57 protein-coding genes and 2 pseudogenes (1 of these 59 running past the window's edge) are annotated in these 54416 nt (G+C 66.7%); 26 read left to right on the top strand and 33 right to left on the bottom strand.

Going from position 1 to position 54416, the window contains the following annotated elements:
* Window positions 1-415: the beginning of a Bug family tripartite tricarboxylate transporter substrate binding protein gene (locus VRZ77_RS01520; RefSeq protein WP_414590950.1), read on the bottom strand. 608 nt of this gene lie to the left of the window's left edge; the window shows 415 of its 1023 coding nt (coding positions 1-415); its start codon is at window positions 413-415; its stop codon lies off the left edge, out of view.
* Between the two features lie 748 nt (window positions 416-1163).
* Entirely contained in the window at window positions 1164-2171 is a 1008-nt protein-coding gene (locus VRZ77_RS01515) for a cupin domain-containing protein (RefSeq protein ID WP_414590949.1), read from the bottom strand.
* A 72-nt stretch (window positions 2172-2243) separates the two neighbouring features.
* Here VRZ77_RS01515 and VRZ77_RS01510 point away from each other — a divergent pair, with 72 nt between their 5' ends.
* Complete coding sequence (locus VRZ77_RS01510) at window positions 2244-3458, top strand: MFS transporter (protein ID WP_414590948.1); 1215 nt, start codon at window positions 2244-2246, stop codon at window positions 3456-3458.
* A 144-nt stretch (window positions 3459-3602) separates the two neighbouring features.
* Entirely contained in the window at window positions 3603-4853 is a 1251-nt protein-coding gene (locus VRZ77_RS01505; protein ID WP_414590947.1) for a glycosyltransferase, read from the top strand.
* Here the strand turns inward: VRZ77_RS01505 and VRZ77_RS01500 are convergent.
* The 4 genes from VRZ77_RS01500 to VRZ77_RS01485 are packed head-to-tail and all read right to left on the bottom strand — an operon-like array spanning window position 4743 to window position 8273.
* The gene (locus tag VRZ77_RS01500; RefSeq protein ID WP_414590946.1) at window positions 4743-5318 is read right to left on the bottom strand and encodes a class I SAM-dependent DNA methyltransferase; all 576 of its coding nucleotides are present in this window, start codon (window positions 5316-5318) and stop codon (window positions 4743-4745) included. The genes VRZ77_RS01505 and VRZ77_RS01500 overlap by 111 nt on opposite strands.
* Window positions 5315-6052, bottom strand: a complete 738-nt coding sequence (locus VRZ77_RS01495; RefSeq protein ID WP_414590945.1) for a PIG-L deacetylase family protein — start codon at window positions 6050-6052, stop codon at window positions 5315-5317. The genes VRZ77_RS01500 and VRZ77_RS01495 overlap by 4 nt, the downstream gene beginning before the upstream one ends.
* Complete coding sequence (locus tag VRZ77_RS01490; protein WP_414590944.1) at window positions 6049-7176, bottom strand: acyl-CoA dehydrogenase family protein; 1128 nt, start codon at window positions 7174-7176, stop codon at window positions 6049-6051. The genes VRZ77_RS01495 and VRZ77_RS01490 overlap by 4 nt, the downstream gene beginning before the upstream one ends.
* Window positions 7176-8273: a DNA topoisomerase IB gene (locus tag VRZ77_RS01485; protein WP_414590943.1), complete on the bottom strand. Its 1098-nt coding sequence runs from the start codon at window positions 8271-8273 to the stop codon at window positions 7176-7178. The genes VRZ77_RS01490 and VRZ77_RS01485 overlap by 1 nt, the downstream gene beginning before the upstream one ends.
* Before the next feature lie 120 nt (window positions 8274-8393).
* Between VRZ77_RS01485 and VRZ77_RS01480 the strand changes: the two genes are divergently transcribed.
* On the top strand, window positions 8394-8768 hold the full coding sequence (locus VRZ77_RS01480) for a DUF2934 domain-containing protein (protein ID WP_414590942.1): 375 nt from the start codon (window positions 8394-8396) through the stop codon (window positions 8766-8768).
* A gap of 42 nt (window positions 8769-8810) precedes the next feature.
* Here the strand turns inward: VRZ77_RS01480 and VRZ77_RS01475 are convergent, their stop codons facing one another.
* Genes VRZ77_RS01475 through VRZ77_RS01445 form a run of 7 tightly spaced genes read right to left on the bottom strand, consistent with a single transcriptional unit; the run spans window position 8811 to window position 15577 of the window.
* Complete coding sequence (locus VRZ77_RS01475) at window positions 8811-9890, bottom strand: c-type cytochrome (protein WP_414590941.1); 1080 nt, start codon at window positions 9888-9890, stop codon at window positions 8811-8813.
* Window positions 9887-10525 (bottom strand): cytochrome c oxidase assembly protein, encoded by a 639-nt coding sequence (locus VRZ77_RS01470; RefSeq protein WP_414590940.1) that lies wholly within the window; start codon window positions 10523-10525, stop codon window positions 9887-9889. Before VRZ77_RS01470 ends, VRZ77_RS01475 begins: the two co-directional genes overlap by 4 nt.
* Complete coding sequence (locus tag VRZ77_RS01465) at window positions 10522-10890, bottom strand: hypothetical protein (protein ID WP_414590939.1); 369 nt, start codon at window positions 10888-10890, stop codon at window positions 10522-10524. The genes VRZ77_RS01470 and VRZ77_RS01465 overlap by 4 nt, the downstream gene beginning before the upstream one ends.
* A 7-nt stretch (window positions 10891-10897) precedes the next feature.
* On the bottom strand, window positions 10898-13408 hold the full coding sequence (ctaD, locus tag VRZ77_RS01460; protein ID WP_414590938.1) for a cytochrome c oxidase subunit I: 2511 nt from the start codon (window positions 13406-13408) through the stop codon (window positions 10898-10900).
* A complete protein-coding gene (gene coxB / locus VRZ77_RS01455) occupies window positions 13405-14343 on the bottom strand; it encodes a cytochrome c oxidase subunit II (RefSeq protein WP_414590937.1) in 939 nt (312 codons plus the stop codon). The genes ctaD and coxB overlap by 4 nt, the downstream gene beginning before the upstream one ends.
* Window positions 14344-14399: 56 nt before the next feature.
* On the bottom strand, window positions 14400-14672 hold the full coding sequence (locus tag VRZ77_RS01450; protein ID WP_414590936.1) for a hypothetical protein: 273 nt from the start codon (window positions 14670-14672) through the stop codon (window positions 14400-14402).
* Window positions 14673-14719: 47 nt separating this feature from the next.
* Window positions 14720-15577, bottom strand: coding sequence for an SDR family oxidoreductase (locus VRZ77_RS01445; protein WP_414590935.1), 858 nt, complete (start codon window positions 15575-15577; stop codon window positions 14720-14722).
* Window positions 15578-15704: 127 nt separating this feature from the next.
* Here VRZ77_RS01445 and VRZ77_RS01440 point away from each other — a divergent pair, with 127 nt between their 5' ends.
* Window positions 15705-16613, top strand: a complete 909-nt coding sequence (locus VRZ77_RS01440) for a DUF72 domain-containing protein (protein ID WP_414590934.1) — start codon at window positions 15705-15707, stop codon at window positions 16611-16613.
* Window positions 16614-16715: 102 nt separating this feature from the next.
* Here the strand turns inward: VRZ77_RS01440 and VRZ77_RS01435 are convergent, their stop codons facing one another.
* Together VRZ77_RS01435 and VRZ77_RS01430 are read right to left on the bottom strand one after the other, a co-directional pair.
* Window positions 16716-17444 carry an alpha/beta hydrolase family protein gene (locus VRZ77_RS01435; RefSeq protein WP_414590933.1) on the bottom strand — a complete coding sequence of 243 codons (729 nt, stop codon included), beginning with the start codon at window positions 17442-17444 and terminating at the stop codon, window positions 16716-16718.
* Entirely contained in the window at window positions 17434-18597 is a 1164-nt protein-coding gene (locus tag VRZ77_RS01430) for a DUF3182 family protein (protein ID WP_414590932.1), read from the bottom strand. The genes VRZ77_RS01435 and VRZ77_RS01430 overlap by 11 nt, the downstream gene beginning before the upstream one ends.
* Window positions 18598-18769: 172 nt before the next feature.
* On the opposite strand from VRZ77_RS01430, the gene VRZ77_RS01425 reads away from it, so the two are divergent.
* The 3 genes from VRZ77_RS01425 to VRZ77_RS01415 are packed head-to-tail and all read left to right on the top strand — an operon-like array spanning window position 18770 to window position 22762.
* The gene (locus tag VRZ77_RS01425) at window positions 18770-19651 is read left to right on the top strand and encodes a Ku protein (RefSeq protein WP_414590931.1); all 882 of its coding nucleotides are present in this window, start codon (window positions 18770-18772) and stop codon (window positions 19649-19651) included.
* Between the two features lie 6 nt (window positions 19652-19657).
* Window positions 19658-22177: a DNA ligase D gene (ligD, locus tag VRZ77_RS01420; RefSeq protein ID WP_414590930.1), complete on the top strand. Its 2520-nt coding sequence runs from the start codon at window positions 19658-19660 to the stop codon at window positions 22175-22177.
* Between the two features lie 15 nt (window positions 22178-22192).
* Window positions 22193-22762, top strand: coding sequence for an MgtC/SapB family protein (locus VRZ77_RS01415; RefSeq protein WP_414590929.1), 570 nt, complete (start codon window positions 22193-22195; stop codon window positions 22760-22762).
* 40 nt (window positions 22763-22802) lie between these two features.
* Here the strand turns inward: VRZ77_RS01415 and VRZ77_RS01410 are convergent, their stop codons facing one another.
* A complete protein-coding gene (locus tag VRZ77_RS01410; protein ID WP_414590928.1) occupies window positions 22803-23612 on the bottom strand; it encodes a Ku protein in 810 nt (269 codons plus the stop codon).
* Window positions 23613-23841: 229 nt separating this feature from the next.
* Here VRZ77_RS01410 and VRZ77_RS01405 point away from each other — a divergent pair, with 229 nt between their 5' ends.
* The gene (locus VRZ77_RS01405; protein WP_414590927.1) at window positions 23842-25176 is read left to right on the top strand and encodes a PQQ-dependent sugar dehydrogenase; all 1335 of its coding nucleotides are present in this window, start codon (window positions 23842-23844) and stop codon (window positions 25174-25176) included.
* Window positions 25177-25244: 68 nt separating this feature from the next.
* Here VRZ77_RS01405 and VRZ77_RS01400 read toward each other — a convergent pair whose 3' ends face one another.
* The 4 genes from VRZ77_RS01400 to VRZ77_RS01385 form a co-directional block, all read right to left on the bottom strand.
* Window positions 25245-25472: a DUF1127 domain-containing protein gene (locus VRZ77_RS01400; RefSeq protein WP_414590926.1), complete on the bottom strand. Its 228-nt coding sequence runs from the start codon at window positions 25470-25472 to the stop codon at window positions 25245-25247.
* Between the two features lie 252 nt (window positions 25473-25724).
* Entirely contained in the window at window positions 25725-26540 is an 816-nt protein-coding gene (locus tag VRZ77_RS01395) for an ATP-binding cassette domain-containing protein (RefSeq protein WP_414590925.1), read from the bottom strand.
* Window positions 26537-27637 carry an ABC transporter permease gene (locus tag VRZ77_RS01390; RefSeq protein WP_414590924.1) on the bottom strand — a complete coding sequence of 367 codons (1101 nt, stop codon included), beginning with the start codon at window positions 27635-27637 and terminating at the stop codon, window positions 26537-26539. Before VRZ77_RS01390 ends, VRZ77_RS01395 begins: the two co-directional genes overlap by 4 nt.
* A 122-nt stretch (window positions 27638-27759) precedes the next feature.
* Window positions 27760-28800: a sugar ABC transporter substrate-binding protein gene (locus tag VRZ77_RS01385; protein ID WP_414590923.1), complete on the bottom strand. Its 1041-nt coding sequence runs from the start codon at window positions 28798-28800 to the stop codon at window positions 27760-27762.
* Window positions 28801-29017: 217 nt separating this feature from the next.
* Between VRZ77_RS01385 and VRZ77_RS01380 the strand changes: the two genes are divergently transcribed.
* The 3 genes from VRZ77_RS01380 to VRZ77_RS01370 are packed head-to-tail and all read left to right on the top strand — an operon-like array spanning window position 29018 to window position 31686.
* Window positions 29018-30262 carry an ROK family transcriptional regulator gene (locus tag VRZ77_RS01380; RefSeq protein ID WP_414590922.1) on the top strand — a complete coding sequence of 415 codons (1245 nt, stop codon included), beginning with the start codon at window positions 29018-29020 and terminating at the stop codon, window positions 30260-30262.
* A 3-nt stretch (window positions 30263-30265) separates the two neighbouring features.
* Window positions 30266-30709 (top strand): RbsD/FucU family protein, encoded by a 444-nt coding sequence (locus VRZ77_RS01375; RefSeq protein ID WP_414590921.1) that lies wholly within the window; start codon window positions 30266-30268, stop codon window positions 30707-30709.
* Entirely contained in the window at window positions 30706-31686 is a 981-nt protein-coding gene (locus VRZ77_RS01370) for a carbohydrate kinase family protein (RefSeq protein ID WP_414590920.1), read from the top strand. Before VRZ77_RS01375 ends, VRZ77_RS01370 begins: the two co-directional genes overlap by 4 nt.
* Before the next feature lie 155 nt (window positions 31687-31841).
* Here the strand turns inward: VRZ77_RS01370 and VRZ77_RS01365 are convergent, their stop codons facing one another.
* From VRZ77_RS01365 to VRZ77_RS01355, 3 genes are all read right to left on the bottom strand, one after another.
* On the bottom strand, window positions 31842-33350 hold the full coding sequence (locus VRZ77_RS01365) for a tripartite tricarboxylate transporter permease (protein WP_414590919.1): 1509 nt from the start codon (window positions 33348-33350) through the stop codon (window positions 31842-31844).
* Between the two features lie 6 nt (window positions 33351-33356).
* Complete coding sequence (locus VRZ77_RS01360) at window positions 33357-33836, bottom strand: tripartite tricarboxylate transporter TctB family protein (protein WP_414590918.1); 480 nt, start codon at window positions 33834-33836, stop codon at window positions 33357-33359.
* 70 nt (window positions 33837-33906) lie between these two features.
* Complete coding sequence (locus tag VRZ77_RS01355; protein ID WP_414590917.1) at window positions 33907-34878, bottom strand: Bug family tripartite tricarboxylate transporter substrate binding protein; 972 nt, start codon at window positions 34876-34878, stop codon at window positions 33907-33909.
* A 227-nt stretch (window positions 34879-35105) separates the two neighbouring features.
* Between VRZ77_RS01355 and VRZ77_RS01350 the strand changes: the two genes are divergently transcribed.
* Genes VRZ77_RS01350 through VRZ77_RS01340 form a run of 3 tightly spaced genes read left to right on the top strand, consistent with a single transcriptional unit; the run spans window position 35106 to window position 38231 of the window.
* Window positions 35106-35780: a response regulator transcription factor gene (locus VRZ77_RS01350; RefSeq protein ID WP_414591098.1), complete on the top strand. Its 675-nt coding sequence runs from the start codon at window positions 35106-35108 to the stop codon at window positions 35778-35780.
* A complete protein-coding gene (locus tag VRZ77_RS01345) occupies window positions 35767-37155 on the top strand; it encodes a sensor histidine kinase (protein ID WP_414590916.1) in 1389 nt (462 codons plus the stop codon). Before VRZ77_RS01350 ends, VRZ77_RS01345 begins: the two co-directional genes overlap by 14 nt.
* Complete coding sequence (locus tag VRZ77_RS01340) at window positions 37152-38231, top strand: ABC transporter substrate-binding protein (protein WP_414590915.1); 1080 nt, start codon at window positions 37152-37154, stop codon at window positions 38229-38231. The genes VRZ77_RS01345 and VRZ77_RS01340 overlap by 4 nt, the downstream gene beginning before the upstream one ends.
* A 36-nt stretch (window positions 38232-38267) precedes the next feature.
* Here VRZ77_RS01340 and VRZ77_RS01335 read toward each other — a convergent pair whose 3' ends face one another.
* Together VRZ77_RS01335 and VRZ77_RS01330 are read right to left on the bottom strand one after the other, a co-directional pair.
* Entirely contained in the window at window positions 38268-38693 is a 426-nt protein-coding gene (locus VRZ77_RS01335; RefSeq protein ID WP_414590914.1) for a GFA family protein, read from the bottom strand.
* Between the two features lie 46 nt (window positions 38694-38739).
* The gene (locus VRZ77_RS01330) at window positions 38740-39945 is read right to left on the bottom strand and encodes an MFS transporter (RefSeq protein ID WP_414590913.1); all 1206 of its coding nucleotides are present in this window, start codon (window positions 39943-39945) and stop codon (window positions 38740-38742) included.
* A gap of 73 nt (window positions 39946-40018) precedes the next feature.
* Between VRZ77_RS01330 and VRZ77_RS01325 the strand changes: the two genes are divergently transcribed.
* A complete protein-coding gene (locus tag VRZ77_RS01325; protein ID WP_414590912.1) occupies window positions 40019-40939 on the top strand; it encodes a LysR substrate-binding domain-containing protein in 921 nt (306 codons plus the stop codon).
* 22 nt (window positions 40940-40961) lie between these two features.
* Here the strand turns inward: VRZ77_RS01325 and VRZ77_RS01320 are convergent, their stop codons facing one another.
* The 3 genes from VRZ77_RS01320 to VRZ77_RS01310 form a co-directional block, all read right to left on the bottom strand.
* Window positions 40962-41312, bottom strand: coding sequence for an ethanolamine utilization protein (locus VRZ77_RS01320; protein WP_414590911.1), 351 nt, complete (start codon window positions 41310-41312; stop codon window positions 40962-40964).
* A 128-nt stretch (window positions 41313-41440) separates the two neighbouring features.
* On the bottom strand, window positions 41441-41842 hold the full coding sequence (locus VRZ77_RS01315) for a RidA family protein (protein WP_414590910.1): 402 nt from the start codon (window positions 41840-41842) through the stop codon (window positions 41441-41443).
* Window positions 41843-41970: 128 nt separating this feature from the next.
* Window positions 41971-42621: a hydrolase gene (locus VRZ77_RS01310; RefSeq protein ID WP_414590909.1), complete on the bottom strand. Its 651-nt coding sequence runs from the start codon at window positions 42619-42621 to the stop codon at window positions 41971-41973.
* Between the two features lie 153 nt (window positions 42622-42774).
* Here VRZ77_RS01310 and VRZ77_RS01305 point away from each other — a divergent pair, with 153 nt between their 5' ends.
* Entirely contained in the window at window positions 42775-43668 is an 894-nt protein-coding gene (locus VRZ77_RS01305) for a LysR family transcriptional regulator (protein ID WP_414590908.1), read from the top strand.
* A gap of 68 nt (window positions 43669-43736) precedes the next feature.
* Here VRZ77_RS01305 and VRZ77_RS01300 read toward each other — a convergent pair whose 3' ends face one another.
* Entirely contained in the window at window positions 43737-44627 is an 891-nt protein-coding gene (locus VRZ77_RS01300) for a LysR family transcriptional regulator (protein ID WP_414590907.1), read from the bottom strand.
* 98 nt (window positions 44628-44725) lie between these two features.
* Between VRZ77_RS01300 and VRZ77_RS01295 the strand changes: the two genes are divergently transcribed.
* From VRZ77_RS01295 to VRZ77_RS01285, 3 genes are all read left to right on the top strand, one after another.
* Entirely contained in the window at window positions 44726-45784 is a 1059-nt protein-coding gene (locus VRZ77_RS01295) for an aldo/keto reductase (protein WP_414590906.1), read from the top strand.
* A 96-nt stretch (window positions 45785-45880) separates the two neighbouring features.
* Window positions 45881-46432: a nuclear transport factor 2 family protein gene (locus VRZ77_RS01290; protein ID WP_414590905.1), complete on the top strand. Its 552-nt coding sequence runs from the start codon at window positions 45881-45883 to the stop codon at window positions 46430-46432.
* 129 nt (window positions 46433-46561) lie between these two features.
* Window positions 46562-46897 carry an Atu4866 domain-containing protein gene (locus VRZ77_RS01285; protein ID WP_414590904.1) on the top strand — a complete coding sequence of 112 codons (336 nt, stop codon included), beginning with the start codon at window positions 46562-46564 and terminating at the stop codon, window positions 46895-46897.
* A 229-nt stretch (window positions 46898-47126) separates the two neighbouring features.
* Here the strand turns inward: VRZ77_RS01285 and VRZ77_RS01280 are convergent.
* Together VRZ77_RS01280 and VRZ77_RS01275 are read right to left on the bottom strand one after the other, a co-directional pair.
* Window positions 47127-47632, bottom strand: a pseudogene (locus tag VRZ77_RS01280) (DDE-type integrase/transposase/recombinase); the annotation flags it as partial.
* Between the two features lie 104 nt (window positions 47633-47736).
* A complete protein-coding gene (locus VRZ77_RS01275; RefSeq protein WP_414590903.1) occupies window positions 47737-48660 on the bottom strand; it encodes an AraC family transcriptional regulator N-terminal domain-containing protein in 924 nt (307 codons plus the stop codon).
* Between the two features lie 132 nt (window positions 48661-48792).
* Between VRZ77_RS01275 and VRZ77_RS01270 the strand changes: the two genes are divergently transcribed.
* The 4 genes from VRZ77_RS01270 to VRZ77_RS01255 all read left to right on the top strand — a co-directional run bounded on the left by VRZ77_RS01270 (window position 48793) and on the right by VRZ77_RS01255 (window position 50690).
* Complete coding sequence (locus VRZ77_RS01270) at window positions 48793-49536, top strand: SDR family NAD(P)-dependent oxidoreductase (RefSeq protein ID WP_414590902.1); 744 nt, start codon at window positions 48793-48795, stop codon at window positions 49534-49536.
* Window positions 49537-49549: 13 nt separating this feature from the next.
* Window positions 49550-49951, top strand: a complete 402-nt coding sequence (locus tag VRZ77_RS01265) for a VOC family protein (RefSeq protein WP_414590901.1) — start codon at window positions 49550-49552, stop codon at window positions 49949-49951.
* Window positions 49952-49970: 19 nt separating this feature from the next.
* Entirely contained in the window at window positions 49971-50297 is a 327-nt protein-coding gene (locus tag VRZ77_RS01260) for a nuclear transport factor 2 family protein (protein WP_414590900.1), read from the top strand.
* A gap of 123 nt (window positions 50298-50420) precedes the next feature.
* The gene (locus VRZ77_RS01255; protein ID WP_414590899.1) at window positions 50421-50690 is read left to right on the top strand and encodes a helix-turn-helix transcriptional regulator; all 270 of its coding nucleotides are present in this window, start codon (window positions 50421-50423) and stop codon (window positions 50688-50690) included.
* On the opposite strand, the pseudogene VRZ77_RS01250 reads toward VRZ77_RS01255, so the two are convergent.
* Window positions 50680-51935, bottom strand: a pseudogene (locus VRZ77_RS01250) (tyrosine-type recombinase/integrase). The gene VRZ77_RS01255 and the pseudogene VRZ77_RS01250 overlap by 11 nt on opposite strands.
* 661 nt (window positions 51936-52596) lie before the next feature.
* Between VRZ77_RS01250 and VRZ77_RS01245 the strand changes: the two are divergent.
* Together VRZ77_RS01245 and VRZ77_RS01240 are read left to right on the top strand one after the other, a co-directional pair.
* Complete coding sequence (locus tag VRZ77_RS01245) at window positions 52597-52851, top strand: type II toxin-antitoxin system RelE family toxin (RefSeq protein ID WP_414590898.1); 255 nt, start codon at window positions 52597-52599, stop codon at window positions 52849-52851.
* A 17-nt stretch (window positions 52852-52868) separates the two neighbouring features.
* Entirely contained in the window at window positions 52869-53240 is a 372-nt protein-coding gene (locus VRZ77_RS01240) for a helix-turn-helix domain-containing protein (RefSeq protein WP_414590897.1), read from the top strand.
* A 114-nt stretch (window positions 53241-53354) separates the two neighbouring features.
* On the opposite strand, the gene VRZ77_RS01235 is transcribed toward VRZ77_RS01240, so the two are convergent.
* A complete protein-coding gene (locus VRZ77_RS01235; RefSeq protein WP_414590896.1) occupies window positions 53355-53591 on the bottom strand; it encodes a helix-turn-helix domain-containing protein in 237 nt (78 codons plus the stop codon).
* Window positions 53592-53738: 147 nt separating this feature from the next.
* Between VRZ77_RS01235 and VRZ77_RS01230 the strand changes: the two genes are divergently transcribed.
* Entirely contained in the window at window positions 53739-54305 is a 567-nt protein-coding gene (locus VRZ77_RS01230; protein ID WP_414590895.1) for a hypothetical protein, read from the top strand.
* Window positions 54306-54416: the final 111 nt, after the last annotated feature.

Genomic DNA, 54416 nt, shown 5'->3' with positions numbered 1-54416 from the left:
ACGCCTTCGGGTTGGTCCACAGGATGAACACGTCGGAGGCCATGGTCATGACCGGCTTCAGGTCCTTCATGCTGTAGTTCACCTTGGTGGTGAGCGGCAGCACATAGGCGTCCTGGGTGCCGAAATAGAGCTTGTACGGGCTGTCGGGATTGTCCTCGGCATAGGCGAATGCCTCGGAGCCGGAGCCGCCCGGCTTGTTCACGACGAGCAGCGGCGTCGAGACCAGCGAATTCTTGGTCAGCGCGGCCTGCACGACACGCGTGAAGATGTCCGAACCGCCACCGGGACCGGCCGACACGACCAGCTCGACCGGACGGTTGGGCTTCCATTCCGCAAGGGCGGCGCCCGAAGCGGTGAGGCCGAGCGCGAGCGCGGACGCCGTGAGCAGGCCGGCACGGATAGCTTGATTTTTCACGTCATTTTCCTCCCTGTGTCGCTGCTCGCGCAACGGCCTCTCGCCGCCCGCGATGTTCAGCACACAATTGCGATCTAGCGGCTTGCGCCTTGGACGGCGCACTTATTGTTCTCGTTGCCCCCTTCGCCGGCACGGCATGCGGCGGAGAGAGAGGAAATGAACCCCGCGGCGTGTCGCGGGCCCGACCGCAAGTGCGACAGGTCCGGCGGCAATCCGAGGGTGATCCACACCGGCGCCGGAACGACGCCTTAAGTGACAAATCCTATATCATCTATGATCATGTACACTCAAAGATCAAGCGCTTTTGTTCCGCCCGGCAGCGAAACGTACATGCCGCCCCGCGCCCGCCGCGCTCGCGGGGCGCATGAGTCATGCGCCCTTTTGCCCCGAAACAGCGAGAGCGGTCGCAGAGATTCCTGGAGCTAAATATTTGAACGTGAACGATTAATCTCGCAGTGCCGGATCGAGGCGGGGTGGCGAGCGGCGACGCTACCGGAGGCATCGGTCGCGATGAGCGTCCCCTATCCAGGCGTCGCCGCCCGCAGCCAGCTGTGAATGATCTGCGATGACTGCCGAACACCGGCGGGAAACGGCTCCAGCCAGCCGGGCGAGTCGGGCGCGTTGCGTGTGCCCCGCTCCCTCAGCTAGCGCTGGCCCCCTTCTGCGTCGTGCTGGCCCAGCCCACCTTCCTGCCGGGCCACCCCGCGCCGCGCCGGTCCTTGACGCCGGCTCCGTGTTACGCCGGGCGCTATTCTGCCGCGCGCGGGGCGAGCTGCGCCGCGCGCATCGCCCCCGGCGCATAGCCCATCGTCCGCTTGAAGGCGCGGCTGAAGGCGGCCTGCGAGCCGTAGCCGAGCCGGCTGGCGGCGGCGTCGATCGACAGCTTCTCCCGCGTGATCCACTGCGCCGCCAGACGCATGCGCAGCTCGGTGAGATAGCGCAGCGGCGTCATGCCGGTCACCGCCAGAAAACGCGCGGCGAAGACCGAGCGGGAGCTGCCCATCACCGAGGCCAGCTCGGCCACCGTCCATTCCCGGCCCGGATGACGGTGCAGCGCGGCCATGACGCGTGCGAGCCGGGGGTCGCGCAGCCCCGCCACCCAGCCCGACGCCGTGCCGCAGCCGCATTCGACCCATGCCCGGACGATGAAGACCGACACCACCTCGGCGAGGCGCGCCAGTATGCCGGCGAACCCGGCGCGATCGCCCCGGGTTTCCCGCTCCATCGCTTCCAGCATCGGCAGCAGTTCGGGATAGCGGTCCAGCAGCGTGCCGACCGACATCACCGAGGGCATCAGCGCCACCAGCGGGGTCATGCCGCCGAGCTCGAACTCCATGCAGCCGCTGAAGATCACCACGTCGGTGCTGCGGCAGGCGTCGATGTCGCAGGCGTTGATCGCAGCCACCGTGCCGCAGAGCGGCGCTTCCTCGAACGCCAAGACGGTCTTGCACGGCAGGTCCGGCGCCGAGACGAGATCATGCGCGCCGCCATGCGGCAGCAGCACCGCCGATCCTGCCTCCAGCTTTTCCACCTCGCCAGCCCGGCGCAGATAGACCGTGCCGCGCGAGATGAAATGGAACTGGGCGCGTCCCGCCTCGCTGCCGAAATGCACGCCGAACGGCGGGGATATCTGGATGCGGCGATATTTCAGGCCCACGAACCTCATCCCGCCGAGCAGTTCGCTCACGACGTCGGGATAGGCCTGCGGCGGGATGGCGCCGGATTCTTCGGACGAATGATCAAACATGCCGGACATGCTGGCATAGTTCGTCCTGAGAAACCAGCATAGCGTGTTGCAATGCACCATCCCTTCCTGAAAGGCCAATGAATGAGTGACACGCTTGCGCTCGACGCCGCTCCGGCGGCACCCATCTCGCCCGCCTGGGCTGCCGTCGGCTCGATGACTTTGGGAGTTTTCGGTCTGGTGACGGCGGAATTCCTGCCCGCCAGCCTGCTGACCCCGATGGCCGCCGACCTCGGCATCACCGAGGGCGCCGCCGGCCAGGCGGTGACGGCGACCGCCCTGGTCGCGCTCGTCGCCAGCCTGCTGGTCTCGGCGGCCACGCAGCGCATTGATCGGCGCAGCCTTCTGATCGCCTTCTCGATCCTGTTGGTGATCTCGAACCTCGCGGTCGCCTTCGCGCCCAATCTCCCGCTGCTGATCGCCGGGCGCGTGCTGCTCGGCGTCGCGCTTGGCGGCTTCTGGGCGATGTCGGCGGCGCTCACCATGCGGCTGGTTCCCGAAGAAATGGTGCCGCGCGCGCTCTCCATCCTGTTCAGCGGCGTCTCGGCCGCCACCATCTTCGCGGCTCCGGTCGGCAGCTATCTCGGCCATCTGGCGGGCTGGCGCGCGGTGTTCCTCATGGCTGCGGCCATGGGCGTCGTGACCATCGTCGCGCAGGTTCTCACTCTGCCGCGCATGGCGCCGACCGGCACGGCGCGGCTGCGTACTCTCGTCGATGTGCTGCGCCGGCCGCAGGTCGCGCTCGGAATCGTCGCGGCGATGCTGGCCTTCGCCGGCCATTTCGCGGTGTTCACCTATATCCGGCCCTTCCTTGAAACCGTGACCGGCGTCGGCATCAACGCGGTGTCGGCGATCCTGCTCGGCTTCGGCCTCGCGAACTTCGTGGGCACGCTGGTGGCCGGCCCCCTGATCGAGCGCAGCCTGAAGGCCGCCCTGCTCGGCATGCCGCTGCTGATGGCCGGGCTGGGCATCGCCCTCGTCACCGTGCCGGCGGATACCATGGGCCACACCATCCTGTTCGCCCTGTGGGGCTTCGCCTTCGGCGGCGTTCCGGTGGCGTGGTCGACCTGGCTGACCCGCGCCGTGCCCGACCAGACCGAAACCGCCGGCGGCCTGCTCGTCGCCTCGGTCCAGCTCGCGATCTCGGTCGGCGCCGCCGGCGGCGGGGCCATTCTGGCAGTGGACGGCGTGACCGGCACCGTCGCCGCGGCCAGCCTGCTGCTGCTGATGGCGGTGCTCATCGTCCTCGTCGGCGTGCGCACTCTGCCGGCTGGCGAGCGCGCGATCGCCATGCATTGAGCCGCGTCTCCGCCGTTGGCCGCGCAGGCGACGACCGGCGGAGCGCGTCTTGTACAGGAGCTGCGGCAGCAGGCCGATTGACACCGCCCGCACGCGGAACCGTGAGCGGAATCGAACGTTTGCGCACTGCCGCAGAGGTTCGAGATGTCCCACCCCGCCTTTTCACGATCCGATCTTGCCCGCGCTCTCTATGACCGCGGCAGCCCGCCAGGCCGTGCGCCCCGCGTGGTGGTCGCCCTGCCCGCGCGCGACGAGGCGGAACGGATCGAACCGTGCCTCGCCGCACTGCTTCACCAGCGCGGACCATCGATCGGGGCCGACGGCGCGGGGTTCGGCATCGTGCTCCTCGCCAATAATTGCCGCGACGCCACCGTCCCGCGCGCGCGCGACATGCTCGGTGCTGCCGGCATTCCTCATCTGGTTGTCCCGATCGACCTGCCGCCGCGCCTCGCCAATGCCGGCGTGGCGCGCGGACTTGCCCTCGACATTGCGAGCCTTTGGGCGGCGCGCGCCGAAGGGCCGGGCATGCTGCTCACCACCGATGCCGATAGCCGCGTGAGCCCGCATTGGGTGGAGGGCAACCTCTCGGGCCTTTCCGGCGCCTGCGGAGCGGTGGCGGGACGCTTCGCCTTCGACAGCGCCGAGGAAAGCGATTGGCCGCCACACCTGCTGCGGCGCCGACGGATCGAGAGCGCCTATGAGGAGACCCTGGCGGCGCTCTCCGCGCAGCTCGACCCGCTGCCGCACGACCCCTGGCCCAATCACTGGACCGAGTCGGGAGCGAGTTTCGCGCTGACGCTCGACGCCTATCGCCGCATCGGCGGCCTTCCTGCGGTGGAGGCGGGAGAGGACCGGGCGCTGGCAGGCGCCCTCGTCCGGCATGACATCGCGATACGTCACGATCCGGCCATCGTCGTCACCACCTCGGCCCGCTTCGACGGCCGGGCACCGGGCGGCTGCGCCAGCGCCCTGCTCCAGCGCGCCGCCGAGCACGATGCGCCCGGTGATGAGCGGCTGGAAGCGCTGCCAGCCGCGCTGCGGCGAATGGTGCTGCGCGGCCGGATGCGAAAGGCATTCTCGGTGGATTTCTGCCCGGAGGAATGGGAGCGCCGGCTTCGGCTCGACGAGGGAGCGCTGGCGGGGCAGTCGCGGCCCCGCTTCGGGGAAAGCTGGGCGATTGCGCTGGCCCGCAGCCCGCTTCTGGTGCCCCGGCCGCTTCGCCCCGCGCAGATGGAGCACCATCTGGCGGTCGCCCGTCGGGTGCGGGCGGCGCTCGCCGGCGCCTCACGGTGCGGCGAGGAGATCGAGCCGATAATCCTGCGTGCGCTGCCGCGCAACGAGCTGGAACCTCTCGCCGAGAGCGTGGATGAAGCGCTCGACGGCCTCGTCGCCTGACAGCGGATAGTCGGTTTCCCGAACCCAGTGCACCAGTTCGACCTGCCCGCCGGAGACGAGGGAGGCCGCGACGCGCGCGGCGAGGGCCGCGACATCCTCCGGAGAGAGATAATACACCACTTCCGACAGCAGGATGAGGTCGAACCGGCCTTCGGGCCAGTCGGCCGGAGCCTGACCCTGCAGGAAGTTTATCTGCGGCAGGTCCCGGCAGCGCTCGCGCGCCCGGTCGAGGGCGCGGGCGGCCGGGTCGATGGCAACAAGCTCGTCGCAGCGCGCGGCCAACCGACGGGTGAGCACACCGATCGAGCAGCCGACTTCCAGCGCGCGCGAGTAGCGCGGGCGTGGCAAGGCGTTGAGCGTGGCGGCGTATTTCGCGTCCTCATACGCGCTGGTTTCGAAATCCCAGGGGTCGGACGAGCGCTCGTACAGCGCCTCGAAATAGGCCGGCGGCAGGCTGGCGCTCATGAGACCGGCCCAACAAAAGTTTCCAGCGGTACGTCGAACAGCGCCAGTACCGGCGAGGTGAGCCGGAATCCCTCAGGATCATCGGCGATGAGATCGGTGGTCTGCGAGGCATGGGCGGCGATCGCGGCGCGCTTCGCGTCGAGGAACGGCGCGATCGGCACCCGCACGCCGGCCACTGGAGCCGCGTCGAGCCGGGTCTCAGGCGGCAGTGTCAGGCCCCACACCGGATATTCCCAGAGCCGAGCTCCGGGAAGACGCCGCACCGCTTCGCGGGCCAGCGCGAAGCTCGCCTGATGGTCGGCATGCGGGTCGTGGCGCCAGGTCACGGTAACGACATCGGCGCCGACGGCGAGAGCGGCGATGCGCCCGGCCGCCCGCTCGGCCTCAGCGCCATGGGCCGGCACGAACCGGTCTGGCAGTTCGAGGAAATGCACCGCGCTGGCCGGGACGCCGAGCCGTGCCGCGGCCTCCACAGCCTCCCGACGGCGTAGTTGGGCAAGGCGTGGGGCCGCGAACAGCCGGGAGCGGGGATGGGAACCCGCCCCATCGCTGACGATGATGATAGTCACCGGCAGGCCGATGTCCCGGCAGGCGGCGATCAGCCCGCCGCAACCCAGGCTCTCATCGTCGGGATGTGGCGCGATCACCACAAGGCCGCGACGCACGAAGTCGGCGGGCTCCACCGTGGGAAACCGCGCCATGGCGCCGAGCACCTCTTCGACCCGCGCGGTCATCGCCACAGCTCGCGCATGGGAGGCTCCTGGGCAAGAACATGGGCGGCGCCCTCGCACAGCGCCCGGTCCGGCGCCGGTTGGCGCAGATAGGTCGACAGATCGCGGCATAACCGTTCGACCGGACTGGTGCGTTGGAAGGCAGAAAGCCCGATTGAGCGCTGCACCAGCTCCATGACCTGAAGGCCGCAACGCTCCACCGCGCAGCGCGCGAGATTGACATAGGCGACGGCGTTGCCGGCCGTGCGCTCGTCCGTCGCCGCCTCCTCGGCCTCGGCGATCCGCGCCGCGCGCTCCACCCAGAGCCGCGCGGTTTCCGCAGCGATCATCGCCTCGCCCATGCGGGCGCGCTGATGGGGATCGGTGTCGCGGCCGTGACGGCGCAGGTACGACGCGGCTTCGTCCACCAGCCGGTCGATCCCGCCGAGCTGCACCGCGCAGAAGCGCCACGCGCCGGCGGAGAAATGGGGCTGGCGATGATAGTCGCCCGGCTGGCCGAGAATATCGGCGGGCTCCACACGCAGGCCGGTGAAGCAGAACGCACCGCTGGCCGAGGCCCGCATGCCGTGCGCTTTCCACGCCGACAGATCGGCGCGGGATGACCCGTCGAGCCGAGGCAGCACCATCAGCAGCCCGCCCTCTTCGTCGCGCGCGGTGATCAGCGGGCACGCGACATGCCCGGCGCCGGACGCGAAAATCTTGGCACCGTGGAGTTCGAGGTGACGCCCCCGGCGGACAAGCCGCACGCCGTCCGCGCCTTCGGTGTTCCAAACCCCGAACAGTGCGCCGTCCCGCGCCCGCCGGAACGCGCTTTCCCGCTGGCGGGAGGTGCCGTAGCGCCGGATCAGCGCGGCGGCGTTGACATGGCCCTCGAACAGCCGGCCGAGCGGAAGGCTGGCATGGCCGATCGCCCGCAAGGCTTCCATGAGATCGTCCGGGTCCCGCGCCGCCCCGCCCCCTGGCAGGGACGCGAAGGGCGCGGCGAGCGTGCCGATGGCAGCAAGGGCCGCGACATCCTCGCTCGGGAAGCTGTCGTCCTGGTCCAGCAGGGCTGCGCGGGTCGCAATCGTGCCGAGTTCCCCGAGCAGGGAGGGCGTGAGCATTCGGCTGTCATCAATGTCGAGCATTAAATGTTTCCTATGGCCCCGGAACAATGGGAGCCGCGCCGCAAAGTTCCGCTCTTGGGCGCGGGCGGAGCCGGCGGACGGCAAGCCGGGCTCAGCAGCAGGCGGGAGAGCCGATCGACGGCGGTGGCCGGCTCGCCGCGGGGCGTGCCGAGCCTGCCGTTTTCAAACGCCGTGATAACGCTGTCATGGACATAACTGCTTCGGCAGACGGTCAGGGTGTTGGCGAGTTCGTCGGCCAGCGGCGCGATCGCCTGCCGGATCTGCCGGCGCCGGTCGCGCTCGGTTTTCGCCGGCTCCAGCCGTGCCAGCCGGTCGAGCACGCCGAGCGAGGCGGTGAGCGTCCGGAAGTCCTTCAGCGAGATCGGCTGGCCGCTGACCTCTTTCAGGAAGCGGTTCACCTCCCCGGCGCGGAGGGCATGGACCGCGCCGGCGGCATCGCGGTACTGGAACAGCCGGCGGCCGGGGAGCGCCTTCAGCCGCGTCAGCGCGGCGGCGAGGCGGGCGTTGCGGACCTCTTTGCGGATCGCCTTGCCGCCCTTGCCGGTGAAGGACAGGGCGATGTCGTCGCCGTCGATCCGAATATGCGATTTGAGCAGGGTGGTGGCGCCGCGCGTGCCGTTCTGCTCGGCATATCGCTCGCCGCCTGCCCGGATCGCGGTGAGCGCCACCAGCTCCGTCGCGGCCGCGAGCGCGAAATGCTGATCGGGCATGGGCCGATGCAGCGCCCGCCGCACCGCGCGGGTGATCAACGGAAGCGCACCGGCGAGCGCGGAAAGCCGGCGGGCCTTGAGCGCCTCGCGCACCCGCGTCCAGTCCGGGTGATAACGGTATTGCAGGCGCCCGGCGGCATCGGTGCCGATGGCTTGGAGATGGGCGCGGGGATCGGCGGCGAACCGCACCTCGGCATAGGCCGGCGGCACGGCGAGGCTTTTCAGGCGGGCGAGCATTTCCTCATCGGTCACGGCGCGGCCATCGGCCTGCTGGTAGCTGAAACCGCGCCCGCGGCGCCTGCGGCGGATCGTGAGTTCCGTACAGGCGACAATCCGCAGATCGAAGCGGCGGGCGAGGCGTCGGAGGGCGCTCCTGTCGGTCGTCACGGCCGGACATCTCCTCGGGTTGCGCCAGACAACGCCGCCCTCCCGCAACCGTTCCGGCGGGTCGCACGGAACGGGCATTCAGCACGAACGTTCTTCCCGCAGAAGCTCAGGGAGGCGACGATGAACGCTGACGACCATTCCATCCGTGAACGCGCATACCGGATCTGGGAACAGGAAGGACGCCCGGAAGGACGCGCAGAGCATCACTGGTTCCAGGCGAAGGAGATCGTGGCGATCGAGGACATCCGGCCCCAGGCATTCCGATCGGCAGAGGTGGTCGAGGCGCCGCCTCTCGAACTGCCGCCATCCGTTACGGATGAGCCGGAACGGCTTTCCGATGCGGAAGGTGGCGGCATCGAGAACGAGCCGATCAGCGAGATCGAAACCATCCGCCGCACGCTGGAAGTACCCAAGGAACGGCGCGGCGAAACGGTGCCCATCTCCAATGAGGAGGGCGCCCTTGGCGGCACGGCCGGCTGGCGCCCCAACCGTTGACGCCTTGGGCGGCGGCACGCACACGTGCTGTAAGATCGGGGATCACCGAGCTGCCGCCGCCGCCCCCTGCCCTGCTCTAGGCTGCCGGGCATAGAACTCCGCAACGGCATCGATCGCCTCGTCCGGCAGGCGCTCCGCGATGCGGTGCATCACGCGGGCACGCTCATCAAGCGGCTCGTCCTGCTTCATCCGGATCAATCGGGCGGCGAGATAGGCGGCATCCTGTCCGGCGAGATACGGATAGGCCGGGTTCCGGCTCGCCGAGCGGCCATGACAGCTCTCGCAGGCCGGCACATCCTTTTCCGGCAGTCCATGGAGAGCGATGCGCGCGCCCGGCGTGTGGTCAGGCTCGCTGCGATCACTGAGGCCGGACAGGCCGGCATAGTACTGCGCGAGACGGCGGAGCTCCGGCTCCGGCACGCCGTCGACCGCAAACTGCATGATGCCGCTCGGCCGGGTGCCCTTGGCATAGGCATTCAAGGCGTTGGCCAGATAAACCTCGCTCTGGCCTGCGAGCAGCGGAAAGGCGCTGTCCGAGGAGCCGCCATCCACGCCATGGCAGCGGGCGCAGCGCTCCAGCATGGGATCTTCGGGCACGCGTGGGCCGACGGCGAGACGCCGGTAATCCTCGGCCGACATGTCCGGCAAGGCGCGCAGAAACGCCGCCATGGCCAACACCTCGTCGTCGCGCTGCGGGGCGATCCATGATGGCATGCCGGTATATTTGACGCCGTGGCGGACGATGCGGGAGAGCTCGCGCGCGGTCCATTTCGCACCCACCCCTTCCAGCCCCGGAGGAGCCGGCGTCATATGCGCGGCGAGGATGGGCGAGGTGGCGAGCGGCGAGCCGTGGCAGAACGCGCAGGCAGTCTCGTAGTGCCCGGCGGCGCGGCGGATATTGGCCGCGCTGTCGAGATCGGCGGGCGGCTGCGGCTCAAGCAGCGCATAGGTGCGGACCGATTTCTGCATCACCTCATGCAGCGCCCAGGCGGTGACGCGCCAATGGCCGGAACTGGCGCCGATATTGACGATGCCGGACCAGCCGACAAGAAAACCGAGCACGGCCAGAGCGGCGACGGCGTAGAGCAGACGGCGCGGTGTGACGCGGAACGACGGTCTCATGGCGTCGCCTCCCGGCGCGGTTCCGCCAACACCACCCGCGCCATCAGGCCGAGGCCGCCGGCGAGATAGACGAAGCCGCCGACCAGCAGCATGACCACGCCGCCGAGCTGCTGATCGGCCAAAGCGGACGCCGGATCGGCGCCGCAGATCGGCACGCCGTTCTCGACATAGAGAGGACGGCCGGCGAACGCGATCAGTGCCCCGAGCAGCGTCATGTGCATGGAGGTCAGCAGCAGCCCGAGCGTACCGACGAGCGCGCCGGCGACCGCCCCGCCCGCCGCGCGGCCGAGACAGGACATCCAGAGCAGCAACCCTCCGCCAAGGAAGCTCGCCTGCTCGGCGACCATGACGAGATCGTTCTGGCGGGCGGCACCATGCGCGAGCGGCAGGTGCCAGCCCCACACGATGGCGAATTCCAGCATCGCGGCCAGCACCGGGGAGAACAGCCACGGCAACCGCAGGGACGGATCGAGCCGCGTGCCGGAAAGGCCGATGGCGATCAGCGGGGCGGCGAGCGCGACCACGCTCATATGCACGATCATGTGGGCCGTGAAAGTGCCGGGCATTCCCGCGAGGGGGCTTCCCCAGACCAGCGCGAGGATCGCAAGGCCGGCGATGACAGAGGCAAGCTTCATCGCACGCACTCCGCGATGAACAGCGCCGGCATGGCGCCGAACAGCACCGCGACCGCGCTGAGCGCGCAGAGCAGGAGCGTCGCGAAGCCGAGGAAATGCTGCTGGTCGTCTTCGGTCGGCTCATCATGGGGCGGCATACCCGAGCCGAAGCCCCAATGCCGGTGCGCCTGCACCCCGGCGGCGAGGATGAGGCCGAGCGCGAGCACGGTGGCGGCGGCAATGGCGAGCCGCAACTCGCCAAGCGCGCCGGGATATTTGGCGCAGATGATCGCCCCGGCGATGTAGCAGAACAGGAAATGCAGCGCCCACACCGTTGGCGGGGTGATCAGGGTCCAGAGGTTCGGCGTTGCGCGGCGGAACAGCATGGGCGCCTCACATCGCGCGCGGAGCGAGGACGAGCACCGCGAGCGTGGTCGCCAGGGTGAGGGCCGCGAAATGCCAGTACAGCACGACATTGCGCAGATCGATGTCGTGGGTCGCGGTGAGCCGGCCGGCGAGGCTGCCGGCCAGGCAATAACCCTGCATCAGCACGCCGACGGCGAGATGAATAGCGGTCCAGATCACGATCACCCACACGGTGGCGGGATAGACATGGGTCGTGGGCGCCAGTCCCGCCTGCCAGGGCGACAGGACGAGCAGGGCGCCGCCGACGAGGGCCAGAGCGATGCCTCCGGCAAGTGCGAGGCGCACAAGAAGCCGCGGGCCGGCCCGATTGGCCGCTCGGGCCAGCAGCATCAGCCCCCATGAGGCGAGCCCTGCGGCGCCGCCCGCGAGCATCAGCGCGGTGTCGGGAACCGGATCACCGGCGGGCGGGAAGGCGCCGTGGATGGTCCAGAAGTAGAAATAGGCGAAGATCAGGCTCAGGAAGGCAGTGCCGTCGCCGACCATGGTGATGAACATCGCCCACCAGCCGACCGATGCGGAGCCGGAGGCATAGAGCGGCAGGGTGACGCCCATGCCGGCGTGCTTCTCCGGCTTTTCCGGGATCATCGCCGTGCCGGTCCACAGCCACACCATGATCGCGGCGACGCCGAGCGCGCCGGACAGGGCGGCGACCACCCACCAGTGAAAAGTCGTCGCGATGAAGCTGCCGCCGATCAGGATCGCCGCGATCATCGGCTTGAAACTGTTGCCCGGCACGCGCAGCACCTGCTGCGGTTCGGCGTCGAGCACGCCGGTGACCAGGGTCTCGCGCTTGCCCTCCTCCGCGCCGGGCAGGAAGAACCGTCCCGCGTCGATATCCGCCGCCAGGTTCTTCTGGTCCCAGAGCGGGTAGCGGCTGGAGACCGGCGGCACCGAGCGGATGCCCCAGGGCTCGGACGGATCGCCCGCCACCCATTCCAGCGTCCCGGCATTCCATGGGTTGCGCGGTGCGCGCTCCTTGCCAGGCCGCAGCACGTCCCACACCAGCACGACGACGCCGGCCGCCATGGTGAAGGCGCCGAAGGTGGAGACGAGGTTCAACTCGTCCCAGCCATGATCGGCCGGATAGGTGAACACCCGGCGCGGCATTCCGCGCAGGCCGGTGATGTGCATCGGCAGGAAGGCGATGTTGAAGCCGGCGAACATCAGCCAGAACGACCAGCGCCCGAGCCGCGCGGAGAGCATTTTCCCCGTGATGAAGGGGTGGAAATAATACACGCCCGCGATCAGCGGGAAGAACATGCCGCCGATCAGCGTGTAGTGCAGATGGGCGACCACGAAATAGCTGTCATGCGCCTGCCAGTCGAACGGTGCCAGCGCGACCATCACCCCGGTCAGCCCACCGAACACGAAGATCGCGAGTGCGCCGGTGGCGAACAGCATCGGGATGGAGAAGATCACCCGCCCGGCCAGCAGCGTCGCCACGAAGACGAAGATCTGCACGCCGGTCGGGATCGCCACCGCCTCGGAGGCCGCCGAGAAGAAGCCGATCGACAGCGACGGCAGGCCGATGGTGAACATGTGATGCGCCCACAGCCCGAAGCTGAGGAAGCCGGTGCCCACCGCCGCCAGCACGATCCAGCCATAACCGAGGATCGGGCGCTGCGCGAAGGTCGGCACGATCATCGCAAGCAGGGCGATGGAGGGCAGGAAGATGATGTAGACTTCCGGGTGGCCGAAAATCCAGAACAGGTGCTGCCACAGCACCGGATCGCCGCCGCGCGCGGCATCGAAGAACGGCCAGTCGAACAGCCGCTGCATCTCGAACAGGATGTCGCCCGCGATCAAGGGCGGGAAGGCGAACAGGATCATCCCGCCGACGATCAGCACATACCAGCAATAGAGCGGCATCATATTGATGCGCATGCCCGGCGGCCGGCATTTCAGCACGCCGACGATCAGCTCCACGGCGGCGGCGATCGACGCGACCTCGATGAAGGACAGGCCGAGCAGCCAGATATCGGCACCGATGCCCGTCTGGGTAGTGTCGGTGGCGAGCGGGGGGTACATGAACCAGCCGCTGTCCGGGGCGGCATCGAAGAAGATCGAGCCGCCGACGAACACGCCGCCAATGAGGAAGCACCAGAAGCCGAAGGCGGACAGGCGGGGGAACGGCAGATCCCGCGCGGCCAGCATCTGCGGCAGGATGAGGATCGCCACCGCCTCGAAGATCGGGACGGCGAACAGGAACATCATCATCGTGCCGTGCAGCGTGTAGAGCTGGTTGTAGGTGCCGGCCGAGACCAGATCATTGTCGGGCACGGAGAGCTGGGCGCGCATGATGAGGGCGAGCACGCCGGCGAACAGGAAGAAGACGAACGCCGTACCCGTGTACCAGAGGCCGACGACCTGGTTGTTGCAATTGGAGAAATAGCGCCAGCCGCGCGGAATTTCCCAGACCGCCCGGAGTTCGGCTTCCTGCCGGTGACGGCGCTCGGTGTCGGTGTCGCTCTCGCTCATCGCAGGCTCCCGAGATAAGCGGTGATGGCGTCAAGATCGGCCGGGGGCAGCGCCTTGAAGGAGGGCATGCGCGAGCCGGGCTTCACCTCCTCGGCCTCGGCGACAAAACGGCGGCGGTTCTCGTCCGTGTTGGCGAACATGCCCGCGCCCAGCATCTGCCGGTCGGCGAGATGGGTCAGGTCCGGGCCGATGGTGCCCGTCGCCGCCGTGCCGCGCACGCTGTGGCAACCGCCGCAGCCATTGGCGAGGAAGGCGCCATCGACGGCAGTGGAAGCCGCCGGCGCGGCCTCTCGCGCCAGCCACGCCTCGAACGCCGCGGGCTCCATCACCACGACCGGGAACGCCATGAAGGTATGCGAGCGGCCGCAGAACTCGGCACAGACGCCGCGATAGGTACCGATGCGTTCGGGATGCAGCACCAGCCGGTTGGTGCGGCCGGGGATCATGTCGAGCTTGCCGGCGAGCGCGGGTATCCAGAACGAGTGAATGACGTCGGCGCTATCGAGCAGGATTTCGGCGGCGCTGCCCGCCGGCAGGCGAAGCTCGTTCGCGGTCTCGATCCGCGCGCCGTCGCGGCCGGTATAGGTGACGCGCCACCAGTATTGTTCGCCGGAGACATGGATGGTGAGCGCCGGCTCGCCCGCGCGCAGCACCGGCATCAGCCGCAGCCCGTAGGCAAGCAGCAGTGCAAGGACAACCGTGGGGAATACCGCGCCGGCCCACAGGATGATCCTGAGGCCGCCGCGTTCGCTGAGGGGCTGCCTCTGCCAGCGGCTGCCGAATAGCGCGGCGCCGATCACGACCAGCCAGACGAAGGCGGCGCCGGCGAGCATTACCCAGAACAGCGTCGCAACTTCCGCGGCTTCCCGTCCCGCAGGATCGAGAGCCGATTGCGGCCCGCTGCACGCGCCGAGCAGCACGCCGGTGCCGGCCACGAGACCGTACCGGCATGCGTGAAAAGGCTGCGCCCCCCGTCCTCCCGCCATCGCGATCAGGGCAAGCGACTGAGCGGAACGCTTTCGGAGGTGTCGACGCCCTGGTTGGTGTCTTCCGCGCCCAGCATGGTATCGGGCGCGCCGGGCACCACGATCACCACATCCAGTCCGTCGCGGATCGCATTCGAGGCCGCGGCGACGGCGGCCTCGAATGCGGCCTCCCGGCTGACATAGGCCATGCCGGCCTTCTCGTCGGTTTCGACGCGCCACTGTCCCTCATTGCCGCGCACGCGATAGGTGACGGATCGGCTGGCATCCTCGGTCTGCATGGAACTCTCCCTTGGCTTTATGCGCACACGCAGGTGGCGCGGGGGCGCTACAGCATCGGGCCGCCGCCGGTGACGGCGATGGTGGCGCCGGAGACGTAGCTGGACAGCGGATCGGCCAGCATCACGTAAGCCGTGGCGAGCTCGGCCGGCTGGCCGGGGCGCTTCATCGGCACCTGCTCTCCGAAATGCGCGACCTTCTCCGCCGGCATGGTCGACGGGATCAGCGGGGTCCAGATCGGCCCCGGCGCCACGGCATTGGCGCGAATACCCTTCTCGGCGAGGAGCTGCGCCAGCCCGGCGGTGAAATTCTGGATCGCGCCCTTGGTGGTGGCATAGGCCAGCAGCGAGGGGTTCGGCTTGTCGGAATTGATCGAGGCTGTGTTGATGATGGCGCTGCCCGGCTTCATGTGCGGGACGGCGGCCTTGGTGAGGTAGACCATGGCATGGATGTTCACCTTGAAGGTGAGCTCCCATTCCTCGTCGCTGATGTCGTCGATCTCGGCGAAGGTCGCCTGATGGGCGGCGTTGTTGACGAGGATGTCGATGCCGCCGAACGCGTCGACCGCCTTTTCCACCAGCGCCCGGCAATGCGCCGGATCCTGGATATCGCCTGGCACCAGCACCGCCGTGCGGCCGGCCTTCTCGACCAGCTCTTGGGTCTCCCGCGCGTCCTCGTGCTCGTCGAGATAGGAGATCAGCACGTCGGCGCCTTCGCGGGCATAGGCGAGCGCCACGGCTCGGCCGATGCCGCTGTCGGCGCCGGTGATCAGGGCCTTACGACCCAGCAGCCGGTCGGCACCCTTGTAGCTGGTCTCGCCATGGTCGGGGCGCGGCGACATCGCATCGGTGCGGCCCGGCATGGGCTGCTGCTGCGGCTCGAAAGGCGGATGCGGGTGATCGAGCATCGGCAAGCCTCCTGTGGTGGGGGGTCCCGGTGCCAACGACTGGCAGGCGGCTTGGTTCCCATGCCGGAGGGAACGAACTCTTCGCTGCCGGATTGGCGCAGAAGGCTCACAAAGGCGAGCGGCGGAGATGACCACACCCCGAGGCGATATCCGGATAGGCGTGTCGGGCTGGACCTACGGCCCCTGGCGCGGCAATTTCTATCCCAAAGGGCTGGTCCAGAAGCGCGAACTGGCTTTTGCCGCCTCGCGGTTTACCTCGATCGAGGTCAACGGCACCTTTTATGGCCTGCAGCGCCCGGAGAGCTTCACGCGCTGGGCGCAGGCCACGCCGGACGATTTCGTCTTCGCGGTGAAGGGCTCGCGCTTCATCACCCATACCAAGCGACTGCGCGATGCCGAAGGCGCCCTGGCGAATTTCCTGGCCTCCGGCGTGCTCTGCCTCGGGCCCAAGCTTGGTCCGCTACTCTGGCAATTGCCGCCGACTCTGCGCTTCGACGCCGGCCTGATCCGCGACTTCCTTGCGCTGCTGCCAAAGGACACTGAAGCCGCCGCGCGGCTGGCACGCCGCCATGACGAACGTCTGGACAGCCGCGCGGCCACCTCGACCGATGCCAAGCGCCCGCTGCGCCATGCCCTCGAAATCCGTCACGACAGCTTCCGCACCCCGGCCTTCATCGACCTGCTGCGCGCGCAGAACGTCGCGCTGGTGTGCGCCGACACGGTATCCTGGCCCCGGTTGATGGATCTCACCGACGACTTCATCTACTGCCGGCTGCATGGTTCGAGCGAGCTCTACCGCTCGCGCTATGGCGACGACGATCTCGACCGCTGGGCCGCGCGGGCCGCGGCCTGGGCCGCCGGGCGTCCCATGAAGGACGGCGACTTCGCTGCACCCGACATGCCGGCTATGCGGCCTCGCGATGTCTTCATGTTCTTCGACAACACCGACAAGCTCCACGCCCCCGACGATGCCCGGCGCCTGATGAAGCGGCTCCATGTCCATGGCCATGTATGTGACGCGGAGGACGCTGCATGAGCGCGAAACCCAGCGCAGCAATGGGCGAGACCGGCTTCCCGACGCGGGAGGGCGTGACCTGCGTTCGACGACCCTATTGGCTGGCGCGGAGAACGCTAGCGCTCAGCGCGCGCCGAGCACCATCTCGCGTATCCACCCGACCAGCAGCGAGCCATAGGCGGCGCGGGCCTCCTTGTCCGACAGCGCGTGATCGGCGCCCGCGATGATGCGGTAGGTGAGCGAATGGGCCTGCCGGAACGCCGCGACGTAATTCGCCACCGTCATGTGAGGCACGAGATCGTCGAATTCGGATTCGATGGCGAGCACGTCGCCCTGGAAACGGGCGCAGGCGGCCAGCGCGCGGTTATCCTCCGGGCCGATGGTCGAGTTGCGATAGGTCGTCAGGTCGAGCCGGTCGAGCTGGCCCTTGGCGAGCGACCATTGCTCGTCGCGATACAGCGCGGGCACGCGCAACGAGAGCCAGCGCACCGGGCGGAAGGTGGTGAGGATGGTGGCGAGATAGGCGCCATAGCTCGACCCCACCACCGCGATGGCCGAGCGGTCCACCAGCGGATGCGAGACCAGCGTGTCATAGGCGGCGATGACATCGTGAAGGTTCTGGCGCGGCGTCACGCTCATCCGCATCGCCTCGGTCGCGGCATGGCCGCGCAGATCGAAGGTCAGGCCGACGCAGCCCAGCGTGGCGATGTCGCGCGCGAGCTTGAGGTCGCTCTGCTGGCTGCCGGTCCAGCCATGGACGAACAAGATGCCGGGAACTCCCGTGCGCGGCACGGCGAAGGTGCCGTCGATATGGTCGCCGTCGACGGTGATGCAGATGGTTTCAGAATGCACGGCTGTCGTCCCCCTCCTCTGTTTCACTGCGGGCTTCGATGCGGGCGAATTTGATCATTGGGCCGACATCGGCATCGTCGCCGTCGAAATAGACGAAGGCATCGCGCGGAACCTCGTGCGACGTGCCGTAGCGCTCGCAGCACGCCGCCCGCACCATCGCAAGGCGTGGATTGTCGGCGAAGGCTTCGAAGGCGGCGATCTCGGCTCCCGAGGCGCCGCCGATGCGCCAGGACTGTTCCAGCACGCCCGCACGAGGATTGCCGCGGGCATCGCGCCCGCTCACCACATCATAATTGCGACGGGAGGCGATGAGACCGGGCAGATGCTGCATGGCGGCGCCATCGTAGATGATGGTGGCCTCGACCGCCTGGCGCGTGGGGCTGTCGAGGTCGAGCTGGCGCAGCGCGTCGAGTTCGCCCCGCACCACGGTCAGGGTCGAGCCGCCATAAGCGCTTGCGCCTTTATTGTCGCGGGTGGTGAACTGCTCCCCGACATAGGACAGAAGCTGATCGCCAATGCGCATCCGGCCGACGCTGAAAGTGACGCCCTCGGCGATATCCTGCTCCAGCACCAGCCCGAGGCGCGGCAGCTCCGGCGTGTCGAGGGCTTCCAACGCAGCGGCGAGCGCAGCAAGGTCGCCGACGATGCGCTGGCCATGGCCGCCATCGGCCCACGCCGCCTTGAGGCGGACCGGCCCTTCCGCCAGCAACGCCTCGCCGGCCTTGCGCGCGCTGGCAAGGTCGAAGGCGGAAAACCCTGTCAGCACCGCCGTGTGGGCCGCGTGGCTGAAGGCGGCGCTCCAGCCTTCCGGATGCGGCGCGTCGCCGTCGATCAGCTCGTGCGTGATGGCCTTGCCCGCCTGAACCTCATAGGGAACGAGGCCACCGAACAGGTCGCTCTCCGACTCGATGCCGAGCTGACCGGCCACAAGACCGCCGATCAGCGTATCAGCGGGCACGGCGTAGCAGCGCGGAACGTCCGCGGGGCGTTCGACGAAGGCGCTGCCGCGCAGCGCCGCGATGCGCCGGGCAAGCGCCTCCACCGCCGCGACGCGGTGGCCAGACATGCGTCCCGTGGCGACGACGGCAACCGGGTCGGGACAGGTAAGGCGCCGGCCGCCACCCGTTTCGGGGACCTCACCTTCATAGCCCATGCAAGGCGCTCCCTGGCGTTCGCTGCTGCAACATCGCCTTGGCTAACGGAGGGCGAACCGCGAGGTTCCCAACGGTCGGAACGGGACCGATGCGCGCGGGCTATCTCCGGATGGAACGGGTTGCGCGCTGAATGCTTATCGATGCGCCGAATGCTGACCGGAGAGTACGGGCATGGCCCCTCGCGCCACATGGAAAGGCTATCTCAAGCTCGGCGAGCTGGTGAGCGCGGTCGCGCTCCACACCGCCGTGTCCACCAGCGAGCGGGTCAGCCTAGCCATGGTGAACCGCCGCACCGGGCACCGGCTGCTGCGCCGGCTCGTCGATCCCGAGACCGGCGAGGAGGTGGAGCGCGAGGCGCAGGTGAAGGGCTACGAGATCGCGTCCGACGAGTATATCGTCCTCGACGCCGAGGAAGTCACGGCGGCCACCCCGGATGGCGACAAGACCCTGCATATCGAGGCGTTCATCGCCTGCGGCGAGGTCGATGACCTCTATTTCGACCGCTCCTATTTCCTGCGGCCGGTGGACGAGATTTCCGAAGCGACCTTCACGGTGATCCGCGACGGCATGCGCCGGAAGAAGGTTGCGGCGGTGGCGACCGCCGTGCTGTTCCGCCGGCCGCGCAGCCTGCTGATCCGCGCCTATGACGAGGGCATCGTCGCCACCACGCTGAACCACGACTATGAGGTGCGCTCGGCCGCCGAGGCGTTCGATGGCGTGAAGGACATCAAGATCGCCGGCGAGATGCTTGATCTTGCCAAGCATATCATCACAACCAAGGCCGGCACCTTCCAGCCCGAGAGCTTCGACGACAAGTACGACGCGGCACTCGCCGAGCTGGTGCGCGCCAAGATCGAGGGCCGCAAGATCAAGCCGCCCAAGGAACCGGCGCGCGGCAAGGTGGTCGACCTGATGGAAGCCCTGCGGCAGAGCGCCGGGGTGAAGGACGGGGACGGCAAAAAAGCGGCGGCGGGCAAAGGGCGTTCCAAGGCAAGCTCAAAGCCGCGATCAAGCCGGACCAAGGCTGCCACGCCGGCGCGCAAGGCGGGATAGCGCGCCATGCCGCTCGATCTCTATCGTCGCAAGCGCGATTTCTCGGTGACCTCGGAGCCGAGCGGGCAGGAAGCCGGCACGGCCGGCAACGCCTATCTCATCCAGAAGCACGCGGCGCGCCGGCTGCATTACGACCTGCGGCTGGAGATGGACGGCGTTCTCAAGAGCTGGGCGGTGACGCGGGGCCCCAGCCTCGACCCCGGCGAGAAGCGGCTCGCGGTTCATGTCGAGGACCACCCGCTGGACTATGGCGACTTCGAGGGCACCATCCCCAAAGGCCAGTATGGCGGCGGCACGGTGATGCTGTGGGATCGCGGCGGCTGGACCCCGATCGGCGATCCCCATGCCGGCTACGCGAAGGGGCATCTGGAGTTCGAGCTGCATGGCGAGAAGCTCAGCGGCCGCTGGCATCTGGTCCGCATGGCGAAGCGGCGTGGCGAGAAGGCCGATAACTGGCTGCTGATCAAGGGTGAGGACGAGGCGGCCCGGCCCGACGACGCCGCCGACATCCTCGACAAACGCCCGGAATCGGTGAAGACCGGGCGCAGCATGGACGAGATCACCGAAGACGCGCCGCCCCATAAAGCGGCGAAGACCAGCCCGGGGCGGCCCAAGCGCGCCGGCCGGGTAAAGGCCGCGACCGCGCCGGCCGAACCACTGCCGGAGTTCGTGCCGCCGCAGCTCGCCAGCCTCGGTGCGAAGGCGCCGGCCGGCAAGGGCTGGACGCATGAGATCAAGTTCGACGGCTACCGGCTGCAGGCCCGCATCGACAAATCCGCTTCGCCGGCCGCGCGGGTGCGGCTGTTCACGCGCTCCGGGCTCGACTGGACCGGGCGCTTCGGCACGGCGATCCGGGATGCCCTTCTGGCATTGCCGGTTGAAACCGCGCTGATCGACGGCGAGCTCGTGGTGGAGGGCGACGGCGGCGCCTCCAATTTTTCGCTGCTGCAGGAGGACCTCGCCGAGGAGCGGCGCGACCGCTTCGTGTTCTACGTGTTCGACCTTCTCCATCTCAATGGCCGTGATTTTCGCGCGCGTCCGCTGACCGAGCGGCAGGCCGCGCTGGCGGGGCTCATGGCGGGCGCAGAACTGCCGCTGCGGCTCAGCGAACCTTTCGAGGTCGATGGCGCCACCATGCTGCGCCATGCCTGCCGGTTAAGCCTGGAAGGGCTGGTCTCGAAGCGCGCCAGCGCGCCTTACCGTTCCGGCCGCAGCAAGGACTGGATCAAGTCGAAATGCGCGTTCCGGCAGGAATTCGTCATTGGCGGCTATGTGCCCTCGACCGCGCAGAAGGGCGCGATCGGCTCTCTGGTGCTTGGCGTTTACGAGCAGGGCAAGCTGCGCCATGTCGGGCGGGTCGGCACCGGCTTCTCGCAGCGTGTGGCGCGGGAGCTGCACCAAAGTCTCGCCCCGCTCCGGCGCGAGCGCAGCCCCTTTGCCGGCACGCTCTCGGCGGAGGAGCGTCGCGGCGCCGTCTTCGTCGCGCCGGAGCTGGTCGCCGAGGTCGAGTTTCGCGGCTGGACCGGCGATCAGCACCTGCGCCATGCTGCGTTTCGCGGGCTCAGGGAGGACAAGCCGGCCCGCGAGATCGTCCGGGAGGATGCGGCATTGGGCGAGGATGGGGGCAAGCCGGCGCCCGCGCCGCGCAGCGCAGTGAAGCTGACCCATGCCGACCGGCTGTACTGGCCGGAGGACGGCATCACCAAGCAGGGGCTGGTCGACTATTACGCGCAGGTCTGGCGCTTCATCGCCCAGTTCATCGTCGCCCGCCCGCTCGCTTTGCTGCGTTGCCCGGACGGTATCGCCAAAGCCTGCTTCTTCCAGAAACATGCCTGGCGCGGCATCAACCGCGCGATCAAGGTGCGCAAGGACCGCGATGGCGAGGAACTGCTGACCATCGATGATTTCGACGGGCTCGTGGCGCTGGCGCAGGCGGGCGCGCTGGAAATCCACCCCTGGGGCGCCCCGCTCGCCGGGCTGGAGAAGCCCGACACGCTGATCTTCGACCTCGACCCCGGAGAGAACGTGACCTGGCCGGAGATGATCGCCGGGGCGCGCGAGGTGCGGGCGCGGCTGGAGGCGGTGGGCCTTCCCTGCTTCGTGAAGACCTCCGGCGGCAAGGGGCTGCACGTCGTGGTGCCGCTCAAGCCCAAGGCCGACTGGACGCAGGCCAAGGCCTTCGCCAAGGACATCGCCGACGCCATGGCGGCTGACGACCCCGACGGTTTCATCGCGGTGGCAACCAAGGCGCGGCGTCGCGGCCGCATCTTCGTGGACTATCTGCGCAATGGGCGCGGCGCGACCGCGATCACCGCCTATGGCACCCGGGCGCGGCCGGGTGCGGCGGTGTCGATGCCGGTCGGCTGGGATGAACTCGACGAGATCACCGGCGCCGCGCAGTTCACCATCGACAACGCGCCGGTGCGGCTCGTCAATCTCGCCGCCGATCCGTGGAGCGGATTTCGCGAGGCCGCCGTGCCGCTGCCGGCACTCGGCGGTCGGCGCACCCGGTCCCGGGCGCGATGATCTGGAGGAACAACGATGGATATTCTCTCCTCCGGCGACCTTGAAGCCCTGCTGCGGCTGCTCACCGCCGTGGCTTGCGGCATGCTGATCGGCGTCAACCGCGATCTGCGCGGCAAGCCGACCGGCATGCGCACACTCGGCCTCGTCTGCATGGGCGCAGCGCTGATTTCGCTCACCGCGATACGGGTCGATGGAATCGCCGGCCATCCAGACGCCACCAGCCGCGTGGTGCAGGGCATCGTGCAGGGGGTGATGGCCGGCATCGGATTCCTCGGCGCCGGCGTCGTGCTGCGCAACCATCGCGAGATGGAGGTTCACGGGCTCACCACAGCGGCCTCGGTCTGGGTGACGGCCGCGCTCGGCGTCGCCTGCGCCATCGCCTCCTGGCACCTCATCGTGCTTGGGCTGGTGGTGACGCTGGTGCTGCTGGCGCTCGTCCTGCCGCTGGAGCGGTTCGTCGAGCATCGCGCAGAGAACGCGGCCAAAGCCGATGCGAAGGCGCGCACCGGCGGCGGTTCGAGGCGCGATCTGGCGGAGGACGAGGAGACGGCACTCGGCGGCGACAAGACACCCGACGCGGGTTAGCGCCCTTGCCGTTTTGACGCGCTCATGACCGAGTACGGTTCTAGCGCTTCGCCCGCGAACCCTTCCCTTCCGCCGCGAGGCTTTTCTTCAACGCGTCCATGATGTTGACCACATTGGTCGGGGTCTCTGCGGTCGGACGCCGGCGCGATTTCGCGGGAGGCCGCTTTTTCTTTTTCGCCTCGATCAGCGCGCGCAGATTGTCCTGCATCGGATCCCGCACCAACTCGTCATCCCACTGACGGGTGCGGCGGTCGATCAGCCGGGAGATCAGCGTGAGGAGTTCCGGGTCGGGCTCGCCGTCAATCTCCTCGAAGTAAGGCTCGGGCGCCCGCAGCTCGTCGGCATAATGCAGGGTCCACAGCACGATGCCGCGCCCGCGCGGCTCCAGCATCACCGGCCGCTCGCGGCGATAGAGCACGAGGCGCGACAGGCCAACGGTTTTGGTCGCGGCCATCGCCTCGCGGATGACGGCATAGGCCTCCTCCCCCACCGGATCGTCCGGGGTCAGGAAATGCGGCTTGTCGTACCAGAGCCAGCCGACGCTATCGGCGGGGACGAAGCGTTCGATCTCGATGGTACGGGTGCTCTTCAGCGCCACGGCGCGCAGTTCGTCCTCCTCCAACACCACGAACTGGCCGCTGTCGCGCTCATAGCCGCGCGCCTGATCGTCGTCGTCGACCTTGCTGCCGCTCTCGGCATCGACATAGACCGCCTCGACCCGGTTGCCGGTCGCCTTGTTCAAGGTGTGGAAGCGGATCTTCTCGGATTCGGTCGTCGCGGGAGCCATGGCCACCGGACAGGTGACCAGCGAGAGCTTGAGATAGCCCTTCCAGAAACTGTGCGTCGCCATCGCTGCTCTCCCGCCGTTGCTTTCAGCCCTCCAGACAATCGACGAGACGCGGCGGTGTTCCACGACGCACTGAAGCGAGGCGAACCATCCGCCTGCCCGGACGTTCACCCCTCATCACATGCGTGACCGGCCGGACAGGCAAGCGAGACGTGCTGCCCGTGGCCGGCGCGCGCCAGCAACCATGAGGCACGCCATGTCGATGATCGCGATCCAGAAGGGAGCCCGGCGGATGGCCCTTCTCAGCGTCCCGCTTCTCGCTCTCTCCATCGCCGGCTGCGACCGCGGTCAGGACCTTCCCGAAAGCGCCGGCTATGGACCCGATCCGCAACTGCCGGAGCCGGCCTCCTCCTGGATTCCCACGCTCAAGGTGGCTGATGCCGTCGGCTGGAAAGAGGGAGCGCGGCCGACGCCCGCCGCCGGCATGGATGTGGTTGCCTTCGCCTCTGGCCTCGCCCATCCGCGCTGGGTCTACGAACTGCCGAACGGTGACGTTCTGGTTGCCGAATCCGATGCGCCGCCCAAGCCCGAGGAAGCCTCCGGTGGCATTCGCGGCTGGGTTCAGGGCTTCTTCATGAAGCGCGCGGGCTCGCAGACGCCAAGCGCCAACCGCATCTCGCTGTTGCGCGACGCTGACGGCGACGGCGTGGCGGAAACCAAGAGCGCGTTCCTGGAGAACCTGCATTCGCCCTTCGGCATGGCGCTGGTCGACAACCAGCTCTACGTCGCCAATGCCGACGCCATCCTGCGCTTTCCCTATGAGGAAGGTGCGACGCGGATCACCGCGCCGGGCGAGAAGCTCGCCGACCTGCCGGCCGGGCGCAACCATCACTGGACCAAGAGCCTTCTCGCCAGCCCCGACGGAACCAAGCTCTATGTGGGTGTCGGCTCCAATTCAAATGTCGGCGAGAACGGCATGGAGGAAGAGCAAAACCGTGCCGCCGTGCTGGAGGTCGACGTGGCGAGCGGCGCCTCGCGCGTGTTCGCCTCCGGCCTGCGCAACCCGGTCGGCATCGACTGGAATCCGGCCAATGGCGAACTATGGGTCTCGGTGAACGAGCGCGACGAGATCGGCGACGACCTGGTGCCCGACTATATGACCTCGGTGAAGGAAGGCGCCTTCTATGGCTGGCCCTATTCCTATTACGGCCAGCATGTCGACGAACGCATCCAGCCGCAAAAGCCCGAACTCGTCGCCAAAGCGATCAAGCCGGACTATGCGCTGGGCAGCCATACGGCCTCGCTCGGCCTGACATTCGTCGACACGCCCGCCTTCGGGGAGCGCTTCGTGAACGGCGCGATCATCGGCCAGCACGGCTCGTGGAACCGCAGCAGGCCGGTAGGCTACCGCGTGATCTTCGTGCCCTTTGCGGAGGGCAAGCCTTCCGGGCCGCCGGAAGAACTGCTCACCGGCTTCCTGGACGCCGACGGCAATGCGCAGGGGCGGCCCGTTGGCGTGCTCGTCGACCGACGCGGCGGGCTGCTTGTTGCCGATGACGTCGGCGGCGTGGTCTGGCGCATCAGCAACCGCAACGCGGCGGGGGCGAACGGCAACCCGACCAACTGAGCGGGCGCCTGCTTGCCGGCAAAGCCCGCCTACGACGGCAGGCGCGCTATGATCGGCGCGCCGCCGGCTCAGGCCGCGCGCGGGAAACGCACGTGCTGCGGAAGCGTGACAACGGGAGCGGTCTCGGCGACCTGATCGGCGGCCTGCTGCGCGATGGTCGGAATGTCGTGGCGGCTGATGCCGAGATCGGCAAGATCGCGATCCGTGAAGGCGGAAAGCTCGTCGGTGACCTGGCTGTAGGCGCGGCGACGCTCAAAGGCCGTCCGCAAGGCGATGCCGATCTGTTGGATCTGCATGATGTTTTCTCCTCACTTGGCCATGCTGCAGAGCAGCAAGGACGGGAGAAGCATAGTGTGCGATGCAGCATCGCAGTAGCGCGAAATCCGCGCCGGAGCTATGCGGGATCGTCAGACGACAAAGAACCGCCGACCCCTTGTGCGGAAGGGGCCGGCGGAAGTGGACCCAGCATCTCGGGAGGGTCATCCGAAGACAGCGCGCGGCGCGCCGTCGAACCTTGTGCGATCCTCTGAGGACGTTTTCGCATGGCCTCAGGCCGCTAGTTCCTCCGCCGGGGCCTTGGCGCCGGTCATGAAGGCCACCGCATCGGACATGGTGTGATCCTTCGGATTGATGACGCAGAGCCGCCGGCCGAGCCGGTGAATATGGATGCGGTCCGCGATCTCGAACACATGCGGCATGTTGTGGCTGATCAGCACGATCGGCAGGCCGCGCGCGCGGACGTCGAGGATCAGCTCCAGCACCCGCCGCGATTCCTTCACGCCCAGCGCCGCGGTCGGCTCGTCCATGATCACCACGCGCGAGCCGAAAGCGGCTGCACGCGCCACCGCCACGCCCTGCCGCTGGCCGCCGGAGAGCGTCTCCACCGGCTGGTTGATGCTCTGCACCGTCATCAGCCCGAGCTCGGAAAGCTTGTCGCGGGCGATCTTCTGCATGGCCGGCCGATCAAGCATGCGGAACACCGAGCCGAGCACGCCCGGCCGGCGCATCTCGCGGCCGAGGAACATGTTATCGGCGATGGACAGGCTGGGCGACAGCGCCAGCGACTGGTGCACCGTCTCGATGCCCGCCCGCTGGGCGTCCATCGGCGAGGAGAACCTCGTCACCTCGCCGTCGAGCCGGATTTCGCCCTCGTCAGGGATCAGGGCACCGGAGAGCGCCTTGATCAGTGAGGATTTGCCGGCGCCGTTGTCGCCGATCACCGCGAGGATTTCGCCGGGATAGAGGTCGAAATCGGCCTGGTCCATGGCGGTCACCCGCCCATAGCGCTTGACGAGGCCGCGCGCGGACAGCACCGGGGTGACGGAAGCGGGCTTCAGTCCGGTAAGCGTGGATTGCGTACTCATGCCGACACCTTGCGGATCCACTGGTCGAGGGCGACCGCGACGATGATGAGGATGCCGACGGTGAATTCCTGCCACAGCACGTCGACGCCGGAGAGCGCGAGGCCGTTTCGGAACACGCCGACAATGAGCGCGCCGATGAGCGTCCCGATGATCGAGCCGCGTCCGCCGAACAGGCTGGCGCCGCCGATCACCACCGCGGTGATGCTGTCGAGATTGGCGGTCTGGCCGGCCTGCGGGCTCACCGAGCCAATGCGCCCGATCAGCGCCCAGGCGCCGAGCGCGCAGATGACGCCCGCCGCCACATAGACCGTGAACAGCACCTTGCGGGTGCGGATGCCGGCGAGCTCGGCGGCGGCGGGGTCGTCGCCGACCGCGTAGAGGTGCCGGCCGAAGGCGGTGCGGTTCAGCACGTACCAGACCAGCGCGACCAGCCCCAGCAGGAAGAAGGAGCCATAGGTGAAGCGCGCGCCGAACACGTCGACCGGCGTACCGAGAAGCTGCAGGAACGGCGCCGCCTTGGCGACGTCCTGCGAGCGAATGGTCTCGGAAGCCGAGTACCAGAGATTCAGCGCGAAGAAGATCGACCAGGTGCCCAGCGTGACGATGAAGGGCGGCAGCTTCAGCCGCGTCACCAGCACGCCGTTGATGGCGCCGCAGCCCCCGCCCACGGCGATGCCGGCCATGAAAGCCACCGGAGCCGGCAGGCCCATCGTCACCGCCAGCTTGCCCATCACCACCGAGCACAGCACCATGATGGCGCCGACCGACAGGTCGATGCCCGCGGTGATGACGATCAGCGTCTGGGCGATGCCGATGATGCCGATGATCGTCACCTGCTGGATGATCAGCGACAGGTTGAACGACGACAGGAAACGGCCGCCCACGATGAGGCTGAAGCCAAGGATGCCGAGCAGCAGCACGATGGCCGGCACCGCGGTCGGGTTGGCGTGCAGGAAGTGCTGCACGCGCTGCAGCGGCGATTTGGGGGTGACGTCGAACTCGGCGACGCGGCTGTCGCGCTTTTCGAGCACCTGCTCGAAGACCTGCTTCGTCGGGCGGCCCGGAGGGGGCGCGCCGGCACTGCTCACATCGCTCATCGCCATATCCTCCCGCAAACCGGCTTCACGCTGGCGCGCCGCAAGGCCGGGAGAGACGCCGGGCGCCTCTCTGTTAATTCACATGGACGATCCGTGCCGCCGGGATGCGGCGGGAAGCGGGCTCAGCCCCAGCACTTCTTCAGCCCTTCGGCGGAAGGAGCCGACTTCAGCCCGTCGACCGGCTTGTCGGTGATCAGCTCGACGCCGGTGTTGACGAAGTCGAGGCCGGGCGTGGCCTGCGGCTTGGCGCCGGTCTTGGCGTATTCGAACACGGCCTCGACGCCCTTCGACGCCATCAGCAGCGGGAACTGCATCGAGGTGGCGCCGATGACGCCATCGGCGACGTTGCGCACACCGGGGCAGCCGCCGTCGACCGAGACGATCAGCACGTCCTTGTCGCGGCCGACCGACTTGAGCGCCTCATAGGCGCCGGCGGCGGCCGGCTCGTTGATGGTGTAGACCACCGAGACTTCGGGATCCTTCTGGAGCAGGTTCTCCATCGCCTTGCGTCCGCCCTCCTCATTGCCGAGAGTGACGTCGTGGCCGACGATGCGCGGGTCTTTCTCGTCGCCGATCACCGCCGGATTGGCGAGATCAATGCCGAAGCCCTTCAGGAAGCCCTGGTCACGGGCGACGTCGACCGAGATCTGGTTCACGTTGAGGTCCAGCAGCGCGATCTTGGCGCTGCTGGCCTTCTCGCCGAGCACCTTGGCCGCCCACTGGCCGACATACTGACCGGCGAGGAAATTATCGGTGGCGAAGGTGGCATCGGCCGCGCTCGCCGGATCGAGCGGCGTATCGAGCGCGATCACCAGAATGCCGGCGGCGCGGGCCTTTTCGATCGAGGGCACGATGGCGCGGCTGTCATTGGGCGTGATCAGGATGCCCTTGGCGCCAGCGGCGATGAGGTTCTCCACCGCCGCGACCTGCGAGTCGTTATCGCCGTCGACCTTGCCCGCGAAGGAGCGCAGCTCCATGCCGAGCTCGTTGGCCTTGGCCTGCGCGCCCTCCTTCATCTTCACGAAGAAAGGGTTGGTGTTGGTCTTGGTGATGATGCCGACGACCGGCTTGTCGGCAGCGGCGGCTCCCGCGAGCGACGCGGTGGCGAGCGCAATCGCAGAGGCGGCCGAGAAAATGACGTGACGGCGGAATGAGCGGCGCATTCTTCCCTCCCTTGGGACGATGATGTGACGCACGGGTTAAGCCCGCGACATGTTGTTTGACGCCTTCATGAAGCCGCAGCACCGGACGTCTGTCAATAAATAAATCATGCGGATTTAATTATTGACTCAACGGCTCTTCCTGACGCATGTTTCTGGCGGTAAGCATGCCCGATCAACGTGGCGGCGCGAGAACAAATCGGTGAGGAGCACGAGGAGCATGGACGATAGCGCGTCCTTTCCGATTCCGGAGAGCGTCTCCCCGCCGACCTCCCCCGCCGGCCGCGGCACCAACCAGACCGGCGTGCGGCTGTATAATGAGCGGCTGATCCTCTCGCTGATCCGCCATCACCGGGCGCTCGGCAAGGTGGATATCTCCCGCCTCACCGGCCTCTCCATCCAGACCACCACGGTGATCATGAACCGGCTGCAGGCGGACGGCCTGCTGCTCGCCGGCGAACGCCAGCGCGGGCGGATCGGCCAGCCCTCGGTGCCGTTCTCGCTCAATCCCGATGGCGCCTTCGGGCTCGGGCTGATGATCGGCCGGCGCTCCTCCGATCTGGTGCTGATGGACTTCACCGCCGGGATCCGCGCCCGCGCCCGCCTGACCTATGCCTATCCATTGCCACAGACGCTGATGGAGTTCGCGGAACGGGAAATTCCCCGGCTGACCGCCGTGCTCACCGATGAGCAGCGCGCGCGCGTCACCGGGATCGGCGTCGCCATGCCGTTCGAGCTGTGGAACTGGGAAGCCGACCTCGAAACCCAGCCCGGCGCGCTCGCCATCTGGCGGACCTTCGACGTCACCCGGGAGCTGGAACGGAGGTTCCCGGACTGGCCGGTGCGGATGTGCAATGACGCCACCTCCGCCTGCGCCGCCGAGCTCACCTTCGGCCGCGGCGCGGCGTTCCACGACTTCGCCTATCTCTATATCGGTACCTTCATCGGCGGCGGCGTCGTGCTGAATGGCAGCCTGTTCCCCGGCCGCTCGGGCAATGCCGGCGCGCTCGGCTCCATGCCGATCCTGCGGCGCGAGGCGGACGGCACCGCGAGCCTCCAGCAACTGATCCGCACCGCCTCCATCTACCGGCTGGAGCGGCGGCTGATCGCCCGCGGCCTGCCCGGCACCGATATCTGGCTGTCGCCTGACGACTGGTCGAAATTCGCCGAACCGCTCGATGAGTGGATGGACGAGGCGGCGGACGGGCTCGCCCAGGCGATCGCCGCCATGCTGTCGGTGATCGATTTCGAGGCCATCGTCATCGACGGCGCCTTTCCCACCGATGTGCGGGCCCGCCTCGTCGAACGCACGCGCCGCCGCTTTGCCGCCATCGACCGGCAGGGTCTCACCGATGCCGTGGTGGTGGAGGGCTCGGTCGGACGCGACGCCCGCGCCATCGGCGGCGCGGCGCTGCCGATGCTCGCCACCTTCGCCCGCGATTTCGACGTGCTCTTCAAGGACTAGACCATGCTCAAGGGGATCGACCCGCTGATCGGCCCGGATCTGCTGAAGACGCTCCGGGCCATGGGCCATGGCGACGAGATCGCCATCGTCGACGCCAATTACCCGGCCGACGCCCATGCCCGGCGCCTCGTCCGCATGGACGGGCACTCCGCGCCGGCGATCCTCGACGCCTTGCTCTCGCTGATGCCGCTCGATGCCGCGGTCGAGGACGCCGCCTTTCGCCCCTGCGCCTTTGGCGATTGCGGGCGAATGGAGCCGGTGTTTGCCGAGTTTACCGAGGTGATCGCCCGTCGCGAGCCCGGCTTCGCGCTGGTGCCGATCCCCGGCGAGCCGTTCTACGACCGGGTGCGCGCCGCCTATGCCATCATCGCCTCAGGCGAGCGGCGGCTCTACGGAAACATCATCCTGCGCAAGGGCGTGATTCAGCCCGAAGGGAACGCCTCATGATCCTGGTCTGCGGGGAAGCGCTGATCGACCTGTTCGTCGGCCCGCCGGAGGGCACGGAGATGCCGGCCCGCGCGGTTGCCGGCGGCTCACCCTTCAACGTCGCCATCGGCCTCGCCCGGCTGGGCGCGCGCTCCGCCTTCCTCGGCGGCATCTCGCGCGACCGCTTCGGCGTGCTGCTCGCCGACATTCTTGAGCGCGAGGGCGTCGACACCCGCTTCATCGTGCGCACCGACCGGCTCTCCACCCTCTCGGCCATCGCCACCGCCCCGGACGGGCAGCCGCGCTACTCCTTCCACGGCGAGTTGGCCGCCGACCGCTCGCTGGCCGCGGAGGACCTGCCGGACCATCTGCCGGACGAGGTGCGCGCCCTCACCTTCGGCTCCTACACCATGGTGGTGGAGCCGGTCGGCTCCGCCTACGCCATGCTGGCCGAGCGCGAGAAGGGACGCCGGGTGATCAGTGTCGATCCCAATGTGCGGCCGACCGTGGTCTCCGACATGAAGCGCTGGAGTGCCGCCGCCGCGCGCTTCTACCGCTGCGCCACCATCGTCAAGGCGAGCGACGAGGACGTGCACGCCGCGTTCGGCGCGGATGCCTCGCTCGCCGATGTCGCCGCCTACTGGCTCGGCTACGGCGCCCGGCTGGTGGTGATCACCCGCGGCGCCGAAGGCGCAGTGGCGTTCGGTGCCACGGGCGCGGTCGAGGTGCCGGGCCGCAAGGTGAGCGTGCGCGACACCGTCGGCGCCGGCGACACGTTCCACGCTGCCTTGCTCGCCCGACTTGCCGCCACCGGCCGGCTCGACGAGGCCGCCATCGCCGCGCTCGACCGCGAGGCGCTCGGCGACCTGCTCGCCTATGCCACGGCGGCCGCCTCGGTGACCATTACCCGCCGGGGCGCCGACCTGCCGCACTGTGCCGACGTCGAGGCCGTGCTGGCGCAGGATGCCGCCGCGCCGAGTCTCTCCAGAGCGATCTGACGCGATCCGGCTTCAGCAACGACAAGCCATTCGGCGGAAGGCACGCGCCCGAAAACGAAGTCGAACGCCCGTTCCGGTCGACCAAACGATCTGCGGGCCGGTCAATCGACCAGCCCGCCCGGATCAGATGGAACCGTCCGCGTTCTGCCGGAACCTCATTCGACCATGCCCGGCGACCTGCCGCGGCGCGACCAGCGCTGCAGCGCCCACGGCCCCACCGCGACGAAGACGGCCAGCACCCACAGAATGAGCGAGATATTGCTCTGGAACAGGATGCTGAGCTCACCGCCGCTGATGGCGAGCGCGTTGCGCAGGTTCACTTCCATCACCTTGCCGAGCACGAAGCCGAGGATGATCGGCGCCATGTCGAAGCCAAGCTTGCGAAGTACCCAGCCAAGGCAGCCGATACCGAGCATGAGAATGATCGATTCCACGCTGGCATGGGTCGAATAGACGCCCACCACCGAGAGCACGAGAATACCCGGCACGAGGATCCAGTTCGGCAGCAGCAGAAGGCGGGAGAAGATGCCGACGAACGGGATGTTGAGCAGCAGCAGCAGCACGTTGCCGATATAGAGCGAGGCGATCAGGCCGCCGACGATCTCCGGGCGCTCCGCGAAGAGCTGCGGGCCGGGCTGGATGTTGTACAGCATCAGCGCGCCGAGCATGACCGCCGTGGTGCCGCTGCCGGGCACGCCCAGCGTGAGCATCGGCACGAAGGCGCCGGCGGCGCAGGAATTGTTGGCGGCTTCCGGCGACGCAAGGCCGCGCATGTCGCCCTTGCCGAAAGTGCCCTCGCGGTCGGAGACGCGCTTCTCAAGCGTGTAGGACACGGCGCTGGCCACCGAGGCACCGGTGCCGGGCAGGACACCGACGACAAAGCCGATGATCGAGCCGCGCAGGGTCGCGCCGATCGTCAGGACGATGTCCTTCCACCGCACGAAGGTACGTCCCACCTTGCCGATGATCGAGGCGCCGGTGGCGTGGCTCTCCAGCATCAGCATGGCTTCGGAGATCGAGAACAGGCCGATCACCAGCACCACGAAGTCGATGCCGTCGCCAAGCTCGGGGCTGTCGAAGGTGAAGCGATAGGCGCCCGACGTCGGGTCGAGGCCGACGGTTGCCAGCATCAGGCCGAGCACGCAGCCGATCATCGTCTTCACCGGCTGGCTGCCGACCATGGAGCCCAGCGTGGCGAAGGCGAAGACCATCAATACGAAATACTCCGCCGGGCCGAAGCCGATGGCGAGACTGGCGAGGAAGGGCGCGAACAGGGTCAATCCCAGGACGCCGATGATGCCGCCGACGAAAGAGGACAGGCCGCTGATCATCAGCGCCTCGCCGGCGCGGCCCTGACGGGCCAGCGGGTTGCCGTCGAGCGCGGTCATCACCGCGCCGGCGTCGCCGGGAACATTGAGCAGGATCGAGGAGATGCGCCCGCCATATTCCGATCCGGAATAGATCGCGGCGAGCAGGATCATCGTGCTCTCCGGCGGCAGGCCGAGCGTGTAGGCGATCGGCAGCAGCAGCGCGATGCCGTTGATCGGGCCGATGGCCGGGAGCGCACCGATGATCGTGCCGAGGAAGCAGCCGATCAGGCCGATGAGCAGGTTCTGCCAGGAGAGAGCGACGGCAAAGCCAGTCCAGAGATAATCCAAATTCATGATGTTCTAGCCCCGGCGCGATGTGACGAAGAGTTCGCCAACCGGCAGATAGACCTCAAGCAGGTAGCCGAAGATGACGTACCAAAGGGCTGCCTGGATGAATCCGCCAATGAGGGACGCCTTCCACGAGGCGCCGAAGATGCGGGCGACACCCGTCGTCATGACGAACATCGAGCCGGCGAAGCCGATCGGCTCGAACAGCAGCGCGGCGATGAGCACGAGGGCGGGAAGCGCGATGCAGCGCATCAGCACCGTGCCCTGCGGCCAGGTTTCGCCCTCGCCCGGCACGAAGAGGTAGATCAGCGACAGCAGCCCCAGGATCGCCGCGAGCAGGACCGGGAACACCCGTGGCCCAAGCGGATCCGACGAGAACGAGAATTCGATCACGGAGCCGGCGTAGCCATACAGCAGGCTGAACAGCAGCAGGATGATCGCGGCGATCCGATTGCTCAGCCTGTGCTGAGCCGGATGTTGATGGGCGTCCATGGGGCGTTTCCTGACGAGAGAACCCCCGCGGCCCCGCTCAGGGCGCGGCCGCGGGTCTTGTCTGTTGGGATCAGAGGCCGGCTTCCTTCGCCAGCGTCTTGAAGCGCTGGACGTCGCCCTTCACCTTGGCCTCGAAATCGGCGCCGATGGCGGTGTAGGGGAACAGGCCGCGAGCCGCGAGCTCCGACTTGAATTCGGGCGTCTCGACCAGCTTCTTGAAGGTGTCCACCCACGCGGCGTAATCCGCGTCGCTGACCTTGGCGCCGGTGTAGTAGCCGCGCCAGATCACCCAGTCGAAATCATAGCCCTGCTCGCGGGTGGTCGGGATATTGGCGAGATCGCCGGTGAGACGCTCGGGCGACATGACGGCGAGGATGCGGACCTTGCCGGCCAGATGGTGCTTCACCATTTCCGACGCATCGCCAGCGCCGATCTTGATGTGCCCGCCTTCCAGCGAGGTCAGCACGGCGCCGCCGCCTTCAAGCGCCACATAGCGCATCTTCTTGGGGTCCTGGCCCGCGCCCTTGGCAATAAGGGCGGCCTTCATCCAGTCCTGGCTACCGACGGCGCCACCGCCGCCGATCGGAAACTGGCTCGGATTGGCGGCATACGCGTCCGAGAGCTCCTTCAGCGTCTTGTAGGGCGAGTCGGCACCGACGACGATGACGCCGTAATCCGCGCCCAGCGCGCCGATCCAGCGCACGGCGTTTTCGTCGTAGCTGCCGAACTTGCCCTGAGCCAGCAACAGCGCCGAACCCGTGGACGCCGCGACGATGAGGCTGGGGTCGGCGGCCCTCTTGCCGACGACGTGGTTATAGGCGATGGCGCCGACACCACCTTCCATATAGGTGACGACCATCGGCGTTTCGATCAGCTTGGCGGCCAGCAGCGAGTTGGCGGCGAGGCGGCAGGTCACGTCGAAGCCGCCGCCGGGCTTGGCGCCCGCAAGGCATTCGGTCTTCTGCGGGAGCGCGGAAGCGCCGCCGGTGAGCATGGCGCTCACCACGCCGACCAAAGCGAATTTCTTGAAAATGGCGTTCATAGGCTTGTCCCTCCGGGGGTTTCTTGCAGCATCGTGCCTGCGTCACGGTTCGGCGCAGATGGATAGAGTGCGGAGCTGAGCGGCGGCCGACCGACGAAGGCGGACTTTCTGCCGGACGTTTCTCCATCTGTTTCCGCACCGTCTGCGCAGTGCTTGAGGATGCTTTGCTAGAGGGCATTCCTGTCATACAGCTGTCTTGGCAGCAGGCGCGCAGCCTCGGGAATCCGATGAGAATTTTGCTGGTCGAGGACACGAAGGACGTCGGCGAGGCGATTGTCGGTCGCCTCAGCCGGATCGGCCACGCCGTCGACTGGGAACTGGACGGCTCCGCCGGCATGGAGGTGCTGGGCGCCACCAGCTATGACCTCGTCATTCTCGACGTCATGCTGCCCGGCATGGATGGTTTCAGCATCCTCTCGCGACTGAGGGCGCGGGGATCGACCACGCCCGTGCTGATCCTCACCGCTCGATCGCGCGTGGAAGATCGCGTGGATGCCCTCGACATCGGGGCCGACGACTATCTCGTGAAGCCGTTCGACTTCCGCGAACTCGAAGCCCGTGTCCGCGCGCTCATGCGCCGCAACAGCGGCGAGGCAACCAATGTGCTGCGTTGTGGCGACATCAGCATCGACCGGCTGACGCGGATGGTCCGGGTGGGCGACTGCGAGGTGCATCTCAAGCGGCGCGAGCTCACGCTGCTCGAAATCCTGTCCTCCCGGCCGGGGCGCGTCTTCGGCAAGGACGAACTGCTCGACCGCATGTTCGGTCATGACGAAGCCCCGGCGCCGAATGCGGTCGAGCTTTATATCGGCCGCCTGCGCCGCAAGATCGACGGCGCGCGCGCCCAGATCGTCACCGTGCGGGGCTTCGGCTATCAGATGGTGATCGATGGCCCGGCGTGAGCCTTCGCTGTTCGTCCGCCTGTTCGCGCTCATGTCGCTGGTGCTGGCGTTCGGCGCAGCGGTGCTGATGACCGCCGCGTGGTACTCGGCCCGCCAGGCGGCGGACGAGGCCTATGACCGGTTGCTGCTCGGCGCCGCCTATCAGATCGCAGATGCGATCCAGATCCAGGACGGCCAACCCGAGATCGAGCTTCCCGTCTCCGCCTTTGAACTTCTGGCCCTGTCGGACCGCGACCGCATCTTCTATCGCGTGCTGGATCCCGCCGGGCAGACGATGACCGGCTATGAGAACCTCGACGATCCGGCTGCGGAGACCGCGGGGCCCGGCCGAGCGATCGTCGAGAATGCGGAGTTCGACGGCGAGATCGTGCGGGTGGCGCGGGTGTCACGCCGCTTCGACGACCCCCAGATGCGCGGCGACGCGGTCGTCATCGTGGCCCAGACCGTCGAGGCGCGCCGTGCGCTTGCGCGCGAGCTGACCCTGCGTTCCTTGATCCTCGTCGGCGCCATGGGCGCCATCGCCACAGGCGGAACGATTTTCGCGGTACGCCGTGCGCTGGCGCCGATCGGCCGGCTGGAAACCGCGATCCGGCAGCGCGATCCGCTGGACCTGACGCTTGTCGACGTCTCCACGCCGCGGGAACTCGCGCCCTTCGTCGCCGAGATCAACGGTTTCATCGAGCGGTTGCGGGGGCGCGTCGAGCTGATGCAGCAGTTCATCGCCGACGCCGCGCATCAGCTGCGCACGCCGCTCGCCGCGCTGGACGCCCAGGTCGATCTGCTGTCGACTGACGAGGTACCGCCCTCTGCGCGCAAGCACCTCGATCGCATCCGGGTGCGCACGCGGCAATTATCGCGCCTTGCCAATCAATTGCTGAGCCACGCCATGGTGGCGCACCGCGAACGCGCGGTCGCCAATTCGCCGGTCGACCTCACCGAGCTGACGCGGCGGGCGCTCGACGAGGCGATCCCCGACACGCTGGAGCGGGATATTCTGGTCACCCTGCACGCGCCGCCCGAACCGCTGATCGTCAGCGGCGATCCGGTCAATCTCGCGGAGGCGGTCAAGAACATCCTCGACAACGCCGTCCGCCATGGCGCTCCGTCCCGGATCACCGTTCGGCTGCTCAAACGCTCGGACCGGGCGGTGGTGGAGGTCGAGGATGACGGCCCCGGCATCCCGACGGGACAATGGTCGCGGGTTGTTCAACGTTTCGGCGCGCCGTCGTCCGACGGAAAGGGATCGGGGCTCGGTCTTTCGATCACGGCCGAAGTGCTGGCCGCTCATGGCGGCACGCTGTCCTTCATCGAGAAAGGCAGCTTCGGCTTCGTCGTGGTGATGTCGCTGGCAAAGAAGGAGCAGGAGGTCGCATGAAAGGTTTTGCTCTGCTTGGCTGCTGGCTCGGCCTCGTGCTTTTTCCGACACCCGCCGTACAGGCCCAGACCATGACGCGGTTTCCGGCGCTCACCACGCAGGTCGACACCCTGTCGATCCATGCCGCAACCGACCTTTACGCCCTTGAGCCGCTGATCCGGGACTTCCAGCAGCTCTCGCCGGGAACGCTCGTGGAGATCGTCGAATATGTGACCAACGACCTGTTCTCCACAGCGGCCCGAATATGTGCGGACGGAGGCTCGCTTGGAGACGTCCTGCTGTCGTCGTCGGTGGACCAGCTGGTGAAGCTCGCCAATGACGGCTGCGCCCAGCGCATCGAGGGCGCGGACCTTGCGCGCGCCCCGCGCTGGGCAAATTGGCGCGACGAGGTGTTCGGCTTCACATTCGAGCCGATTGTCATGGTCTACAACCGCGACAACGTATCGGCGGCCGACGTCCCGCGCACGCATCTGGAACTCGCCGAACTGCTGCGTCGCGACGCCGATCGCTATCGCGGGAGGGTTGGCACCTATGATGTGAGGCTGTCGGGCATCGGCTATCTGCTGGCCTTCAACGACGCCCGGCAGACGACGACGACCTATGGCCGTCTGCTGGAAAGCCTCGGGCGGGCTCAGGTGGTCGTGCGCTGCTGCACATCGCAGATACTGGATGAAGTCGCGGCGGGGCGGCTCCTGATCGGCTACAACATGCTGGGCTCCTATGCCTATGAGCGGGTGCGGCGCGGCCAGCCGATCGGGATCGTCATGCCGGCGGACTACACGCTCGTGCTCAGCCGGGGCGCCATGGTGCCCGTCCGCGCGCCCAACCCGAACCTGGCGACCCGCTTCGTCAACTACCTGTTGTCGGAGCGCGGCCAGTCCGTTGGCAAGAGCCAGTCCTTCTTCTTCGGATTGGACGGCTCGACGCCGCCGGGCATCGAAGGGCCGGATGTCGTGACATCGGGCATCGCCCGCCCGATCACTGTCGACCCTACCCTCCTGGCCGTGCAGGACGCGGCCCGCCGCAAGCGGTTCCTCGAAGACTGGTCGCAATCGATGATCCAGAATGCGCCGTAGACGGCCCCTGTCGGGAGCTCGGGAGATCCGGGCCGGTCAGCTTGCCGGAATGAAACGCAGGGTACCGGCCCGGCGTGTCGGCTTGCCGGTGTCGCTGGTGTGGTTGATCCCGTCCATGACCGGTACCTCCGGGAAATCGAACGGGCTCACGCCGTCGAGGCAGGCGACGTTGACCGCGTACAGGCTCTGATCGGACCGTCGCTGATGGTGGGTGTAAATCCCGCAGCGCGAGCAGAAGAAGTGCTGCGCGGCTCCACTGTGGAAGCGGTAGCTCGTCAGCATTTCCTCGCCCTCAAGGATGCGGATACCGCCCGTTTCAGCCATCGCGACGACCGCGCCGCGCATGCGGCAGTACGAGCAGGTGCAGCGCCGGATCGAGTTGAAGCCGTCGCTGAGTGTCACTTTGAAGCGCACGGCCCCGCAATGGCACTGGCCGGACCGGGTGTTCTCATCGCTTGCCATGTCTTTCCTTGTCGACGTCTCATGCGGTGCGGCCATGTGGTGCGCCTCAACGTCTTGCCAGCAGCGGTCCGAGGGCAAGGGCGAGCGGCAGATTGATCAGCGCCGCGGCGGCGGTGCCGAGCGTCGCGGCGACGGGGCCGGCGTGATCTCCGACCACACCGAACAACAACGGCGACAGCGCGCCAGAGCCGATCACGCCGGTATAGAAGATGGCGAAGGCACGCTCCGTCCGGTCGGCCGGCGCCAGTTCCGGCACGGTGCCATAGAGGACCGAGGAGGTGCCGTTCAGGGTAAGCCCCAGCAGTGGCAGGAGAACCAGCAGCGGTGCCAGAGGCAGGACGGCGGCAAGGGCGATCATGAGAGCCGTCATTCCCTCGGTGCACAGGGTGACCGCGACGATGCCCCAGCGCTGGGCGAGCCAGCCGCAGGCGAGCTTGCCCGCCGCGCCGCCCAGAAAGACGAGGGCGAGCGCCGTCCCGATCAGCGGCTGCGACGCGCCCTTCAGCTGCAGCACGAATGGCAGGAAGGTCAGGAAACCCATGCGCACGCCGGTATCGATCACCCCGATGGCCAGCAGCAGTGGAAATCCACGCCCACCGCGCCGCGCCGTCCCGGATACGGCGGCGGAGCTTGGCGGCGCCGGTTCGATCCTCGGCATGGAGAACGCGAGCAATGCGGCAACGGCCATGCCGGCGAGAGCGAGCAGCCACAGCGAGGGGCGCCACGGCGCGATGGACAGGCCGAGCGACAGCGCGGCCGGAATGATGGCCTTGCCGAGGTCGCCGCTGAAATTATAGGTGCCGAGCGGCCCGCGTGCCGCCGATCCATAAGCGCGCGCCACCGCGCTGGACGCGATGGGATGCTGGACGCTGGAGCCGGCCCCGGCGAGGAACAGCGCCGCACAAAGTCCCAGCGCTCCGCCGCTGAAGCCGGCCAGCGCATAGCCAGCCGCGGCCAGCACCGTCCCGAAGATCAGGACCGCCCGTCCGCCGAGGCGGTCGGCGAGCCAGCTCGCCGGCATCTGCAGCAAGGCCATGGCGCCGGCATAGAGACCGCGCAACAGCGCCAGCGCGACATAGTCGAGGCCGAATTCGGCCCGCCACACCGGAAGCAGCACGTAGATGGCGTCGGTGTAGCCATCGTGCAGCGCATGGGCGAGGCCGGAAAGCGCCAGCGTGCGCCGGCGGGTATCCGGCGGGCGGGACAGTGCCGGCGAAGTGGAGGAGGAGGCGATGGGGGATGAATTTGTCACGCCAGAACTCTGCACCTGCTAGAATGCAGCGCGCAAACGACTAATTTGCCCTCTCGACGTCAGATAAACTCACATGACAGCTCCCTCCAAGGATCGCCCCCTGCCGCCGCTCAATGCCGTGCGGGCTTTCGAGGTCGCCGCGCGCCGGTCGAGCTTCAAGGACGCGGCGGCGGAACTCGGCGTCACCCATGGCGCGGTCAGCCGGCAGATCCGGCTGCTGGAGGAATGGCTCGGCCCGCCGGCGCTGTTCCGCCGCCTGAGCCACGGTGTTGCCCTCACCGCCGAGGGCCGCGCGCTGCTCGCCGAGATCCAACCCGCGCTCGAACGTATCGCGCGTGCGGGCGCGGTGCACGGCCGTGAGGCCAGCGGCACCGTGGTGCTCAAGGTTAATGCCCTCGCCACCTTCAGCCTGCGCTGGCTGGTGCCGAAGCTCGGCCGGCTACGCGAAGCGCATCCCGACATCGCGATCGAGCTGACGACCGGCAGCGAGCCGGTGGACGGGCTGGCCGGCGATTACGACCTGATCATCCGCGGCGGCCCGGATGCTTTCCATGGCTTCGAGGCGCGCCTGCTGCTGCCGGAAAGGCGGCTCCCCGCCTGCAGCCCCGATCTTCTGCGCCGCCAGCCGCTGGGCGAGGTAGGCGACCTCGCGCAACACACGCTGCTTCACGTCGCCAGCATGCCGCGGCTGTGGCGCGACTGGCTGGCGAAGGCCGGGCACGGCGCTCTCGAACCGGCCGCCGCTTTGATGCTGGACCACTTCTACCTGTCGATCCAGGCTGCCGTGGACGGTCTCGGCGTGGCAATGGCACCGTCCACGCTGATCGAGGACGATCTGCGCACCGGCCGGCTGATGGTGCCCTTTCCCCATATCTCGCTGCCGTCGCGCAGCTATTTCGCCTACACGCCGCTCGACTCGCCGCTGCGCGCGGCCAGCGACCGGGTCTGTACGTGGATCGAGGGCTTCAGGCGGGCCGATCCCGAGGACCATTGAGCCGATGGCCAAGCGCCGCGAACTAGGTGTGCGCCGGCCGCCAATGCGGATAGGTGACGTAGGCGGTCAACGCGCCTTCCTCGTTGGTGCGGATGGTGACGGACTCGCCCGTGGGCATATGGACGATGTCGCCGGGGCCGGCGACGACCGCCCCGGCCTCGGTCGAGACCGTCACCCTGCCCTCCAGAATGATCATGACGTCGTCGACCGCCATGGTCTCGGCGAGGCTCTGGTGGGGCGCGTAACGGCCATAGCCGATGGTGATCGGCCCGCCGTCGCGCTCGTCGACCAGATTGCCCACGAATATATCCGCCTCCTGGCCGGGCGAGCGTTCCAGCGAGGCATCGTCGATGCTGAACTTGCGAAGCTTCATCATCTTCTCCTTCCGCACGTGTTTGCGACGCGCGATCCGGCCATGAGGCCGGTGGCAGATCGACGATCGGCGTGCCGAAATGTTTCCTCGACGAGGTTCACACGTTCGAGCGGCTGCCGCCGTGCGGCTCAGGCGATGATGGCGGTCACGCGAATCTCGATGCGCATGGCCGGCAGTCCCAGCGCCTCGACGCCGATCTGCGTCCAGATCGGCGCGTGGTCGGGCATGTACCGGCGGTAGAGACGCGCCATCGTCTCGTTCACCTCCGGGGGAAAGCCGCCGACGTGATAGGAATTGACGTGCACCACATGCTCCCAGCCCGCGCCGGCCGTGGCCAGCGTGCGCTCCACATTGCCGAACGCCTGGGCGATCTCCTCCTCCAGAACCTCGGGAATGCGCAGATCGTCGTTCCAGCCGCCCTGCCCCGATATCTCCACGCGGTTTCCGATCCGCACCGCCTGTGAGTAGTGCAGCAGGTCGCGCAGGCGTTCCCCATAGCCCGGGGTGACGAAGAATTCCGGCTTTTCCATTTGGTTGCTCCGTTCGGCGCGGCGCGGGAGGCTCGCCCCGCCGTCAATGGGCGACACGGGATGACCAGACCCGAGGAGCACGGCGCTTGCCGCCGTGCTCGGACGGGTTCCCGTCACCCCCTGTTCGATCAGCCTTCGCGCGGCACCGGCGTGTGGAGCAGCTGCTGCTCCCACAGATAGGCGATGCCGCTGCCGCCGCCGTGCTGGACGAGCACATCGGTCAGCTTGACGGCCGTGTCGAGCCGGGCCCAGTCGCGCTGCCACTCGGCAGCCACGGCCACCCACGTCATCATGTTCGCGCCAGCGGCGATCATGCGCTGGATGGCGACCTCATGTGCCTCGACCGAAACGCCGCCGGAGGCATCGGTGACCACCGTCACGTCCCAGCCCTCGCCAAGCGCCTGAATCACCGGCATGGCGACGCAGACCTCGGTCCACAGGCCGGCAATGACCAGTTGCTTGCGGCCGGTCGCCTTCACCACGTCCACCACCTTGGGGTCCTGCCAGGTGTTGATGAGCGTGCGGTCGATCACCTCCTGGCCCGGAAACACCTCGGTAATCTGCGGGAACAGCAGCCCGCCACGCTCGGCGACCACGGTGGTCAGGATCGTGGGGACCGCGAAAGCCTTCGCGGCCTTGGCCAGACCCGCCGTGTTGTTGATCACCATCTGCGGCTCGTGGCTGTTCAGGTTGGCGAGCTGGTAGGGCTGATGGTCGATCAGAACGAGGACCGAGTCTTCGGGACGAAGAAGTGACGCAAGGCCGTTACGAAAGGTCATCAAGGCTTCCTTTCTCTGCCGCCATGGACGGCAAGGAGATCACGGGAGACAGGCGCCGATGGGCGACGCTGCCGAGCGCACTCTGCCGTTCCGCTAAATTATGAAATAGTGCCATGGTCCGGCACGCTGTGTCGCAAAACGGGGAACGCCGACGTGGACATCGACGACCTCCAGACCTTCGTCGCCGTTGCCGATGCCGGGGGCGTCTCGGCCGCCGCGCGCCGACTTGGCCTATCCAAGTCGATCGTCAGCCGGCGGCTATTCCGGCTTGAGGCGGAACTCGGCGTCCAGCTTCTGACGCGAACCACCCGCGGCGCAGCCCTTACCGAGGCGGGCGTCACGTTCAGGAATCACGCCGCCCGGGCGAGCGCCGAGATCGACACCGCACGAGAAGCGATCCAGCCCGCTGGAGCACTGCGGGGCCGCCTGAGGATCGCCATGCCGATTACATTTGGCCCGACGCACTTTGCACCGGTGGTTGCCGAGATGGCGCGCCTGCACCCGCAACTCCACATCCACACCTCCTACAGCGATCGCTTCGTCGATCTGGTCGCGGAGGGTTTCGATTGCGCGATCCGGGGCGCCTATCTTCAGGACTCCAACCTGATCGCGAAGCGGGTCGGGCCGATCCATGGCAAGCTGGTCGCAAGCCCGGATTATATCGCGGCGAACGGATCGCCGGAGTCGCTGGAGGAACTCGTCAACCACCAGGCCCTCATGCAGGGCACGGAAGCCTGGCAGTTCATGGATGGCGACCGGATCGTCACCGTCCAGCCGCAGGGCAGGTTCAAGGCCGACAGCGCGACGGCGCTCGCCGCCGCGGCGGCGGCAGGTCTCGGCATTGCGTGGCTCCCGGACTGCATCACCTATGAATATGTGGCCTCCGGCGCACTGGTCCCGATCATGACCGGCTATCCAGTTCCCCCGGGGGCCGCCTATGTCGTGCGCCCGCCGGGTCAGCATCCCACACGGAAGGTCCAGGTACTCACGGAGATGCTGATCGAGAACTTGGCACAAAATCCGGAGATTTGGGGTCAAGACCGCTGAATGCGCGAGGAAGGCGGAGCACCAGCAGAGGTCGAAGGCTAGAGCGGCCCCAGGCAGATGCTTAGCCGCTAGGACCACCGCTTTACGTGGTCGACCAGCGCCCGGAGCTTTGGGGCGAGATTTCGCCGGTTGGGGAAATACAGGAAGAAGCCTGCGAAGGGCGGGCAATAGTCTTCGAGGAGAGGCACCAACTGGCCGGCGGCGATATAGGGCCTGAAGGTCTCCTCCATGCCGAAGGTGATGCCACCCCCGGCGCAGGCCGTGCGGATCATCAGCCACATGTCATTGGTGGTGATCTCAGGATCGACGGCGACGTCGAACTCGCGCCCGCCCTCGCCAAACTCCCAGCGGTAAGGCGCGGTTTGCGGCGCGGGACGCCAGCCTATGCAGCGATGCTGCGCCAGCTCGGACGGATGGGAAGGCTTACCGAAGCGTTCGATATAGGCGGGCGCCGCGACCACGGTCTGGCGCTGCTCACCTGAGACGGGAACCGCGATCATGTCCTGGTCGATCACCTCGCCAAGCCGCACCCCGGCATCATAGCCCTCCGCCACGATGTCGAACTCCTCATCGGTGACGGTCACATCGAGCTGAACCGCCGGATAGGCGTCCGCGAAGCCCGCAAGCAGCGGCCCCGAGATGAAGCGTTCCGCGATCGAGGACACCGCCAGCCGCAAAAGCCCGCTCGGCGCCGTGTCCCGATCCGCTGCGGCGTCCAGTGCCAGGCCGACCTCGGCGATGGCCGGCGCCACGCGCTGGAAAAGCTGCTCGCCGGCCTCGGTCAGGCTGACGCTTCGGGTCGTTCGCTGGACCAGCGCGACGCCAAGGCGATCTTCCAGCCGACGGATGGTCTGGCTGACCGCCGGCCGCGTCACGCCAAGATGCTCGGCGGCCGCGCGGAAGCTCCGCCGCTCCGCGACGACCAGAAAGACAGAAATTCCGGTGAGATCCATTGCCATTGGTAACATGTGATTACCAGCGTAGTCACCATTGGGCAAGTTGTCCGCTCCTCACCAGGCCTCTAGGTTTTGATCAGTCAAATTGAGGTGGCCGACACATGACACTCGCTGATTACAAGCTTTTGGGTCGCTCGGGTTTGCGTGTTTCACCGTTGAGCCTCGGCACCATGACGTTCGGATCGGATTGGGGTTGGGGTGCGGATAGTGACGAGGCGCGCCGCATCTTCGATCTCTACGTCGATCATGGCGGTAATTTCATCGATACCGCGGTGAACTACACCAACGGGGCGGCCGAACGCTTTCTCGGCGCGTTCGTCGGCGACAAGCGGGAGCGGCTCGTCCTCGCCACGAAGTTCACCATGGCCCGTGAGCCCGGTAATCCCAATTCGGGCGGCAACCATCGCCTCAACCTGGTGCGCTCGGTCGAGCAAAGCCTGAGGCAGCTCGCCACCGATCGGATCGATCTTCTCTACCTCCACGCATGGGACATGACGACCCGGCCGGACGAGGTGATGCGGGCGCTCGACGACCTCGTCCGGTCCGGCAAGATCCTCTATCTCGGCATCTGCAACACGCCCGCCTGGCGGATCGCCGAAATGCAGACCCTCGCCGACCTGCGCGGATGGTCGCCCTTCGTCGCGCTCCAGATCGAATACAGCCTGGTGGAGCGCACCGTCGAGCATGAGCTCATGCCGATGGCCGCGGCGATGGGGCTCGGCGTGCTCCCGTGGTCGCCGCTGGGCGGCGGCGTGCTGGCTGGCAAATACACCCTTGCGGACGTTCAGGATTCACGCGAGGCGGCAGTGTCTTCCAGTCGCAAGGGCGTCATCGCCTCGTCGGGGCATCTCAACCAGCGCTCGATCGACATCGCGCAGGAGGTGCGCGCCGTGGCCGACGAGGTGGGAGCGACGCCTTCCCAGATCGCGCTGGCATGGACGCTCGCGAACCCGGCGGTCGTCTCGCCGATCATGGGCGCACGCACCCTCGCCCAGGCGCAGGAAAATCTTGGCGCGCTGGACGTGGCCCTGTCGGCGGACCAGCTCGCTCGCCTGAACCGGGTCAGCGAACCCGATCCGATCTTCCCGGCCCGCTTCGTGGAGCGCCCCCTGATCCAGCAGCTCATCTTCGGCGGAGCTGCCGTCGCGCTTCGCAGCTGATGTCGAAGGAGAGCGACCGGCAACCGCCCGCCTTCTGACCGGCCGCAACGCCACAAGACTTACGGCTCCCCACATGCCAACGAGAGGAACCATCCCATGACCCTCTTTTCATTGCACGCCCGCCTTGCAGGCGCGGGCCACAGGCTGCTCATCGCGTCAGCCTTCCTTGCCGTCATCGCTCCGGCGCATGCCGAGATCACGGCATCCGACCCGGGCGCGGAGACCCATGACACGGCCATCGAACGTCGGAACAGGGCCATCGTTCAGGATGCCTTCGAGAAATGGCGCGGCGGCACCTATGTCTTCGGCGCGCTTCTCGCCCCCGATGTCGTCTGGACGATCCACGGCTCCGGCCCGGTCGCCGGCACATACCGTAGCCAGGACGACTTCGTCGAACGGGCATCGCGCCCCCTGACCAGCCGTCTCGCCACCCCGATCGTACCGGAGGTGCGCGGCATCTACGCCGTTGGAGACACGGTGCTCATCCGCTTCGACGGCTCGGCCACGACGACCTCCGGCGCACCCTATCGCAATCGGTTCCTCTGGATGCTGCGGATGAAGGACGGGCTGGTCGTCGAGGCCGAGGCGTTTCTCGATCTCGTCGCCTACCAGCAGGTGGTCGAGAACAACGAGCCGCGCCCGCAATAGCCGGCAGCGTCTGGCCTTGCCACGACAAGCCTCGCGCCGTGCGCGCAGAGCCGGCGATCCCTGAACCCCTGCGGCGCCCCGTTCGGCTTTCGCGGCCGACAACCCACGTCGAGATCGAGGAGCCCGATCATGCGCCACGCCTTTGCGGTCGTGATGACCGCCGCACTCTTGAGCCAGCCCGCTTATGCCGAGGAGCCCGCATTGCAGCCCAACCATCCCTATGCCGGCATGTGGGTCACCGACGATGGCCGCGTCCGCCACCAGCTTCTGCCCAACGGCCGCTATGTCGAGGCGCGCGGCACACGCGAGCTGGCCTATGAAGGCCGCTATGAAGTGACCGGCACGCATATCGAGTATTGGGACGACACCGGCTTCACCGCCGATGGCGACTTCGTGAACCTCGATACGCTGCATCACGGCGGGATGGTGTTGCGTCGTCGAGCGGGTTCCGCCGCAACGCCGTGACGTCCTGCGTGCGGCAATGGCGGCGCGCCCTCACAGGTCATCCCGTCCTGTCCCACTGCTTCAGCAGGTTGACGAAAGCCCAAAATTTCGTGGACCGACAGCCTCAGTGAGCCGCGGTAGCGAGCTGGATACTTGCAGCCCCTGTATTCGAGGGGGTGGCAAACGGCTACCCGGACGACACTGCACCGGCCGCGCCGAGGTGCCGCGCCGGCCGGACAGGCGCTCAAGATCACCAAAGGGCCGCCCCTGGCAGTATTGCCGGGAGCCGTCCCTTCCGAGGCTTAGGCAGCGGACTCATAACGCCAATGGGCTCCAGCAGCCGGCGATGGTTGAACCGGTCGACCCAGGTGAGCGTCGCGAACTGGACGGCCTCGAAGGATCGCCAGGGCCCCCGCCGATGGATGACCTCGGCCGTGTAGAGGCCGTTGATCGTCTCGGCGAGCGCGTTGTCATAGCTGTGACCGACGCTGCCGACCGAGGGCTCGATGCCGGCCTCAGCCAGCCGTTCGGTGTAGCGAATGCTCACCTATTGCGAGCCGCGGTCGCTATGGTGCACCAGGCCGCGGCGATGGGCGGGCCGTCGCTCGTGAAGGGCCCGCTCCCCAGCGCATCCAGCACGAAGCTGGCATGAGCGGTTCGGCTCACCCGCCAGCCGACGATGCGGCGAGCATAGGCGTCGATCACAAAGGCGGCGTAGACGAAGCCCACCCAGGTGCTGACATAGGTGAAATCCGAGTGGTGCGACGACAGAGGTTGAGAGGTGAACACAGTTTCTCGGGAAGAGCTTTACGAGCAGGTTTGGTCCAAACCCATGACCCAAGTTGCCGGGGATTATGGCGTTACGGGTACGGCGTTGAAGAAGACCTGTGATCGCTGCTCGGCACGTCCCCAGAGCCGCGCAGCCTCGCTGCGTCTTTCGACGGCGGCAGACCGAACTGCCGGGCATATTCCCGGCTGAACTGCGTCGGACTTTCGTAACCCACGCCAAACGCAACCGATGTCGCATTGCCTTCGCCGGCAATGAGGAGCGATCGCGCGTGCAGCAACCGTACGTGCTTCTGATACTGCAGCGGACTGAGCGCCGTCACCGCCTTGAAGTGGCGGTGGAACGCGGAGACACTGAGTGCGGCCATCTCCGCCAAGGCATCGACGCGTAGCGGCTTGGCGAAGTTTTCCCTGATCCACTGGATGGCGATGCCGATCCGGGACAGAGCAGTGTCAGGGGTCGCAACGTCCCGCAGCATCCAGCCGAGCGGCCCCTGCAAAACCCGGAAGAGAATTTCGCGCTCGTAGGCCGGAGCAAGAGCTGCAATCTCATCAGGGCGTTCCATCAAGCGCAACATTCGCAGCCAGGCGTCGAGCAGTTCGGGTGTCACCGGCGCGACCGAGAAGCCGGAGCTATAGAGTTCGCCCCCGGCAGGTTTGGGCAGATCCGCCAACAGATTGGCAACGATCGCGGGCTCGAGTGTCAAGCTCACTGCGAGATAGGGATCTCCGACGGCAGAGGCGTGCACGGACCCCACTGCCGGCAAATCCACTGACATCACGAAATAGGTGGCGGGATCGTATCGGAAGGTGCGGTCGCCAACAGTCATCGTCTTTGATCCGGTCAGGATCAGATTGATCATCGGATCGTAGACGGCTGCGAGCTGATGCTCCGGGATCTCCCCCTGAACCATGGCGACGCGTGGAATGCCTGTTTCCGTCCGGCGGTTTTCCGCCTGGGACGCCAGTCGTCTAAGTTCTTGAAGCTGTGTATCCATGGATTTGTTGTTTCACACGACCTGCTCCGCTTCAACAGGAAAGCAGAAATAGGCAATATTCGAAGAGGATCGTGAGAGCGGGACGTACGGCATAACGGCTATCGTTTGGGCATCCGATTGAAGGAGTGCCAAATGAGCATCGTCATCATCACCGGGGGAAGCCGGGGCCTTGGAGCCAGCATCGCAGTCCAATGCGCCAAGCGCGGCATGGGCGTCATTCTGACCTACAACAGCAACCGGCAGGCGGCCGAGAAGCTCGTCAGCGCCGTCGAAGCGGACGGCGGCAAGGCCGTCGCTCTGGAGCTGGACGTCAGCAGCACCGCTGAATTCCCGGCGTTTCGCGATGCGGTACGGCTAGCATTGGCGGCGACCTGGAACGCTAATTCCTTCGACGTCCTCGTCAACAATGCGGGCTATGGCCTCTACAACCCGATCGCAACGGTGACCGAAGACGAGTTCGACGGCCTGTTCCGCGTGCATCTCAAGGGTCCGTTCTTCCTCACCCAGACACTCCTTCCCCTCATGGCCGATGGCGGCCACATCGTGAATGTGACGAGCGCGACCAGCCGCGTGGCCACTGCTGGCGTGGCGCCCTATGCCTCCTTCAAGGGCGGGCTCAAGGTGCTGACCCGCTACATGGCCAAGGAGTTTGGCGACCGCCGCATCCGCGCCAACTCCGTCGCGCCGGGACCGATCCGCACCGAGCTGGGCGGCGGCCTCACGGATGAATTCGAAGCACTCCTTGCCGGGCAGACCGCGCTCGGTCGCGTCGGGGAGCCCGACGACGTCGGCTGCATGGTCGCCAGCCTGCTCTCGGACGAGAACCGTTGGGTCAATGCCCAGAACATCGAGATCGGCGGCGGCTACATCATCTAAAGGAGGCTCACACATGCTCGACCATATTTTCCTTAACGTCAGCGACATCGAGCGCTCGATCGCCTTCTACGGGCGGGTGCTCCCGATCCTCGGGATCACCGCCCGCCTGGACTATGACGGCCGGGACGGACCGCCCGGCCACCCCGACCTCAAGGGCTTCGGCGCCAACGGGCGCATGTTCTTCTGGCTGCGCGCGGGCACGGCCGCGCCCGGCGCGGTACATGTCGGTTTCGTCGCGGATTCCGAAGCCATGGTGGACGCCGCCTACGCCCAGGCCCTGGCGGCGGGCGCCACCGAGATCCATCCACCCGGTCCGCAGCTGCATTATGACCCCCGCTATTACGCGGCCCAGGTCCGGGATCTCGACGGCTACAGCGTCGAATTCGTCTTCAAAAGCTGGCAGCACGCGAGCTGATGCGATGAGCAATACCATTTTGCGCGCGAAAGCCGATGCGCTGATCGCCGCGACCAACGCCTTCGACGCCGACGCCGCAGTGACCCTGTTCACGCCGGATGCGATAATCGACGATCCGTCGACGGGTCACCGCTTCGACGGTCACGCCGGAATTCGCGACTATATCGACCGATATTTCGCGGGCTATCACACGGTCACACGCTTCCTCTCCATCGAGAGCCTCGGTGAAGCCCGAGCCCGTGTGCGCGTCGATTTCACGGGGGATTTCGGTCACGAAATCGGCCTCCTCGATATCTCCATCAACGCCGACGGGTTGATCACGCGCATCGACGCGGACCTCGAATAATCAAGAAGAAGAACCACATCCATGAACACATTCATGATCTATGGTGCATGTTCCTGCGGGGGCTTCAATGCGGAAGATCTATCGCCTTCTATCTCCACATGAGCAAAGAAGTGGAGATACGGTATGAGCGCCGCGCAGCATGTCGCCCGCAGGACAATTCGCCGGCAGCAGCTACGAGAAATCGTGCCGCTTGCCGACAGCACGATCTACGACATGGAGCAGCGAGGAGAATTCCCGCAGCGCTTCTATCTCACCTCGCGCTGCGTCGTCTGGGACTTGGCAGAGGTCGAAGCCTGGCTCGACGCTCGACGCCATGCCTCTCGAGCTAACACCCTTAAGCGCGCTCCCAGTCCCGATGTGAGATTGCGCCGTTCGCGGCCCGTCAAACACTAGGCTCGAGCTCAAGCAGCTCCATCGTGGCCGGGAGTAAAGTCGGGACATACTTCCGCCCCAAGACCCAAGCGTCCACCAGATTGGACCACTCTTGCGTCATATGCCGGCGTTGATGCTCGTACTCTGCCTTGTTGTAGACACCACGCGAGGATCGGCCGTCCTCGTGCGCCAGGCACTTCTCGATCCAGTCACTGTTGAAGCCGAGCTCATTCAATAAGGTCGAGCCCGTGCGTCGAAGATCGTGAACCGTGAAGGGCTCGAGTGGCAGCCCCTCCTTTTTCGCTCTAACGACCACTGCGGTCGTGATCCGATTGAATGTCGCCCGCGACATTGGCGCGTCAGCGTCATATCGCGACGGAAGGACATAGCGCGAATTGCCGGCGCAGGTTTTCAACGCGATGAAGATGTCGACGGCCTGCTGAGACAGGTAGACGTTGTGTGCCTTCGAGCGCTTCATTCTTTCCTTGGGTACCGACCAGACGGCGTTCTCGAAATCGACCTCATCCCAAGTTGCATCCTGGAGCTCGCTCTTCCTGACCATCGTCAGGAGGAAAAGCTTCATTCCCAACCGTATGGTCGGCAGTGTCGGCACATGCTCAAGCTGACCGAGCATGACGCGGATCTCCGCAGGCGATAGGGACCGATCCTTCGGCACGAAGGTCGCGATGGACGCAGGCCCAACCTCATCCGCTGGGTTGGCGACCTTCTCGCCATGCAGGATGGCGAATGCAAAGATCAGCTTCACGATATCACGCACATGGACGGCCGTGGCTGGAGCGCCGCGATCCTTCACTTTCCCACACATCATACGGAGATCGTCCGGCGTGATCTCCGTCAGGAGCCTGTTTCGGAATGTCGGCAGAATGTCTCGCTCGTAGATGGAGCGCCGCATAGCCCGCGTGCTGTCCGCCATACGCGACTCCTGGAACCACTTTTCGCCGAACTCGCCGAACCGCTTCGCTTCCTTCAGTCGACGCTTGTCGTGCTGCTTCTCTTGAGCAGGCGACCGCCCCTCTGAAATGGCCCGCTTCGCATCGATTAGCTTCTCGCGAGCCCTGGCTAGCGAGAGGCCGTCAGGGCCATATCGACCCAGCGTCAGCGTCTCGCGCCGTCCGTTGAGTCGGTAGTCGTACCGGAACACGATGGCCCCTGACGGCTGGACCACGACGTACATACCGTCACGATCGCTCACCTTGTACAATTTTTCTGTGGTTTCAGTGCCTTAATCGCCGTGTCGGTTAGCATGAGGGCCTCCAAATCTGTCCAAAAACAGCAGAGAGGCGCCAATTATACCGTCAGGTCAAAACCGGGGTCGCTGGAAGCGATTTTCTCCCGCCTTTTTCGCTATTTACGGCCAAAAACCATACCGTCAGCAGCTCTCTTAGCCCTGACGGTATAGAGAAATCCCCGACCGAACAAGTTCCCCCATACCGTCCGCTATACCGTCAAATCGGAGCATTGCTCCTCGATAGACGGCGATAGACAGTGATAGTTTTATTCTGTGTTTTCAGTTAGTTATGTCGTACCACGGCGTACAATCGGATACTGCCGGAGGGGCAAAAATCATTCCCACTCGATGGTCAATAGGGTTGAGCCATCATTGTATTTATTAAGCTTTCCGCCCGCGTCCAAAATCGATACCAACAGCAATACCAACATAATACAGGCTCAAATTTCTTAGATTATAAATAGATAGACTTGCAATCATGGGCGAATTCGTATCGTAAACGAACGCCTGCGGAATGCGAACCAAAAATGGCGAAGAACGGAAGGCGGCTTTCGCTTTGGCCCACCCCCTCACGACGAAAGTCGGGGTTCGATTCCCCCGGCGAGCACGGAGATACGACCTTTCGTTCGATAGCATTTTGCTATAGCCGAATTGATAGCAATGTGCTACGTCGCGCGTATGAAAGAGATCGCCTACAGCAAAGACGCTCTGCGCGCCCTGCGGAAGGCGCCTCGGAACGTCGCTGAAACGATCATGGGCAAAATCGCCCAATATGCTGCCGATCCAGCGAGCCTAGTGAACAACGTCAAGGCCCTGAAGGGTGAGCCGGGCATCTATCGCCTGCGGATCGGCGACTGGCGCGTCGTCTTCGCTGAAGATGGGCGGGTGATCTCGATCATCCGGGTTGCCCCGCGCGGGAATGTCTACGACTGAGGCCAAGGAGGGCCGCCATGAACACCCAGATCATCACCACCCCGGCCGGCGACCGTCTGGTTGTCCTGCCGGAGGCCGACTATGAAGCGCTCGTCGCAGCCGCTGAGGATGCCACCGACATCGCGACCGTGCGCCGTTTTAAGGAGCGCCTCGCCAGCGGTGAAGAAGAACTCGTGCCCGCCGCCATTGTCGATCGACTTGTGGCCGGCGAGAATGCCATCCGCGTTTGGCGGGAACACCGTGGCCTGTCCGCTAGTTCACTCGCCGAAAAAGCCGGTATCGCGCAAGCTTTCCTATCGCAGATCGAAACCGGCAAGCGCGACGGCACCGTGACAACGCTTAAGAAGATCGCCGATGCTCTGTCGGTGACGGTCGACGACTTGATTTGAGAAATTTCCTGGCCGCCGCGTGCGAGACCGAAGGGAACTCGCGATTGGCAGGGCTTGGTCCAGCTTATCCGCCAAAGACCCCGCCCCCCTCAAGGAGGTGCCATAGATCGGGCGTCAATCAGATGCCGCCGGCTTCTGGAAGCGCACCCCGGCGCCGCCGCCGTTCTCGGGAATGAACTCAATCCCTGCGGCTTCAAAAGTGATTCTGATGGCCGCGACCGTAGCAGCCCTGAGGCGCTCGCCGCGCTCCAGACGCGCGATCGTGTCGGGTGAAACGTTCGCCTTCTGCGCCAAGTCACGGGTGCCCCAGCCGAGAGCCGCACGCGCCATTCTGGACTGAATCGGTGTCATTTCGTAACGGTGATACGATTATTCATTGAAGGGTGCCGTCGCAAGAGTTATCGTATCCACGTTACGATTGTCGTTTAGACGGCCGTTCCGAGTGTTGGCCCACTCAGAACGGCCTGACCACAACCCAAGCTGTCTGGAGCTCGGATCATGGCTGATTCTGAGATTAGCATGAGTCTGTCCCGACCATCCCGGAGGGACCTTCTCGCTGCCGCCCTGGCGACGGTCGGCGGCTCTTCCTTCAACAGTTCTGCTGCAGCCGCACCGCAGGATGCCGTCACAACGGATGCCGCACTCATAGCGTGGAAAGCATGGCATCATGCACACCGACGAACCCTTGCCCTGTGCCGGAAGCAGCAGCGTCTAGAGTCCGAACTCGCGCGAGCGGTAGGCTTTCCGCAGGTGCTTCTTCATGCAGCCGAACTGCCGTCCCCGGTGCGAGTCAGCTCTCTACGGCAGTTCGATGAGCTTGCGGCCGATGTGCCATCGCTTTGTATCCAGCGCGACGAAGTCGGGGCAGCGCTGCGAGTACATCAGCAGCGTTGGGACGACGCGGATCGCGCCATAGGTTACACCGCGACTCAGAAGGAAGAGGCGGCGGCTTCCGATGATGAAGAGCGACTGATTACGAGGCTCTTTACAGCAGACACCACCTCTCTGCGTGGCGTCTTGGCGAAGCTTGACGTCCTCATTGCCCTCGGTGTTGATTTCCACTGAGATCTGACCCGGCAGGAGCGGATTTTTCCATCGAGAACTGACCCATGTTTTCACCACGTCTCACGCGGCATCGCGGGGGACAGCGGAGTGATCTACATGGAGTTATTGAGC

It is taken from the genome of Ancylobacter sp. G4_0304, assembly GCF_047501495.1.
Lineage (GTDB): Bacteria > Pseudomonadota > Alphaproteobacteria > Rhizobiales > Xanthobacteraceae > Ancylobacter.
This window is presented reverse-complemented; position numbering and strand designations above follow the sequence as displayed.

Excerpts from the sequence above, each read along its gene's own strand:
- ctaD (WP_414590938.1), bottom strand. The coding sequence starts at position 13,408 with ATGAGCGAGAGCGACACCGACACCGAGCGCCGTCACCGGCAGGAAGCC.
- VRZ77_RS01490 (WP_414590944.1), bottom strand. The coding sequence starts at position 7,176 with ATGCTCGACATTGATGACAGCCGAATGCTCACGCCCTCCCTGCTCGGG.
- VRZ77_RS01255 (WP_414590899.1), top strand. The coding sequence starts at position 50,421 with ATGAGCGCCGCGCAGCATGTCGCCCGCAGGACAATTCGCCGGCAGCAG.
- VRZ77_RS01380 (WP_414590922.1), top strand. The coding sequence starts at position 29,018 with ATGGACGATAGCGCGTCCTTTCCGATTCCGGAGAGCGTCTCCCCGCCG.
- VRZ77_RS01450 (WP_414590936.1), bottom strand. The coding sequence starts at position 14,672 with ATGCAGACCGAGGATGCCAGCCGATCCGTCACCTATCGCGTGCGCGGC.
- VRZ77_RS01425 (WP_414590931.1), top strand. The coding sequence starts at position 18,770 with ATGGCCCCTCGCGCCACATGGAAAGGCTATCTCAAGCTCGGCGAGCTG.
- VRZ77_RS01480 (WP_414590942.1), top strand. The coding sequence starts at position 8,394 with ATGAACGCTGACGACCATTCCATCCGTGAACGCGCATACCGGATCTGG.
- VRZ77_RS01340 (WP_414590915.1), top strand. The coding sequence starts at position 37,152 with ATGAAAGGTTTTGCTCTGCTTGGCTGCTGGCTCGGCCTCGTGCTTTTT.
- VRZ77_RS01265 (WP_414590901.1), top strand. The coding sequence starts at position 49,550 with ATGCTCGACCATATTTTCCTTAACGTCAGCGACATCGAGCGCTCGATC.
- VRZ77_RS01295 (WP_414590906.1), top strand. The coding sequence starts at position 44,726 with ATGACACTCGCTGATTACAAGCTTTTGGGTCGCTCGGGTTTGCGTGTT.
- VRZ77_RS01375 (WP_414590921.1), top strand. The coding sequence starts at position 30,266 with ATGCTCAAGGGGATCGACCCGCTGATCGGCCCGGATCTGCTGAAGACG.
- VRZ77_RS01285 (WP_414590904.1), top strand. The coding sequence starts at position 46,562 with ATGCGCCACGCCTTTGCGGTCGTGATGACCGCCGCACTCTTGAGCCAG.
- VRZ77_RS01325 (WP_414590912.1), top strand. The coding sequence starts at position 40,019 with ATGACAGCTCCCTCCAAGGATCGCCCCCTGCCGCCGCTCAATGCCGTG.
- VRZ77_RS01365 (WP_414590919.1), bottom strand. The coding sequence starts at position 33,350 with ATGAATTTGGATTATCTCTGGACTGGCTTTGCCGTCGCTCTCTCCTGG.
- VRZ77_RS01240 (WP_414590897.1), top strand. The coding sequence starts at position 52,869 with ATGAACACCCAGATCATCACCACCCCGGCCGGCGACCGTCTGGTTGTC.
- VRZ77_RS01415 (WP_414590929.1), top strand. The coding sequence starts at position 22,193 with ATGGATATTCTCTCCTCCGGCGACCTTGAAGCCCTGCTGCGGCTGCTC.
- VRZ77_RS01440 (WP_414590934.1), top strand. The coding sequence starts at position 15,705 with ATGACCACACCCCGAGGCGATATCCGGATAGGCGTGTCGGGCTGGACC.
- VRZ77_RS01350 (WP_414591098.1), top strand. The coding sequence starts at position 35,106 with ATGAGAATTTTGCTGGTCGAGGACACGAAGGACGTCGGCGAGGCGATT.
- VRZ77_RS01405 (WP_414590927.1), top strand. The coding sequence starts at position 23,842 with ATGGCCCTTCTCAGCGTCCCGCTTCTCGCTCTCTCCATCGCCGGCTGC.
- VRZ77_RS01470 (WP_414590940.1), bottom strand. The coding sequence starts at position 10,525 with ATGAAGCTTGCCTCTGTCATCGCCGGCCTTGCGATCCTCGCGCTGGTC.
- VRZ77_RS01500 (WP_414590946.1), bottom strand. The coding sequence starts at position 5,318 with ATGAGCGCCAGCCTGCCGCCGGCCTATTTCGAGGCGCTGTACGAGCGC.
- VRZ77_RS01515 (WP_414590949.1), bottom strand. The coding sequence starts at position 2,171 with ATGTCCGGCATGTTTGATCATTCGTCCGAAGAATCCGGCGCCATCCCG.
- VRZ77_RS01465 (WP_414590939.1), bottom strand. The coding sequence starts at position 10,890 with ATGCTGTTCCGCCGCGCAACGCCGAACCTCTGGACCCTGATCACCCCG.
- VRZ77_RS01245 (WP_414590898.1), top strand. The coding sequence starts at position 52,597 with ATGAAAGAGATCGCCTACAGCAAAGACGCTCTGCGCGCCCTGCGGAAG.
- VRZ77_RS01445 (WP_414590935.1), bottom strand. The coding sequence starts at position 15,577 with ATGCTCGATCACCCGCATCCGCCTTTCGAGCCGCAGCAGCAGCCCATG.
- VRZ77_RS01300 (WP_414590907.1), bottom strand. The coding sequence starts at position 44,627 with ATGGCAATGGATCTCACCGGAATTTCTGTCTTTCTGGTCGTCGCGGAG.
- VRZ77_RS01495 (WP_414590945.1), bottom strand. The coding sequence starts at position 6,052 with ATGACCGCGCGGGTCGAAGAGGTGCTCGGCGCCATGGCGCGGTTTCCC.
- VRZ77_RS01400 (WP_414590926.1), bottom strand. The coding sequence starts at position 25,472 with ATGCAGATCCAACAGATCGGCATCGCCTTGCGGACGGCCTTTGAGCGT.
- VRZ77_RS01320 (WP_414590911.1), bottom strand. The coding sequence starts at position 41,312 with ATGAAGCTTCGCAAGTTCAGCATCGACGATGCCTCGCTGGAACGCTCG.
- VRZ77_RS01230 (WP_414590895.1), top strand. The coding sequence starts at position 53,739 with ATGGCTGATTCTGAGATTAGCATGAGTCTGTCCCGACCATCCCGGAGG.
- VRZ77_RS01345 (WP_414590916.1), top strand. The coding sequence starts at position 35,767 with ATGGCCCGGCGTGAGCCTTCGCTGTTCGTCCGCCTGTTCGCGCTCATG.
- VRZ77_RS01270 (WP_414590902.1), top strand. The coding sequence starts at position 48,793 with ATGAGCATCGTCATCATCACCGGGGGAAGCCGGGGCCTTGGAGCCAGC.
- VRZ77_RS01510 (WP_414590948.1), top strand. The coding sequence starts at position 2,244 with ATGAGTGACACGCTTGCGCTCGACGCCGCTCCGGCGGCACCCATCTCG.
- VRZ77_RS01315 (WP_414590910.1), bottom strand. The coding sequence starts at position 41,842 with ATGGAAAAGCCGGAATTCTTCGTCACCCCGGGCTATGGGGAACGCCTG.
- VRZ77_RS01335 (WP_414590914.1), bottom strand. The coding sequence starts at position 38,693 with ATGGCAAGCGATGAGAACACCCGGTCCGGCCAGTGCCATTGCGGGGCC.
- VRZ77_RS01235 (WP_414590896.1), bottom strand. The coding sequence starts at position 53,591 with ATGACACCGATTCAGTCCAGAATGGCGCGTGCGGCTCTCGGCTGGGGC.
- VRZ77_RS01355 (WP_414590917.1), bottom strand. The coding sequence starts at position 34,878 with ATGAACGCCATTTTCAAGAAATTCGCTTTGGTCGGCGTGGTGAGCGCC.
- VRZ77_RS01475 (WP_414590941.1), bottom strand. The coding sequence starts at position 9,890 with ATGAGACCGTCGTTCCGCGTCACACCGCGCCGTCTGCTCTACGCCGTC.
- VRZ77_RS01360 (WP_414590918.1), bottom strand. The coding sequence starts at position 33,836 with ATGGACGCCCATCAACATCCGGCTCAGCACAGGCTGAGCAATCGGATC.
- VRZ77_RS01390 (WP_414590924.1), bottom strand. The coding sequence starts at position 27,637 with ATGAGCGATGTGAGCAGTGCCGGCGCGCCCCCTCCGGGCCGCCCGACG.
- VRZ77_RS01410 (WP_414590928.1), bottom strand. The coding sequence starts at position 23,612 with ATGGCGACGCACAGTTTCTGGAAGGGCTATCTCAAGCTCTCGCTGGTC.
- VRZ77_RS01505 (WP_414590947.1), top strand. The coding sequence starts at position 3,603 with ATGTCCCACCCCGCCTTTTCACGATCCGATCTTGCCCGCGCTCTCTAT.
- VRZ77_RS01290 (WP_414590905.1), top strand. The coding sequence starts at position 45,881 with ATGACCCTCTTTTCATTGCACGCCCGCCTTGCAGGCGCGGGCCACAGG.
- VRZ77_RS01310 (WP_414590909.1), bottom strand. The coding sequence starts at position 42,621 with ATGACCTTTCGTAACGGCCTTGCGTCACTTCTTCGTCCCGAAGACTCG.
- VRZ77_RS01275 (WP_414590903.1), bottom strand. The coding sequence starts at position 48,660 with ATGGATACACAGCTTCAAGAACTTAGACGACTGGCGTCCCAGGCGGAA.
- VRZ77_RS01395 (WP_414590925.1), bottom strand. The coding sequence starts at position 26,540 with ATGAGTACGCAATCCACGCTTACCGGACTGAAGCCCGCTTCCGTCACC.
- VRZ77_RS01430 (WP_414590932.1), bottom strand. The coding sequence starts at position 18,597 with ATGGGCTATGAAGGTGAGGTCCCCGAAACGGGTGGCGGCCGGCGCCTT.
- ligD (WP_414590930.1), top strand. The coding sequence starts at position 19,658 with ATGCCGCTCGATCTCTATCGTCGCAAGCGCGATTTCTCGGTGACCTCG.
- VRZ77_RS01385 (WP_414590923.1), bottom strand. The coding sequence starts at position 28,800 with ATGCGCCGCTCATTCCGCCGTCACGTCATTTTCTCGGCCGCCTCTGCG.
- VRZ77_RS01370 (WP_414590920.1), top strand. The coding sequence starts at position 30,706 with ATGATCCTGGTCTGCGGGGAAGCGCTGATCGACCTGTTCGTCGGCCCG.